This window comes from Occallatibacter sp., assembly GCF_035317045.1.
In the GTDB taxonomy this organism is placed as follows: domain Bacteria; phylum Acidobacteriota; class Terriglobia; order Terriglobales; family Acidobacteriaceae; genus Telmatobacter.
Genome location: NZ_DATHHT010000027.1, coordinates 115,343 through 171,969, shown reverse-complemented (window position 1 = coordinate 171,969; position 56,627 = coordinate 115,343). Strand labels below are relative to the sequence as shown.

Sequence of the window (56,627 nt, the reverse complement as noted above, 5' to 3'; positions counted from 1 at the left end):
CATCCAGGCCACCATCTTCCTGGCTACCGCTAACGTGGCGCGGTTGCGATCGCCCCTCTGCTTTTCCTTCTCGTGGATCAGGCTCAGTTCATGGCTGTATCTGGGTGCCAGCTTCGCCGCTTCCACCAGCACCTGCTGAATGTGTTTGTTGCGTTGCTTGGAAATCGGCGTGCGCACGACCTTGTCTGCGGACCTTTTCTCAGCTCCGCACAGCCCGCAATAACTGATGGCCTGTTTGATCGATTGAAAGCGCACCACATCCCCGACCTCCAGAACCCAGGTCAGAGCCGTGATCGGACCCACTCCGGGAACGGTTCTCAACCGCTTCAGTCGCTCGGCCAGCAACGGGTCGCGCTCGAGCGAACTCACCAGTGCATAGTCCAGCTTCTGCGATCGATCAATCGTCTCCCGGCTCAGCTTCAGCAACGGCCTGACACAGTCGATCTCTTCGTTGCCCGACATCAGCTCGGTGAAGTAGCCCACCTTGTGCAGTCGCTGCTTGTTGTAGCTCACGCCGGTCTCCATCAACAGGCCCGAGATCCGGTTCTTCATCTGAACCATCTGCTTCACAAGCAGTCCGCGGTAGCGCAGAGTTCGCCGCCGGTCGCGGATCTCGGTCGATGTCATGTAGCACTCCGGAAGGAAATCACAACGAAGACAGTCGGCGATCTTGCTGGCATCGATCTTGTCGTTCTTCCTCTTCGCCGCGGCAATGGCTCGCAGCATCAGTGGGTGGGCCACCTTCACCTTTTCGGCATGAGGAAGCAAGTGATCATAGATCCAGCCCGTGAAGATCGTCGCTTCCATGGCCATCATCCGGGGTTGGGGAAGGGTTTTGATCCAGGCATCAAGTTCGCGCCGCGTCGATCCGATCTTGCCTTCACTCTGGATCATGCCAGCTGCGTCCTTCACGCAATAGCTGATCGTCTTCTTGTGAACATCAAGTCCGATGTAGTACATAAAGTCTCGAGGAGCCTCCGTGGGTAGTTCTCTGAATCAGCGCGCAGCTGAGTTCAGCCTTTGTAACACCCTCGTGCTCCTCCTCGACTTAGCATTCAAACAATACAACCAGCACTTGAAGGACGCCGGTTCCTGTGATCAGAGGTGAGTCCCAGACGATCAAAAGAGCGAGGGAGCTGCGACACGCAAAAGGATCATTCCATTCTTTTCAAAAAGTTCCTGCACGCGGTCTTCAAGTTGCATCTGGTCTCGATTCTGCGGCGAAGTGGGTGTCAGTGAGAACCTCGTACCGCGCGGAAACTGCGCGATTTTCGCTTCGAGCAGTTCGAGCGACTTGAAATTGTACTGGGCAACTTGATAGTTCTCATTCTGGCCCGAGCGATAGGCAGAAACGGGATAGGGTCCTGGTCCGGCTTTCGCTTGATCTGCGATTTGCTTCACTTGCGTACACATCTGGTCGCCTACACATCGCTCCAGCACGCCCGAGATCAAATCAGGAGTTGCCAGCCATCCCTGATTCTGGATTAGCGCCTGTGCCAAATTCTCTCCGAGCCCGACCTCTTCCCAATTTCCAACCGAACCCGCTTCACGCGACTTCAGAACATCCGCGCGTCCCCGCCACTTCTCACTCCACTCCACATATCGGTTCCAGATCGGCTGTTCTGCGGACTTGTCCCCGTAACTCATCAGGTAAATAAGTGCATCCATCGGTACCTGGGGATCGGGGTCATCGAGCGCTTCTAGAGCGATATCGGTAAGAATGGGATCGGTCGCATAGAGCGAAATGTCCTGAAAAACCGAATGGTTACATGCCGACTTCCCCGTACCCCGTTCCTTGACCGCCCGCTCCACCAAAGGACGGGCCGAAACAGGATCGAACTCGACCAGATACGCCAGAGCAGCGCCCTGCGGCGCACATGCCCATTCGCCGACCTTGGCATTCGCTTTCTCCCGAACCTGTGCAACAGCAGATCCGGTGCCAAACCGTGCCATCAGTGAAGCGAATACTGCTTCTCTCTGATAGTCATCTGCAGTCACGAACTCGTCCGCCCACAAGCTTTCAAACTGCGGGAGCTTTTCCTTAGGTAGAAAAGCAAGAGAATCTGCGGTAATTGAGGGGTCGTGCGAGCCAATCTGTTTCAGCGCCTCCTCATGCGCGCTCACTGGGTCAAGCTCGAACCAGCGGTGCAGCGCAACTGATTTCAGTTCGCGAGTGGTATAAGAGTTCGATTCGTTGCTACCAGGATTCTTTAGCGGGATCTTTGCAAGCAGTTCCAGGGTGGGCAGCAAGTCACAAGAACGAAGAACGTCCCAGCCGTATTGGAGCTCCATAACCTGTTTTTCAACGGGCAGATCCTTCAGGCTCGCTGCCAGAATGCCGCCCAGATCGGCCTTCTGTTGTGGTGAGATTTCTTTAGGCTGCGAACTCAACAGTGTCTGTGCACTAAGCGCTCGAGCTCTCCCTTCCTTCGCGGGAAGTGCTTGAAGTGCAAGCGCCCAATCTGCGTTCGTGAGCTTCGCTCTTTCCTCGTGTTGCACAGCGGGATCTGCGTCGCTCAGTTGAAGCACGGACATAGTGCTAAGAAACCACGTGGAAACTGGGAAGTCCGGGTCGTCGATCAAGCGATTCATGGCTGCCAGCGCAATAGGATGCAACTTCTCCCGCAGGCCGTCTATCCCAAGGGCACATTCATACATGAGGGTGAGTTCATCCTCGCGTAGATGCTGCGCCATCACTCGAGCCGCTGCGGCCGTGCCCAAAAAACGGAGGTCAGCGATCGCAGCCTTCACCGAATCAGGTTCGGTGCCGGGCGTTTTCGAATTTGCCTCCAACTCGTTCAGGATCTCTGTCAGCTTCGCACGCTCCCATGCTTTTGTTGCTGGGATGATGCGAAGCTGAATCGGGTTTGACGTGAGGCTCAGGCTCTCTGCTCCGAACGGGCCGCCTCCGCCGATTGACACATCGGAAACGCGGTGACTCACGACCACGATTGTGTAGGTGCCCGGCTGATCAAAGCGAACCCATTCGTTGAGATTGAGGTTTACAACTGTTGGCTTCGCTGACAAGGGCGCGAAACCCCTAAGCCCTCCCCCGATGTAACCACCACTGCTGCCGAAGTACACATGCAGGGGATCAGCCCAGCCAGAGGTGGGAGCGACCATAAATTCTTCATATGCCATCCTCCCACTACGGTCGTAACTGGCCATGTTGGTTTCGAATTGCTTGTTCTCAGGCCCGGTAAAGCTGAGCTTGAGAGGAATTCGCTCGCCAACGTGGTACAGAGCCCGCCCCTCTGCGGTTTGGACCTCTAATTGAGGCGTAGCATCTTCGGCGGATGCCAGGACTGGCATTGACAAAGCGACCACAACTGCTAAGAACACAGACGTGATTTCGCGCGTCATCATCTAAATAGACACCAATGGCCTTGTCTTCGGTAGAACTTTTTCGTGCAGATTTTTGCATTTAATCTCCGCAGTAAGCAGCATGCACGGCGATGACGCTGATTCTTCTTTCTAGAGATCGGGTGACCGCCGACTCTTCCCCAACCCAACCCCGAGAGCCGGGCGGGGATCGCCGGGCGGGAGAACAAACGTCAAAGGGACGAGTTGGCCACTATCCACTCGGAACCGATTCCTTCTCCGCGAGCTTAACGCCATGTGATAGATTCATCGCATTCTCATGGGCATCATCAATCGGTTATCCGTTGTCCTAGTGTTCGCGCTCCTGATCGCGCTTCCCGCCGATTCACACTGTCTCTCCACAGACAGTAACGAACTCACACACCCTCAGAAGGTCTACCAGGTCAGCTCCGACGTGACCCTTCCGGAACTTCTCCCAGTCGACTTCGCAGCCACTCTGCGAAGTGACTGCCAACAAACCGAGAGGGGAGAGGTTCAGCTCACGTTCATCGTTGACGACTCCGGGAGACCACGGAATGCTTATTTCGCTCATGCGCTCGCGAGCAGTCTTGACCGACTCGCGCTCGGGGTTCTTGCGGCAGACCGGTTCACCCCTGGAAGGCATGACGGCGTTCCCGCCGCAGTGGCGATGCTAATAAAACTCAAGCTAGAAAGTTGTGTGGTGGCTGAGACGTCAGAGTCGGGTGGCGAGAGCCTTCACATCCGCTTGAAATCGGTGCCAGTGCAAACCCTCTCGCCCGAAAAGAATGTGCCGCAGGACCTAATTCTTGATGACAGCAAATCGCCCGAAAAGGGCTCTGCAAACCGCGTTATTGGAAATAGAGTCAGTGCTCCCTACCCATTAATTGCCCCTGAGGCCAAGTTTCCTGCGGACCAAAAGCTGCGGAAAGTCGGTGTTTGCCTGATCTTCCTCGCTGTGGATGCCAACGGAATGCCGCAAACGCCAAGAGTAGTCCGATCGCTCAGTCCCGAAATGGATAAACAAGCCCTTGAGGCAGTCGATCGATATCGCTTCAAACCTGCAACCAAAAACGGACAGCCAGTACCCGTCATGATGACAATCGAAGTGAATTTCAGGCAGTAAACCACAGGCAGCCAGCCACCACTCAATGCGTCGTTGTGATAACCACATTCGGGATTGCGGATGTATTACCGCCCACCCGGAAGTAATTCAGTTTTGGGGGCGAACTAGCTTTCATCCCAGGCCTCTACGAGGAGCCACTCATCGGGGCGACAGATCGTGACAGCGTCGCCATCGACCACGGTCTTTCCTTCCCATTTGTTTGTGATCAGGTCGCCCGCGCCGGAAAGCCAGTTGTCGCGTGCCATTGGTGGCGAGTCGGCAATCGCCGACATCAGATGTTGAGCGGGGGCGGTGTATCGACATGGGTAACCATTGCCACCGAGATCAACTGCTTTGCCTGCCTTTACCAGTTCGTTGAGCCAATCGAGCCCGCCAATTCCTGTTTGCCAAACCGCAACGCGTGTACCCTCCGGCGTCGCGAACGCCGCTGGAGATTCACCGCCGTCTTTCTGCTTGTAAACACTAATGTGCCAGCCGAGCATTTCCGAGCCCTCCTCACAGAAAAGTCCGAACCTTGGTCTCCAGTCTCGAATGATTGGCCCAATTATAAGGTCGCTAGTTTTCTGAACTCCTTCCGTGATTCAAGCTGTCGGGCAAACCGCCGTTTTGCTTTGGTTACCGCCACGGAAGTAGCTCGAAAGCTGCGTCACTTCTGACCCAAAACCCAAAAACTAAGCCGTTTTGAAGTTGAGAGATTGCGGCCTCTGTGGTTCTCTGAAAACGAGAGGAGAGCCGGGGGATGGCGAGAAAAGGTTATACGGAAGAGGAGATTTTACGGGTGCTGCGAGAAGCAGAGTCGGGCGAGACGGTTGTCGAGGTCTGCCGCAAGCACGGCATCAGCCAGCAGAGCTTTTACCTGTGGAAGAAGAAGTATGCGGGTCTGGGCTTGAACGAGCTGCGCGAGTTGCGGCAGCTTCGGGAAGAGAACAACAAGTTGAAGCGTCTGGTGGCGGACCTTAGTCTCGATCGCCATATCCTTCAGGAGATCGTCGCAAAAAAGCTCTGAAGCCTCGCATGCGGCGCGAACTGGCGGAGTGGGCGCAGCAAGCCCACGATTTGAGCCAGCGGCACGCGGCGGGGCTGATTCCGGTCAACCGGGCGAGTCTTCGTTACGAACATCATCGTGATCCCCAGGACGCGTTGCGTGTGCGGCTGCGGGAACTGGCAGGCAGCCGGGTGCGGTATGGATATCGAAGGCTGACGGTGATGCTGAAGCGAGGGGGTTGGGAAGTGAACGCCAAGCGCATCTATCGTCTCTACACCGAAGAAGGCTTAATCGTGCGAACCAAGAGACGCAAGGAACGGGCTCAGCGGCAGCGCATCGCCCAGGGGCCCGCATCGCGACCTAATGAGCGCTGGAGCATGGATTTCGTTGCTCAACGACTCTCCGACGGTCGGTGGATCCGTGTACTGACCGTCGTCGATCAGTACACACGCGAGTGCCTGACGCTTCATGCCGACACAGCCCTGAGCGGAGAGAAGGTCGCAGCCGCACTGGATAGGATCCTCGCCGGCCGCAGTGTACCGAAGTCGATCACCGTTGACAACGGAACTGAATTCGCAAGTAAAGCAATGGACCACTGGGCCTACAGCAACGGAGTGCATCTGGACTTCATCCGGCCAGGACGGCCAGTCGAGAACGGCTACATCGAGAGCTTCAACGGGAGATTACGCGACGAGTGCCTGAACGTGGAGGTGTTCTTCAGCCTGGCCGACGCCCGGCGCAAGTTAGCTCTCTGGTTGCACGACTACAACCACCACCGGCCTCACTCTGCACTGGCAGACCGCACGCCGGCTGAATTTGCAGCAGTATGCAGCGATGGAAAAGACGGCGATAAAGCCGCCTTGGAAAACGCTCCGCGTTTACCACTTTTCCATCGCACGGCGGCTGCTGGCAGTGGCCTGAACTGCGCTCCGGCCTCAACGCTCTTGCTTGAGACCATCACTTGAGTTACATTAACCGCAATCGTGCCCGCCAAACGGGCACTAACCGAACCACGCAGGGCGAAATTTCTAATCTCGCGCGGCACAGTTTATCGGGGCGGGTCAAAAACCGGGAAACTCCGGTTATAAATGGTTGAGAAATCGGGGGCAGGTCAATTCCTCCAGATTGATCTTACAAAAGGAGGCTTCAATCCTGATGTCCTACCCATGTTGTCTCACCACAAGCTCCCGGGAGACTTGGATTCACCACAGCTTGAACTATCGGGCGCCGGCAGAGTTTGCACGCCAAGCTAACTATGGAAAAGACGTGGGCTCCGCCCACTTTGAAAACGCCAAGGGCATTTCCAACTTTCCCACAGCTACTGCGGCTGCTGGTTAAGTTGTAAGATCACCGTGCGGAATATGGGGGCAGGTCAATCAAATCGGCACAATCGCCCCATTTTACGGCGATGTGATTTTAGCTGCGGCACAAGCAGCAGGTCACCCCCGGAGAATAGACCATTCCTCTCATTCATAGAGCAGTGTCACCGGGATGCGCCAGCCCCAGGACCTGCCACTTCTTTTTGGAGTAGTTCAAACTGCAGACCAGCATGCTGGAGAGTTTCCGATAGAGAGCGATCATGCTTACACACGCTAAACATCAGATCACATGAGGAAGGCGGAATCTTTTTGCGTTCACGTTCTCCGGCTATTTGCTCAGCATCAAAGACTATTTGACGCACAATCTGTGAAGGGTTAGGATATGTCATCAATTGGCCAGCATTTTCTCGCAGAGCAAGTTGCCATGCCAAATACTGCTCCATCCTATTTAAGTAGGAGTGAACTTTACCATCTGTTAGCGGGATACATAAAACGAATTTCTCAAAATTCCTCCAGTCGTTCCAGTACATAGCTACATGTTCAAGGTCTACTATGTAAATTGCTTTCACGAGATCGATAGGTTCGATAGTCTCTGATGAACGAAGTTCTGCCGAAAGCCCGCTGATTGGCAGCAACAAAGAAACAATACCGCCAACTTCAAGTAGCCTCATCATCTCATTGATTCGTGTATCCATTTGAGCTTTACCTCAGATAATATCTCATGGAAGAGCTGCAAAGCATGATGTAATCTTCGCATTTGATGTCTCGCCTAATGAATTCGTTGTTCCTTCGGCAATCAATCCTGTTGGACAAAACATTTGGCCCTGCGGCTTACAAGCTTCCCAAATTTGTTTTCCAGTGAAATATAGGCCGCCGAATCTAATTGGAATCGGTTCTGTGTCCACACCCGAAGCACCAACACACGCGTATGTGCAACCTGTTTTGGCAAGATTTAGACCCAAGTTCCTGCAAACGACTGCGTAGTAATTTGGATCGTTTGGGGCATTTGTTTGGTTTGGGGCACTCCCGGTTCCACCTCCTCCAACTCCGACGCCCCCACCATTACCGTACTCACTGCAAACAGCCGGATCATAGTCCGTCTCAAATGGATCACCGATTGGGTTTCCGTACTTGTCGGTTTCGTGGTACCAGCGAGTTCCCCCATAGAAACAAACGGTGAGTAGCCCCAAAGGGTCGGCCGCGGCTAGGGGATTGTTTAGCACGTACGCGTATCGATTCATGCTTTGCGGGTTGCTAGCATCGTAGCTGCCAGCATATGGGTCCGGCATCATCCAGCGGCCTTGCGCATTCGAATATTGCCGGAATTGAGCATGATCCGTGACAGTTTCGTAGTCGTGATCGAGTGTGCCGAAGTGAGAGGGATCCCCATCCGTGCCGGTTGCCGTAAACCCGTCTCCGAAGGAAAGAGATGTGAAAGTGCCCTGCGCGCCGCCATTGTACGTCGTGCGCAGACGTTCCGTGCCGAGCCAGTCCTGATGCTGAAACTGCACTGCCCCACCTGCGAGGTAGTAAGCCACAGGTGCCGAGCCCCAGTAGTATTGGCCGCGAAGCGCGGTCCGTGTGCTCCCGTTCCAAACAGAGACCCGCTGCCCATTGGCGTTGAAGACGAATTCTGTAGCCGTGCTGCCCACGACCGTGCGAACTCTTTGATTCAGCGCATTGTAGACGTACTGTGCAGTGCCGCCGCCATCCACTGCCGTGATATTGCCTTCGGCATCGTAAGTATAGGTGTGAAGACCGTCGTTGGTTAAGTTACCTGCCGCATCATATGCGTACCCGTTCGTGCTTATCCGGTTGGTCGACGTATTGAAGGATAGCTGAGGTTGTGGTCCCGATCCCGCAGTGACGTTCTGTTGCCAACGGTTTCCGTAGCGATCGTAGACGTAACTGAAGTTCTGCGCTGTGCCCGCATAGACTGTTCGCGAATTGAGCCGGTTGAAGTCGTCGTAGCCGTAGTTCACGCACACGTTCAATACCGTGTCACATTCGGAACTAAACTGGACTCCCGACCAGCTCGTTGTGAACCCGTAGAGTTGGGTTCCACCCGCGCAGCTAGCTTGCGAAGAACCATTGCATACAAAACCGCCGGACCTGTGGCCGAGAGCATTGTAAGTGCTGACTACAGTGAGGCCGTTTCCCAGGCTGAAGAGGCCGGGGCCGTTGGGTCCATTTTGCACGTTGGAGATAATGTTTGGCGGGTTTGTGCTGTTGTTGAGAGAACTTGTGAGCGACTGCAGTTCGCCCGCTTGCGATACGGTGTACGTGCTCTGAGTCGGAGTCCCATCCGTCGAGCTAAGCATGTCTCCAGCAAGATCGTACGTGTAGTGAAGTTGCCGATTGTAGGCAACAGTGCCGCATCCCGAAGGAAGGCACTCATCCATGTAGCTTACTCTACCCATTGGATCATAACTATACGCTGTGCCTGTGCTGCCCGAGATTGAGGCCAACGAAATTTGACCCTTCAGGTTAGTTTGCGCAAGGTCGCTCCATGCGGTGCCCGCGCTCGCGTCGTACGCAAAGGACTTTGTCGGTGTACCATCCGTGTACGTGACGCTCAATACCCGACCGAGCAAATCATATTGCGTCGTTGTTGTGGTCGTTATCGACGGGCTTGCTTGATTCGCTTTGGGCTTGGTTCGAGTCATCACCCAACCCGTCGAGTTGAAGGTATAGGCGAAGCTAGTAGTGCCGGACTCCGGCTCCGTAACAGACGTCTCTCGTCCCATCCAGTCTGTCTTGAACGTACGGGTCTGTGCGCCTTGCGTGACAGTAGTCGTTCCTGTCGCGAGTGCATAGCTGTACGTGGTGAGGTAACCTGTGCCCGTAATATCCGTTCCGCAACTCGATGGGGTGTCGGAAGGAAGAAGGTTGCTTGACGAAATCTCGCATATGACTGTCGGGCGCCCTAGTCCATCGACCTGGGTGATCCGTTTGACCCCATTTTCGTCGGTGATTTCGCTAGCTCTGCCGTTGTAAGTAAAGATCTTGTTACCGTCCGCCCGGGCGATTTTTGTGATTCTGCCCAGGACATCGTAGTTGTAGGCATCGCCAAATGATCCGGAGCATTGTTTCGTGCTCCCCGTTCCGGATCCCTGATACCGGTGTGAAACATAGCTCGGGTTTCCATTCCCGTCCAGACACACGTCTTGCTGGTACCACGGATTAGTACTTTGACCGTTACTCAGAAAGCTTCTGCTGTTCCGCCCATAGCCATCGAGTTCCGATTCCACGGTACTGTATACCGTGCTGGTTTGATAGATCTCCTGCGTCGAAGTTGTTGGCGAATAGCTCCAGATCCACTTCCCCCCATCTGGAAATGTCGCTTGGGTCGGCCGGAGCATGCCATCGTAAGACGTTATCTGGCTGGCCTGGCTGTTGGGATCAGTCGTGCTCTGGAGGAGTCCTGTGTAGCTCGTTTCAAAGGATGCTTTTTGGGAAATCACTACGCCGCTTGCGGGCGTCGGATAATCGACTTCCTTGTTATATACGAACGTTGGATCGTACTGAAATGTGGTTGTCGCACCGGTCGAACTATCTTTGCTCGTGAGCCTCGAGCCCGTGTCTTCGTAGGTAAATGTTTGGATGTAGGAGATGGTGGAACTCGCGAAGTACGTCGCGGTTGTTAGATTTCCTCTCACCGACGGCGGCGCTACGTGTTGCGGTACGCCTGAACTAGCGGTAGGCGTTGTTTGATCGTATGCGTACGCCGTCTTTCCAGACAGGGTTCCACTCCCATCGTATACGGCGTCAAGAGTCGGGAGACCGGGGACAGAATAGCTGTAAGTCCATTGTTCATGTCTCAGGAGTGATCCGCGTGAAGTGGAGCCTCCATAGTCATAGACATAGCTATCCGTCACATTGCCGTAACTGTCGTATTTGCTGGTTGCTCCGTCCATCTGGATACCGTCGTGGGTATCATAGGTATCTAGCTGCGAGATAAGCAGACTGAACGCGCTTGTCGTACAGGGCGCAGAGGCACCGTTATAACAGGTGGACCGGGCGAGCAGGGGAGTTCCGGTCGCAGCACCTTCGTAGATCTTGCGGGATGTCTCATAGTACTGCGCTGAGGGTGATGTGGGTGCGTTGCTCGGTTCGACGAAATCGTATTCAATGTAGTTCGCCAAGCCATCAACGACCTCGGTGTGGCTCGTGCCTGACCCAACGGAGGAGCGCAGATAGCTCCACGTCGAAGCGGCAGAACCGGAATCCGCATTGAGCTGTCTCGTGAAGCCGAGGGTGCTTCCGTCTGCACAGCTGATGCCATTATTGCTGCCTTGGTAGGTATATTTAATGGTATTCCCTGCGGGGAGTGTTATCGAGGCAACGCGGCCGGTGTAGTATCCGCTGTTACCCGGTGTCGCCTCGTAAGTAAAGCTGTACGACGAGGTATCTTGAAGCACAATTGAACTCACCAGATATTGTCCTGTCGCCGTGTATTCTGTAACGCTGGGAGAAGAACATGCGAAGTTTGTTTTGATATTGACTGGGCTGAAGTTGACAGTCACTGTGGAGGGTCCGCCCGAGGTAGTTTTAAACGTGAGTGTTACTGGATTTGGTGATGATCCCGCTACCGTGAAGGCGGTGTTCCCCGTTGTGTCCGTGTAGACTCCATTGCTCCCGGTAATTTCATTGCCATTTGAGTCGATGGCCGAATAACTACCAGAAGTCCCGCTCGGCCCTCCGTTGGCATAGCTCACCGGGAAAAATGTCGTACCTGCCTTATTGGTAACGTAAGCTGTCAGATTCCCGGCCGCAAGAGTTGTGAAGGCCGTGAGCCCGGAACTGTCGAATGTCGAAGCAGGCGTGTTCGGAGGGGGATTTCCTCCCGCTGGGGGGCAGCCAACGCTGCTGCCCGGAGAATTGATGTACGAGCCTGTAAAATTTGGGAATGCATGCGAAACGCCACTTTGTTCGAAATACGTCAGATTCGTGAACGTCCAGGACTGCCACGAATATTGGCCGTGCTGTCCGCATGAGCCAGAGGCTGTCGTCATCTTGTAAGTGATGTACGACGGTTGGTACATACCCTGCCATCCCCACCCAAAAACTGGTTGCCACGCCATCTGGCCGCTGATGGAAACCGGATACCAAATGGAACTGTCGTAGCTGAGAGCAGAATTGAAATTCAGTCCTGCTCTCCCTGCTTTGCTAAGCACGGGAATCGAAAGATGCAGGTTCAAATTCCCTATGTTGATCACATCTGGGCCGGCCGAGAACGTCCCGAACTGCGGCGTTCCGGTTTGCACTTGGCTAAAGGCACTCGCACATGCCGTGAACATCAAGGCCGAGATCCAAAGGCGCGATTGCGTCATGACTGTGATCTCCGAAAAGCAGACTTAGTTAGTTGAGGCAAGGGAAGGAGTAGAAGAACTGGTTTGGAGCGCGAGGGTAAGTGTTGAATTGAGATACTTCTCAATCGTCGCCGGTTGCCATACACCTGCCGACTCCACGTAGTTCGAGAATCTGATCTCGACCGGAATATTCACGGCGGCATTATTGTCGGGATGCACATTGAAGTCTATTTCAACAGGAAGGAGGCTCGATGAATCGAGAAAGATATCCGTTTGGCTCAGGCTTGCCATCCACATCTGAACGGACGTGCTATCGATGGGAAGCGCGGATACAACCACGTGGTCCACAGATTTGCCATTTTTCGACTCCTGGCCAACAAACTTCACTGACAGCGCAGGGTTGTTGACGATATCTGAAATCATCACCGCGGGGCAGAACCAAGAGGCAGGAGTAATCACGTTGTGGCCCGCCATGGCGTGACTGATGCCCTGTTCATCGGTCCAACTCCCACTGGGTGTCCCAGCGGCTGTCTGTCGAGTCTCTGCGCGGGAGAACTCGCCGAGCTGCAAGTTGACTTGGCTATTCCCGTTCAGCGCACACTGCGCAGTAAATGAGCCTGCTTCGTCCGTCGCCCCCGCCATGAATTCTGCGGCACCTGACAATGAGAGACCCTCAACGCGGCTGCCGAGTGACTTAAGAGAACCCGCGAGCAGAGTCGCTCCGGTCTGGGCCCTGACCGAACCTGCAGCAACGATCAGGAGTGCAAAAGCGATGGATGACGAGCGATTCATCAGTGCCTCCACAACCAAAATTTCAAAATTCGACAGCCTCGTAAGAGCGAGTCCTCGTCCGAAAGGCAACGAGGAGGACGTTCATCGACTCGACAGTCTGAGCGCGCCTTCTTAGCGCAAGACAAGAATCAACATACTTGCTTTCTATTTTTCATTTACCTCGTTGCCGGACACGTCGATTATTCCGCGCGTTCACAATGACGCAAGCAGCATTATCTGGCTACAGACAGTTGGCCTGGGGAAAACTGACAATTGAGACGAACAAGCTGACTTAGACTCATTCAAGAGACAACTTGTGCCTCGCGCTCGTTTTGTAACTAACGACGACACGAGTCAACTGGGACTACCGGCTAATGCGGAATGACTTCAACGCTTCACTCTGATTGAGCAGGTTACTCAGGTACTGACGAAAACTGCAAATCACATTAGCACGGCATTCGATTCGCATGTCAAGAGGTTTCTTTCGTAATATTTGGTTGTCGGCCGAAGCACGGCCGCTCGCAAGAGGCACGAGGCCGCCTGGAAGCAGATGGCTAACGGCTTGCCCGCGATGCTAATTGGTACTAACTTGTCGGATAACCGAATTTGAACATCAAGTGAATAATCCTAGATGTCTGCTCTGATTGTTCGACCTATGGCCGCTCGAGTTCAAACATTGTTAACAGCGATCTTCGGCAATTTAGTTCATTTTGAAAATCCTTAAGGCTCTCCCGTTCGGTATTGCTCGACATCATCACGGTGAAGGGCGCCTATCGGAGTGCAGTAAGAGAAGCGCTACCTACCAGTTTAGTTTTTTGGCACCGAAAGGCACGCATTGGCTGATTGGCAATGACTCATTTCACTCCCGGTAGATAGCCAGTGACTTGAGCCACACTCCACCTAGTGTGGAAATAGTGCTCAACAGCGGTGCAGCGTTTCATGTGGATTTCGTTTTTTCTTTTTTCTTAGCGGGCAAGGGCAAATCGCGGAAAGGAGGTGTCTCTACGGTTGATTGTCTGGAACTTCCGCTAGCGTCGGAAGGCTGGCCGCCCGGGCAAGCTCTTTATTCCGCGCGATGAAGCGGTTCTACGGTGGATCCTTGAGAATCAATTTCGACTACGGACAGCCTTCATCGGTATTAGCGCGGAAAGAAGTTCGTCGATCTGCGCCCCTTAGCAATTCAGTAAGGCAGGTCGATCCTCTGGGTTTGCACCAGGGGCAACTGGAGCGCGCCTCATACCCTGGACGGCAGTAACCTTATCTGGGTGACACAAGTTCGATTGACATATCGATGCGTGTCTGAGATTCTTCAGCATCCCACGCAATCGACGGCCCACCTGGCTGGAGTCACTTCGAATCTTTCCGTTGACCTTCCAGAGCCCATTCTCTTTTGCCGCGCTTGGTGGATCATCCTAGGGCTCTGATCGTACTTCGTTGCTTCGATTGAAGAGTTGAGCACGATAGACGGCAAGATAAGGGGCAATACCAGTACCGAGCTAGGTCTCGCATTTCCAGGGAGAATTTTCAGATGACACGAACAGCACTCATCCCCCTTTTTGCGATCGTCCTGGGCATACCTATTGCCGCAGTCTCACAAACCGCCGCCTCTGCCTTTGACTTCGAGAATCAAGATGGATATATCGGAGGAAGATCGCCGCTCAGCACCAGCGTCCGATTGGGCCAGCCGAAAGCCTCAATCACTGTTCCGTCGGTCGTTAACATCCAGTTTTATCAGATAGCGTCGGGTCCGCAAGGGCCAAACTACTACCTCCAGGCGTTCAGCGACAACACATATACCATTCCCGTCGGAAACCCACAATATCCTTCCAATATTACCGATGCTTCCGGGACACCAATAAACCTCCCAAGTTATCGAGGCATAGTCAACGCGAGCGTCACAGGCACGTTCTCGCAAAATCTCTACTATTCGTTGCACTTCGGTTGCTGCGATTTTTCAGATAACGTTGTAATAAGAGGTGACCCATCTAACACTTTCACCTGCACACAGGTGGGTGGAAACGGCAATTGTTATGACGGTTACTATTCTGGCCCTCCGTATCTTCTTGTCGATACAGATATTACTAATCTCACGGGGCTCAATCAGTATGAAACCGATGGAAAGACGCAAATCATTGATGGCGGTCTGTCATTATCGGGCACTTTGATTTTTGCCGCAGCGCTGCGATCAAATGACGGAAGTCCACTCCAACTCCAAGTGGAGGTTGAACCTTCAAGCATCCCGTTTACCGGGCAACCATCGGCAACGAGTACGGCGGTTACCTCAAGCGGAACCGCGACCGTTTCAATTTCTGGATTGGCATCTGGGGCCTATCACTGGCGGGCACGAGCGGTCGATAGCGAAGGCGGACAATCTCTTTGGCAGTCGCTCAGCATGAACTCGACCACGACCGACTTCGTGATTCCTGTGCCGCAGGCGTTTTCTTATTTTCTCGGAAATGCCGGACCACCGACTAGCTCCGTGCTGCAATATCGCGGATATGATGGCTCTCCGTCCTTCACTGTCCCACTCGGAGAATGGCAGGGGAGTACTTCCCTTTCGGCATGGTATGTCGGAGCTCCTTTCGATTGCGCTAACAGCGGAGCATCTGGAATTGCCCTTATACAAGGCACTGATGCGAATATGGATAACGCGTCAACGATTTACAGTTCCAATGTACTCACCGCCGGGGGTGGATTTCTTTATGGAATCGCTCCTGTTGCTTTTATACAAGGGGACTTTTATCAGCTGATCGAAAAGTGTTCTTATAATGGTTCGTTCATCTCCTTTGTCAATTCATTCAATAGTGGAGGTAGCGCTATTGGCGGGATTGCGACTGATTCTCTGACGTTGTCGAATGCGTTAGTAAACGGAACCCTCCCGCCAAAATCAGGCACGATTTCTGTCACGACAAACTTGCTAACTGCCACGTTTACCGTTGTCGGTCCGGCTACGTTTTCCGGAAGCGGAACAAGTGCAACGTTCAATAGCGTACCTCCCGGGGCTTACACCATTGCCTTTGGACCGGTCGCTGGCTACATGACGCCGTCTTCGCCGAGCCAAACTCTGGCGGCGGGTGGAACGTTGATGTTCACAGGCACCTATAGTCCGGTCTCAGTTGCGCCCAATCCTGTCAGTTTTCCAACCACTTATGTTGGCGGAACTAGTCCCGTTCAATACGTTACTGTGACCAACGGAAGCGGCGTGGCGGTAACGATGGGGGTGGTCACTGCGTCTCCCAACTTTACTGAAAACAGCAGCGCCTGCGTTTCTATCTTGCCGGGGAAAAGCTGCCGTATCGCCGTGAAGTTTCAGCCCGGCGCGGCGGGACCACTCACCGGCACTCTCATCATCAATGAGACAAGTCCGGTGGGATTGCAGACTGTGAACCTGACGGGGACAGGTTTCTACCGCGTAGCGGTGAGCCCGAATCCACTTCCTCCGTTCCCAGACACCAGCATTGGGGCGCTTAGCCCAACTCAGTGCACCACGGTCACCAATAACACTTCAGGTGTTCTGGCGATTAGCGCGGTATCAGCAACCGCAAACTTCGCTGTAGACAAGATCTCTACGACGTGCAGTACGTCTTTGGCCGCCAATAGCAGTTGCCTAGCGTGCTCCCAGTTCAAGCCGACTCTGTTGGGCGCAATCCCAGGCACTCTGAACGTCAGTACAGGTCTCGGCGTTCAAAAGGTTGGCCTGTCCGGGAACGGTGTGGGTGGTGGAATCCTGGCAAGTGCATCGTCGCTCAGCTTTCCGGATACGAATGTTGGCGCCACATCCGCTGCGCAGTCGATCACGTTGACGAATGAAACTGGCGGAGCAGTGACGATGGCCTCTGTTGTAGCCCCTTCGGGCTTCTTAGTCAGCGCTAATACTTGCGTCTCACCAATCGCTAGCGGCAAATCCTGTCGCATTGCACTAAAGTTTCAACCTGCTTCAGCGGGCTCTTTTACGGAAGCTTTGACGATTAGCGAGCTAGCATCGGGCACTCAGATCATCAATCTATCTGGGACTGGTTTGAATTTGGTGCCAACGATCACCAGAGAGTACCCAACAAGCGGATCGGCTGGAGCCCCGGGATTTGTAATCAACATCTACGGCTCACATTTCGTAAATTCGTCCGTTGTCCAGTGGAACGGAAATAGCCGGCCGACGATTTTTGTTTCCCCAGGTCAACTTCAGTCGCAAATTTCATCAGCTGATATTAGCGTGCAAACCACAGCTTACGTCACCGTCGCAAATCCCTTGCCAGGGGGCGGCTCTTCAAACCAGCTAGCGTTCGCAGTGCAGCCAGGTGGTATCGCGTGCACGAGCTTAATAGTGCTAGACCCGAGCCCAGCAGATTGTTATACCGCGCTCGTAGAGGATACGGTGGACGACCCCCAACCACTCGGTACGAGAATACCTCTCATATTGATTCACGGGAACAATGGGAACACGAATGACGCGACGGGAACGGACACGATCAGTTATTTGAATCGCAATTACTGGTCCGCTTTTCTAAATTATTTCGACTACGCGGCATTTCAGCAGAAATATAAGATATATAGATTCCACTACGTTAGCAACGATTATTCCACCTGGGAATTAGGTCGCTCATTGCGTAACCAGATCGATGTACTCACCTCGCAGGACAGCAACTGGGACGCCATAGATCCATCCACTGGTACCCCAAAGCAGATTGTGATCGTCGCTCATAGCATGGGCGGTTTGGTCGCACGTGAGTTCATGAACGAGCATAATACATATGCTGGGGTCTGGTCAGGTCAAAGAACTGGAAACCGCGTTGCAGAATTGGTAACTCTCGCTACGCCGCATCACGGAAGTCCGCTTGCAAATGATTTGGTTCGCACGGAGGGCACTGCAGGGGGCTTTTCATTCGCGCAGTTGTGGAATCCGTTTTTCAAAGGCCTAGATCTGGCCTCCTGGGGCCCGTGGACGTGGCAAAGCATAAACGAAACGATTCCCAATCGTTCAGATCTTCGATTTGATAATTTCAACAGCATGTGGAACTCGGTGTACTACATCCCACGTGAGCACAATGCTTTACTCGATAAAATAGATCACACATTTGACAATAAGATCGTTGCTTATTACGGGTACATTAGCTCGAACTCCGGGTCCAGTAGTCCGAACGATATCGATATCGGCCAGCTCGGACAACTGCTGCCAGGGTCACTTACACTTATTCTGAGCCAGCGCAACCCTTCACCAACGAACCCTACTGGTAATGCAGACGCAGCGCTTAATGTAGTTTCCGTCTTGCAACAGAGGATATGGGACGCCAATTTCGATCCATTGTCGAGTTCGTATCCGATAACATCTGTAGACAATGACGGTCTGGTCCCAAAGAGTAGTGCGGCCTTTGATGGTGTAACCATCAAAGGGCAGGTGGAGTGTCCGCAATACGATCACTTACAGATGCGCGGCGATGGCGCTATTAATTTGTGCGACACCGGCTATCCATTGCTACGGTCTTTGGTTGATACTTTGGGAGTCTCGCCCCCAGATGGAGTGATAATTCCCGTATATTAGGTCGCAAGTGGAACGGCCACTTTCCCTAGCGTGGGAAGATTGCTTTTGATCACTAATTGATAGGGTTGGGTTCGCGTCAGCCTCCAATTAAAAGGCTGTTGGCCCCGCCGCGACTAAGAGCTAGCCAGAAAGCCAGTTCGAGGCCAAAAACTAGAAGTCCGATAACGATGAAAGCAATCGGGACTAGCTTGGTAGGGAATACCACTTTGTGATCGGGCGTATCTTTCCGAAAGGTCCAGAAGACGCCCACGGCGATCAGAATAAATGGTAGCCAGAGCGGGAAAGTTGCATAGACTGACCCGAAGTAATAGATGATTGTGTTCATTGAACGCGGGACGTCTGACACTATTATTCATTCATTGTGACGGATTGGGACTTGCTGTCAAGTGCCTATGGAATCGCAGCATATTCCACTCACCGGCGCGTCTCAACTCAGACCTCGCAAGTGCAGCATAGGGATCATGGGCTGTAGATGATTTTGAGTCGATCAAAGCATCGAAGAGCGTCAGAATTCAACAGCGTTCTACGCGAGGCTTGCAACGTGTTCAAAATGAAATAGTTGCAAACTTGAGAATTCCATAGATTCCCATAATGGCTTGAATCCGGTTCGGGACCAGGGGGTCGGAGGTTCAAATCCTCTCTCCCCGACCAATATTTCTCACCTACAATCAACAAGTTAAGCAGCTGCACGCGCCGTGTATGAGGCAAGCCGTTCAGCCGGATTCTCTATTGCTGTGCAGCCCGCCGATGCGAAGGTAGACGCGAGTTTGTGTTACTGGACGGCTGGGAAAACACCACGGTGAATGGAGCCGCCGCCGTCGCGCCACTGGCAGTTGCAGTCACCGGTTCCTGAATGGTCGTGATCTTATCGCTAGCGCCATTCGGATTCGTCGCTGGAGCAGTGTACACGCCCGCGCTGGTGATGGTTCCATACTTCACACCCCAGGTAACGGTGCCGACAGTGGATGGATCAACGGTCAGGTTCATGGTCGCGTTTGCAGCAATCAAAGTCTTCGGAAGCGTGATGTAGATGCTGGAATCCGGCTCGAAGATTTCCGCCGTGTTGGTTCCGGTTGCATTCGTTGTGGAATCGCCGCCGATGATGACCACGCGTCCCGTCGCCGGCGCGGTGATCCCATAGCCGCAACGCTGTTCGAGCATGTTTCCGGTTGCGCCGGAGACGAATGAAGTTTCATCGAATACGAACTGAGTGTCGGTTGACATGCCATTTGAATCCGCACCGCCGACCTGAAGACTCTTGCCGTTCTGGAGCATGACAGGTGTGAAGAAGGCGCGAGCCTGTGGCAGATCGCCAATTTTGGATGCAACGCCTGCGGCGGATACGCGCCCCCATTGGTGGTTTTTGTCACGAGGTTCGTCGCGCCAGTGGCACCCCCGTAGACCTCAATGTAGTTGCCCGAGGGATTGGCAAAGGGTAGAACCCCAGGAAACACGCGCCCCTGGATCAATTGGCCTACCACGGAAAGTGTCTCCGTCGTCGGGTCAAACATGACCACATCCGAGCTAACAGTCTCGGTGCTGTTGAGCTCTCCGCCGACGATCCATACTTGCCATCGGCAGTCTGCGCCCCACCCGCTGACCAGGTGCGAAGTGCAGTGTCACCCTTAACCTGCCGACCCCGCCAGGTCGTCGTGTCCAGGGTTTGCATTCTCGAGTTGAGATGTGCTGCGCAGTAGGTTGCGCCCGCCGTCCTCGGTCGCAGCGAATTTTCGACTCACCTTACCTCTAAGTAACCACACTTTTCGCACGCCCTCCGTTGCACGACGTCGCGAGATTCGCAATCAAACTGCCCGAGATGGCGGATGCCGGATCAGTTACGCAGAAACAGCTCATGCGCGGCTCATCAACGCGACGGCCTGCGTGCCGTGTCGAGCCCTCCAGGCCACCAGTTCCAATCGCCTGCAAGACGCAGGAGTGCTGGACCGATCACAATTCGCACCAGGGTTGCATCAATGAACACAGCGACCGCCAGCGTGAATCCGATCATCTTGACCACGAGGAAGTTTCCGAAGGTGAATGCCGCGAATACCACGATCATGATCGCGGCGGCGCTTGTAATCAGGCCCGCGGTCCTAGCCAACCCCTCCGGAATCGCATCCGCCTCACTCAGCCCGCTCCTTCTGGCTTCCAGAACCCTTGCCACCAAAAATACTTCGTAATCCATGCTTAGTCCGAAAACGATGGCAAAGGTGACGATAGGAACGAGAGGGAACACGCTGCCAGTTCCCCCTTGAACTCCCAGGAAGCTGCTTCCGTGTCCGTCCTGAAAAACCAGGACCAATGCTCCAAAGGAGGACGCAACTGAGAGCAGGTTTAATAGAATCGCTTTCACTGCGACGAAGAGCGATCGGAAGCCGGCCAGAAGTGCCGCGAGAGTCCCCACGACCACCATGGCCGCAACCGGCACAAATCGATTCATGATGAGTGTCTGATAATCGGCGTCAAGTGCCGGGATGCCTCCAATTTTCAGAGTTGAGCCAGGCACTCCCGTGAGAGCGACCGCGCCAGTCTTACGGAGTTCCCGCACCCAGTCAACCTGATCGCGCAGGGAGACCGAGCCAGTGGGCAGCACTTCAAGCAGCGCTTCCCTTCCGTCAGTACTCAGAAACGTTCGATGCGTCTCGCGCGAGAGGTCAGTGAGGGAGGAGCGGTTGCCCTCTGCAATTGTTGTGATGGAAATGACGCGGGCGCTGCGAGGGTCGCCAGCGAGTTGCCTGGCGACGCGATCGAGGGCATTCCATCCCGCGTCAGTTTGCGCAATGGACTTGTTTGGGAGTTCAACAAGTACGCGCATCGAATAAACGACACCTACCCTGTCCATGTGTTCGAGCGTGTGAAGCGCTCGCACCGATTCCGCCGACTCCGGAAGCCAGGTTCCTGTGGGGACTCTCGTATCGAGCCGCGTGGCCTGCCAGGCCAGCAGGAGCAAGGGGGCGGCCGCCAGAAAGAGGGCAAACCACGGATGGGCGACAATCACCCTTCCCCATCGTCTCCAACGAACTCCCGTGCGTGCAGACCGATACGCATCCAACTTCGGAGTAAAAGGCATCCGACCGCCGTCGATCCGTGGACCGAGCAAAGCCAGCAGTGCCGGAACGAGAGCGTTTGTCAGCAACACGCTGATTCCCGCCACCAGGAATCCAGCGATGCCGATGGAGCGGATTTCGCTGATGGGAACCGTCAAGAGGGCTAGAAATCCGATGCCGACGGTCGAGGCTGAAATCAGAAGCGTACGACCTGCCTGGCGTGCCGCAATCGCCGCGGCTGCGGGACCGTCATTCCCAGCGCATATCGCTTCCCGGAAGCGGCTGACCATGAGCAGCGCGTAGTCAATTCCCAGACCAAGGCCAAGCATGGTCGCCAAATTCTGAACCAGGATGGACAAGTGGAAGCGCTCGGCCAGCAACCCGGTAATCGCCAGAGTGGTTGCAATGGCAAGTTGGCCAACGGCCAAAGGAATCAGGGAAGCAACCAGGCTTCCGAAGGCCAGCAGTAAAAGTCCGAGGGTGGCTGGAATCACGAGACTCTCACCGCGCCGCACGTCGTCGGCACTCGCTTTCCGAATGTCAAAGTTCAGTGGAAGCTCGCCGGTTAGTTCCAGCTTTATGCCCGGATAACGGCCACGCAAGGCATTCGCGAGAGTGTCGGCTCGCTCGTGAAGCTTTGGAACGAGCGACTCTACTGGAACGTCGGTCGACGCGAGGCCCACTAGAACAAACGTCCCGCCTCCTTTGCCGAGGAAAATCGGGTCGCGCAATTCGAGATAGGAAACGACGCCAGACACGCCGGGTTCGTCTTTCAGTGCCGCCACGATGGTTGCTAACGCTTGCGCGCCTTCCTCAGAATTTGCGGGCGGCAAGCCCTGAATCACAAGGACGACGCGATCCACGAACGGCGAACGAAAACGACTTACAAGCTCCTGCTTGACGGTTTCCGCTTCGCTACCCTCGACACGGGTAGCCGTCTCCAAATGGCGTTCAGCGTGAAAAGAGAATGGAAGAAGCGCCAGGACCGCGAAAAGGACTAAACCGGCCACCCCGAAACGGCGCACATGCATGAGGCTCATGATTTCATAAAAAATCGACGTAAGGTAAGGGACATTGACTTCCTGCGCCAGCATCCAAGGAATTCAGGGCCTCACCTAGCGGTTGTCTGAATCTGCTAAATTGGTTCCGTCTGATTAGGAGGCTCAATTCTTAGATTCGCGTTGCTCACACTTCTCGCCGCCATTCAAACAGGAACCGCAGACCCGCGCATTGGCTGCTGGACGCTTATCTCCGCGCAGTCTGCCATGAATCCGCCTGATAAACTCTCCGTCACAGACCTGCGCGATGGAGTGCACGTAATCATGTCAGGCGACACCCATTTCGATTTCACAGCCAAGTCGAACGGACACGAGACGCCCGTAGCGGGAAACCCGGCATTCAATCGAGTCGCAGTCCACCGAGTCGATAAGAGGCAAGCCGAGGTCAAGGAGGAAAAGGACGGAGCAATTGTGGCGACGGTACGCGAGAGAATTTCGAATGATGGGAACGAGCTAACAATTACAACCGTGAGCAAAAGCCGTCCTGACCTGATTACCATTTGGACGCGAAGCGGAGGCGCAAAGGTCGCCAAGGATCTACTTGCTGGTGAATGGACGGAGGACTTGACCAGAACGCGCTTGCGACAGGGTTCGGTGCTTAAGATCGAACCTGACGGAAACGGTGGCGTTCACTTTTCGGGCGATTTCAGCTACACCGCTCGTTTTGACGGAAAGCAGTATGATCTGAAGAACTCGCGCAACGATACCGTGCAGCTTCAACTTATCGATCCGCACACGGTGGATTCATTTTACCGGCGAGACGATCAACTCGCGGAGAAGGACCGGTGGGTGGTTTCCGACGATGGGAAGCAAATGACCCTGACCACCACGGGCACGTTGGAATCCGGCCAGCACGTCACCGAAAAGCTCGTATTCAAAAAGCAATAGCAGATGACGTATCCGCGCAGGCAAGAGGCACAACGGGCGACGACACTGCGCCGACCTCACGAGGCGCAACCGAAATGATCCCCTTACGGTGCATGAACTTCAGAATGCCGTTGACCGTGTCTTCGAGCGATGGGTCCGCTATTCCTCGCGCTGAGGAATCCCGCGCTTCTTGATACGAGGAACTCTCATAGCGTTTGAATTCCATCGCAGTGATGTTATCGACGGAGCCCACCAGGAAGTCGAGAAGCGGAAAGAGCAAGTCTTCCTTGCGGCATCTCCGGATCAATTCAGGAACGAATTCCTTAACGCTGAATATTTCGAATTGCCGCCCGGTCGACTTGGTAATGAGCTCGGTAATATCCAGCATGTTCGCATAGTCGTCCCGCACCACATGGTAGGTCTTGTTCTGGGTGCCAGGGGTGGTCGAAATCGCGACGATATTGTTCGCCACAATGTCCGCGGGAACGAAACTAACCTGGTTCAGAGCATCGACTCCTATGCCGTGATTGACCATGAACGCTACCAATCGAACCGCGATATCGAAGTTGTTTCCCCCTCCCGTTACTGAGGGACTTACGAGTGCGGGCCGGAAGATGCGCGTAGAAAGTCCTCGACTGCGCGCGTCTGCAACCACCTGTTCCGCCACCCATTTTGACTGGCTGTAGCCGAAATCGAGGAGCTCCATATTCTTGTTGAAATCGGTCTCATACAAGACGCTCTTAACGGCCCAGCCAAATACGAAGGTTGTAGAAATATAATTGAATTCCTTTGACCTTCCCTCGAACGCGAGTCTCAAGACCTCGTTCGTTCCCATCACGTTCGCTTCACGCATGCGGTCGTAGTTGAATAGGTAGTTCACGGTTGCGCCGTTATGGAACACCGCGTCCAGTTTGTTGGCCAGGAAATCCCAGACGTCCTGCGTCAGGCCCAGCTGCGGCAGCCCGAGATCGCCGCAAATAGGAATCACGCGAGTCTCGAACATCTGCATTAGCCCAGACGGACACGGCCCCATCGATTCCATCGCCGCCTTCAGTCTTTGCCTGCCCTGCACTTCATCAGAAGACCGGACGAGAACATAGATCTTTGCCTGCGTCTGCTCAAGCAAACTCTTCATGAAGAAGGGTCCGATGAAACCGGTACCGCCCGTCAGGAGCACATGGTTCATGACCGGGATCTCGGGCAGTGGCGCCGGCTTTGCAGGTGTGAAGATGAGCTTCTTGTCGTTGCTCATCATCTCCATTTCCGCGGCGCGCAGTTCTTCACGGAAAGCCGCCAGCGAGTGCCGCAGCTCAACCAGTGCTTCTTCGGGAGCACGCTCTAGCTGCTCGGCAAGTCGAAAGAGTTCGGCGACGCTGACGCGCTGAATCACACTGATATCGACCTGTCTTGCCAGCATTTCGGCGCCTTTATCCTTTAAGCGCTCCTTGAGTTCGTGCATGAACACGACAAGATCCAGCGAATCCAGCCCGGCTTCGACGAGGTTGTACGATTCCGTGCCGGTCAGGTTGTACCTGGCTTTCATTTCGTCGAAAGCCGACTGGATTTCAGAGCCGGATTCGGAGCATCCGGCATCCTTCTCCCGCGAAAACTCCGAAAGAACGGTAAATTCCCCATCAAGCCACATCTGCTTGGTCTTGTGGCGCATGATCTTGCCCGAACTGGTTCTTGGTATCGCACGAGGCGCTATGAAAGAGATCAGCGCAACTTCGACATTGAGATAGTTCCGGACCGCGGCGGCAATCTTCCGCGCGTCTGGAAGCGCCTTGGGGTTCTTCACTTCGGCCACGATTGCCAACGCGGGCTCGCTGTCTTCATGAATCTGAAACGCGGCGACGCAGTTGTGCCGGATGAGGCCCGACCCTCTCTCCACGGCATTCTCGATATCCTGAGGGTAATAATTTTGCCCCCGGAGGATAATCATGTCCTTGATGCGGCCGCAAACGAAGAGCTCTCCCTCGTGGAAAAATCCCATATCACCGGTCCTGAGGTAGCCATCGTCATAGGGGCTGTCGTCCACGAGCCGCGCACGAAACTGCTTCAGCGTCAATTCGGGATTATTCCAGTACCCTAAACATTTGCCGCTTCCGGCGATCCAAATCTCGCCGATATAGCCGGGATCCAAGGCGACATGCTGATCCGGATCCACGATCCGGACGTCCATACTCGGGAGCGGCGTTCCACAGCTGACAATCTGCGTGGCAGCGTCGATTTCGGAAACCTCGGTTGTCATGCGGGCCTTCCCTAGCGCAAGGGCTCGCTTATTAACCGAAACGATATTGCGGCCACCGAGCGAAACTGCCAAAGTGTTCTCGGCCAGGCCAAAGGCCGCATAAAAGCTCTCCGACTTGAGTCCGTAGGGCTGAAACGCCTCAAGGAACCGCGTGAATGTATCTGGTTTTACGGGTTCCGCAGCGCACATCAAAACCCGGAGCGAACTTAGATCGCACCCTTCCATGCTCTCCTTAGAGAGCCTCCCGGCGCGCAGGCAATAGTCGTAGGCAAAGTTAGGCGCCGCCGTTGCAGTTGCCTGGTAAGTGTTGATGGCGTCAAACCAGAGTACGGGCCGCTGAATGAAGTCCATCGGAGCGAAACCATGTGTCGTGCCCCCTCTGAGGGCGGGATAGAGGTAACAGCCAATCAGTCCCATGTCGTGATACTGCGGAAGCCACGACACGACTACCGGATTCAAATGGTCGATCACCAGCGGACAGGTTTGCAGGATGTTCTCATGCGTCACCATCACGCCCTTGGGCTCCATTGTCGAGCCCGAGGTGTACTGCAGAAACAAGATTCTTGAAGGATCGACAATTCGATCGTCCGAAATCGATTCCACGAACTCTTCGGTGACGATCCACGGAAGGCCAGAAATGTAATCGACGTCAACTCCGGACGCCGAAACCCCACTTCGAGTGAGATTTGTCTTCAAAGAAGCGTGGTAGTCCTTGCTCGTCAATACCCCGGCCGCCTGACAATCCTTGGCGATGTGGACCATTTTGTACAGGGCACTCTGGAAACCTCGAGAACTCGGGGGATAGACCGGCACAGGAATCATTCCGGCGCGCACGCAACCAAAAAACGCGCAGATCATCTCGAGGCCTGGCGGGTAGGCCAGCAGAAGCCTGTCCTCTGCTGCGAAACGGCCATCCTTAAGCAAGTGCCCGGCAATCGCCTTCGTCCGATCGATGAATGACTGATACGAATAGCATTCGATCGGGTTGCCGCTCAGGTCGATGTACGAATAAAGGAGTTTGTGCGGGTGTTCCTCACCCAGCCTATCCAGTTGGTCCAGAATTGACGCCATAATTGACGCGGGAAACCCTCCAAGGTGGAATAGAAAAGCTCACTGCGTAAGAAAAACACGAAACGTCTTGCGACTCCCCGTCCCGTGGTGAAGTGAAATTCGTCCCATTCTCCAGTGCGGAACTCGAGTGCAGGCCGAGGTTGGGGAAAAATCTTGCAGGACCGCGGCCGGGCGTCTAGCGCACCATTCGAAGCGTCCTCGTTGTGCACGATGGATCGATTTATGTTAGCAGAGCAGAGAAGCAATGCAACTAATCTTCCCTCGCAGGAGCGAAGACCCGGGACCATCTCCGTCAGGGCCGAATTCCCTTGATTCTGCATAAATCTACACGCTAGTATCACTTTCGACGCCCGCGGCGGGACAAAAAAGTCCCCTGCCACCCGGGGCAACCAGTGCTATTGGCCGGATAAGCCGGCACGGTTAACATGATTATGAAGGCACCCGTGGAGTCCGGGACCGAAGCGTTGATCAGTCTACAGTCGGATATCGACGATCTTGTACCCTCTGAGGCCTTGCCGCGGGAGGTTGCCGGCGACGCCGCAAGTGTCTCTTCCTTCCCGAAAGTCTTGCGCCGCCGCCTCGACAAGTTCTTTGCCGACCAGAATATTTCTCCCAAAGCCGACCGCACGATGTGGGTGAAGATCTTTACCGGTCTCACGGTGCTGGTGGGCAGTTGGATTGCTCTTTACGCCTTCAAGTTGGATTCATGGGGATTTGTCGGCCTCTACCTGCTGGGTGGCCTGGCCCAGACGTTCCTGCTGCTTAACATTGCCCATGACAGCAACCACAACGCCATCTCGTCTCTGCCCTCCGTCAACAAGACGCTGAACTATGTCTTCGATGCCTGTGGAATCAGCTCGTACATGTGGCGGATTCTCCATCATCGTGGGCACCATTCCTGCATCAATATCCACGGCGAAGACGATGCGCTTACAGGACGGGGCATCTTCCGGTTTACGCCCTACGAGCCCCGCGCAAGCTATCACCGGTTCCAGCACATCTATGCGCTGTTTTTTTATGCAATGTTCTCTCTCGACTACGTATTCGTGAGGGATTTCGAGGCCTTCTTCTTCCCGACCCACGAGTATTTGAAACGCGCCCGGCACCCGGCGCGCGAATACGTCGTCCTCTTTGCCGGAAAGGTCTTTTACATCACTTACATGCTTATTTTGCCGATCGTTGTTCTGAGGAAATCGCCCCTTCTGGTCGCCGGGGCATTCGTACTCGTTCATTTGATCATCGGTTTGACGGTATCCCTGGTTTTCCAGACAACGCACACCATCGACAGCACGTATTTTCCGTCAGATCGCAGCACGTTTGAGAACGGCGTCTATCATATCTTCGCGACGACTGCCGATTATGCAACGGATAACCCGGTTGTCGGTTGGCTCGTCGGCGGGCTCAACCATCACATCGTGCATCATTTGTGTCCGTTCGTCTGCCATTCCCACTATGCCCCGCTCACCCGGATTGTGCGAGAGACCGCCGAAGAATTCGGCATCCCTTACCGGCAACATCCCACCATGACGGGGGCAATTCGCCATCATCTGCTTCTTTTGAAGCAATTGGGAAACGAGACCTATTCCTGAGTGATTAGTACCTTTACTATGGTGATTATCCTACCGATTCAGGCAGTGCCTATGAGAAACCTCATCGCTCGAAGCAAACTTGCAGGCAGAGGGGTGTGAGGTTGTCCACGTCGATTCCCACCGTTTCCCGATTTCGCTCCTTCGCCGATTCGCGGGCCATGGCGAGCAATGCCGTGCAGATTTTGACGAAGTACACGGATGCCTTCGGTGCCACGTTCCGGTTCTATCTCGGTGGTCTCAAAGAGGCCATTGTGACGATCGATCCGGCCGTCATCCAGCATGTATTGAAGACCAACGCAGAGAATTACCAGAAATCCGAGATTCAAGTGAAGCGGATGGGCCACTTCCTGGGCAAAGGTCTTCTGACCACCCACGGAGAGGCCTGGCGCATACAGCGGCGACTTATCCAGAGGGGTTTTGAGCGAAAACAGCTCGAGATTCTTTCTTCGATCATGCAGGAGTCTCTCACGGAATCGCTGCGGGAATTCGACGCGCAAGTCAGTCTCGGCCCCGTCGATATCTACCCCCAATTAATGAAAATGACCTTCTCGATGGTCGCTAAATCGCTGTTTGGCGCCCGGCTGAAGGAAGAAGATATCGACCTCGTCAGCCATACCATCTCCACCGTCCAGGAATTTATCGTTCGGCAAACCCTTCAGCCCTACCTGAACCCGTGGTTCGCCGTTTCGGGTGATCTGCGCAAACACGAAGAGATGCGCGTCCGCGCAGATGGCGTTCTGCTGGAATACATCCGGGTTCGTCGCAATCAGGAGCCGGGCCACGACCTTCTGCAGATCCTGATGGATGCTCGCTACAGCGATGGTGAAGGAATGAGTGATGAACTGGTCCTGAGCGAGAGCATGCAACTGCTGGTTGCCGGCCATGAAACCTCTTCCAATGCGCTTTCGTGGGTTCTCTATCTCTTGAGCACTCACCCGGATTGCCTTGAGAGAGTTCGGCAGGAGTTCCATTCCGTATTGGGTGATGCGCCGCTGAGTTTTGGCGACGTACCCAGGTTCGAGTTTGCCACGCAGGTGATTCTGGAGGCGCTCCGCCTTTACCCGCCGTTTTGGATGATCGACCGCATGGCTGTCGCGGACGACCACGTAGGGGATCTCGCCATACCGCGAGGATCGACGGTCATAGTGTTCGTCCACGGCGCGCACCATGCACAACGTTCCTGGCCCAACCCGGAGAGTTTCGACCCGGAGCGGTTCGCCAAGGCCAATGAGAAGCTGCACACACCCTTCACCCATCTGCCCTTCGGAGCCGGCCCGCGGGGTTGCATCGGCGGAAATTACGCGATGCTGCAGATCCTGATGATTTTGAGCGAGTTGCTCAGACGATATGACCTTGAGCTGACGCCGGGTCAGACGATCGAGCCGCGCCCAATGGTCATCCTGCGACCGGAGCACGGAATCCGCATGACCTTTACCAAGACGATCGCGTCCGACCTCGGCCTCGCGAAAACAACATCCGAAGAAATCGGGCATTCTTAGGCGTCGTGGGCGATTGCAAGAATCTTTTCAGGAGCACCTTGGCTCTGCGGGGAGTCTGACTCGAAGTGTCCGTGCATCTTCACAATTTCGCGGATTATCTCCAAGAAAATCGATTTTTCTATTGCTCTTTCCACGGTGAGCAACTAGATTTATCCCGGCAGCAGAGCAGCTATTGCCGAGTGCGGTTCCATGCCCTCTTTGAACAGGATCTGCTCTCTCCGTCCGGGAGTCGTGCAAGTGGGCTGTTCGCATCGATTGTTCGCCGTTTTTGACGACCGCAAAATGGGTGCTTGCCCAACTCGTTCGAGTGTGTCCGTTTATCCAATTCCCAGCAACGACAACTCCTCCGTAGCTCGTCCGCTACTGCTCCCACCGGAGCCGGGGATTTATCAGTTCTGCAGGCTGATTGGTGACTGTTATCAGTCGCGGAAGCTTGCGCCCTTCTCACTCAATTGCCGTGCATTGCCGCGAGCATGAACCCCCAGGAATGGATCGCATGAAAAAGCAGAAGTCCGCAGCAGCCCTATCCGCCCGCAAAGCTTCTTCCCCCTATAAAGACGCCAAACTTCCCTCCTCCAGGCGAGTGAAAGATCTCATTGCGCGGATGACGCTGGAAGAAAAAGCAGCACAGATGATGTGCGTATGGCAGTCGAAAGCCGCAACGATGTTGGATGCGGAGGGAAACTTCGATTTCCAGAAGGCGAAGAAGTCGTTTCGCAATGGCCGCGGACTGGGACAAGTGGGCCGGCCAAGCGACGCGGGCGGCGGCAAAGACGCTCGCAGCATGGCCGTACTGACCAATGCCATCCAGAAGTTCTTCCTCGAGAACAGCCGACTTGGAATTCCGGTGATGTTCCATGAGGAGTGTCTGCACGGCCACGCGGCTCCGGGGGGAACCAGTTTCCCGCAACCCATTGCGCTGGGAGCCACCTTCAACCCGGCGCTGGTGGAGTCGCTGTTCACGATGACGGCTCTGGAAGCGCGTCTGCGCGGCGCGCATCACGCACTGACGCCGGTGGTCGATGTGGCTCGTGAGCCTCGCTGGGGTCGTGTCGAAGAGACTTACGGAGAGGATCCTTACTTGGTTTCGCGTTTGGGAATCGCGGCAGTGCGCGGCTTCCAGGGAGAGAAGAACTTCAGGGACAAGCAGCATGTACTGGCCACGCTGAAGCATTTTGTGGGACACGGGCAACCAGAGTCAGGCATGAACTGCGCTCCCTCGAATGTATCGCTGCGGGTTCTCGAGGAAACCTTCCTTTACACATTCAAGGAAGCTCTGCGCGAAGCGGGAGCAGTGACGCTGATGGCGTCGTACAACGAAATCGATGGTGTTCCATCCCACGCCAACAAGTGGCTGCTGCGAGACCTGTTGCGCAAGCAGTGGGGCTTCAAGGGCTTTGTTGTGTCGGACTATTACGCTATCTGGGAACTGGGTTACCGCCCGGACACGCACGGCCACAATGTCGCCAAAGATAAGAAGGAGTCGTGTGCCCTTGCTGTTCAGGCAGGCGTCAACATCGAGCTGCCTGATCCGGACTGCTATCTGCACTTGGTGGAACTGGTCAAGAAAGGCGTGCTGAAGGAATCGCAGCTCGATGATCTGGTTGCGCCAATGCTTTTCTGGAAGTTCGAAATGGGATTGTTCGACGACCCCTATGTCGATCCCGAAGAGGCGGACCGTGTGGTCGGTTGCGATGAGCATCGCGCCCTCGCGCTGACAGCGGCCCATGAAGCCATCACCTTGCTCAAGAATGAGAATGGCCTGGCGCCTCTCGATCTGAACAAGATCAAGACCATCGCGGTGATCGGACCCAACGCGGATCGTGGCCTTTTGGGCGGATACAGCGGCGTGCCGAAGCACAACGTCACGGTGCTGGACGGCATCAAGGCCAAGGCCGGCAAGAAGATGAAGGTCCTCTACAGCGAGGGATGCAAGATAACGATTGGCGGCTCTTGGAACCAGGATGCAGTTGTGCCCAGCGATCCCGAAGAGGACCGCAAGGCAATTGCAGAAGCGGTGCGTGTGGCGCGCAAGGCAGATGTGATCGTGCTGGCGATTGGTGGAAACGAGCAGACATCGCGCGAGGCATGGGGACTCAATCACATGGGCGATCGCACCAGCCTGGACCTGATTGGACGCCAGGAGGAACTGGTAAAAGCGATGCTCGGGCTGGGTAAGCCGGTGATCGTGTTCCTGTTTAACGGTAGGCCGCTCTCCATCAACTACGTCGCAGAGAATGTCCCGGTGATTTACGAGTGCTGGTATCTCGGACAGGAGACCGGACATGCAGTTGCCGACGTGCTCTTCGGCGATTACAACCCTGCCGGCAAGCTGCCAATCTCGGTGCCTCGCTCAGTTGGTCATCTGCCTGTCTTCTACAACTACAAGCCGTCGGCACGGCGCGGATACCTCTTCGACGATGTGTCGCCGCTCTATGCGTTCGGGTATGGATTGAGCTACACAAGCTTCAAGATCGCCAACCCAAGACTCACAAAAAAGAAGATTCGCACAGATGGATCGACGCAGGTTTCAGTGGATGTCGCCAATACTGGCAAGCGCGCTGGTGCGGAAGTGGTGCAACTCTACATCCGCGATCTGGTGAGTTCGGTAACGCGTCCGGTTAAGGAGTTCAAGGGCTTCCGCAAGGTGTGGCTCGAGCCTGGCGAGAGCACCACGGTTACGCTCGACATCACGCCGGCGCTGCTTTCCTTCTTCGACGTGAACATGAAGTACGTCGTGGAACCCGGAGATTTCGCAATTATGATCGGCAATTCTTCACGCGATGCCGATCTTCAGACGTTGACTTTACAAGTGACACGGTAGTCCGTCCCGGAACACTGGCGGAAGACGAGGCAGTGATGATCGAAAAACTTTCCTTTGGAGAGAAGTCTGGCTACGCCCTGGGCGACATGGCGGCCAATTTTGTCTTCCAGGCTATGTTGGCGCTGCAACTGGACTTCTACACCCACACGTTCGGCCTCACGGCCGCGCAGGCAGGAACGCTCTTCCTTGTTGTCGGCCTGAGTGTGGCGTGTCTCAATCCGGTTATGGGCGTGATCGCCGATCGTACCAGCACAAAGTGGGGAAAGTTCCGGCCTTGGCTGCTGTGGTCGGCGCTGCCCTTCGGCATCATTGGCGTCCTCACCTTCACCACGCCCGGTTTCAGTCCAGCCGGAAAGATCATCTATGCCTGGACCACTTACATCCTGCTCAGAGTGATCTACACCATCAACAACGTGCCATATGCCTCACTTACGGCGGTGATGACCTCTGACCCCGACGAGCGGACCAGCATCGCGTCGTACCGGCAGATCGCCGCTAACTCCGCCGGCTTTATTGTCGCCAGCCTCGCCATCCCGATGGTCAGGTTCTTTGGCCGCGGCGACGACGCGCGCGGATACCAGTACACCATGGGTCTGCTTTCTGCCTTGAGCGTCATCTTTTTCATCGTTGCCTTCTTCGCTACGAAGGAGCGCATCCAACCCGATCCACAACAGAAGACCAATCTCGGCCAGGACCTCTCCGACCTTTTCAAAAACCGCCCCTGGGTTGTGCTGTTTCTCGCTACCTTGTTCTATTTCACGGCCATCGTGATACGCGGCAACGTCATGCTGCCCTATTTCCGGTTCGTTGCTGGCAACGTCGACCTCTTCGCATGGTTCAACGGATTCGGCCTTGCCGCACTGCTTGTTGGCGTCGCCTGTTCCACGGCTGTATCGGTCCGGGTAGGCAAGCGCCAGCTCTTTATCGGCAGCATGTTGTTGTCGGGCATCTTCAACATGGCGCTGTTCATTATTCCTCCCAGCGCCACCGTGACGATCATCGCTGTGGAAGTGCTGCGCCAGTTCGCCTACGGATTGTCGGGCCCCATCATCTGGGCGATGATGGGCGACGTTGCCGACTACGGTGAATGGAAGACGGGCCGTCGCGCCAGCGGTACAGTTACTGCCGCCGTCGTCTTCGCCCTATGGGCGGGTCTCGCTCTCGGCGGTGCCATTGCCGGCTGGCTCTTTTCGTTTTACGGATTCGTCTCCGGGGCGGACGTGCAATCGGCACATGCACAATCCGGTATTCTCTTGACCGCCAGCATCTATGCGGGCCTCGCGTTCTTCGCAGTAGCTGCCTGCCTGTTTTTCTATCCCATCTCGCGCGAAGGAAACCAGAAGATCGCGAACGAGCTATCCGAACGGCGCAAGGCGTTCGTTCCACACACGGCCCCGTAGGCGCTCACTATCCAGCCATCAAAAGGCTCAGAAAAGGAAGAATCATGTCAACGAAAACGCGGACAACGGCTGGTCTGGCGGTGTTAGCGGCACTCCTCATCACGCTTGCGGCGGCGGCAGCACAGGAGCCCACTTCTCTGAAAGAGGCCTACAAGAACGCCTTTGTGGTGGGCGCGGCAATCAACGCCCTGCAGATCACCGGTCAGGACCGCCGCGGGGACGCGATCATCGAAGCGCAATTCAACTCCATCTCGCCGGAGAACGTGCTCAAGTGGGAGAACGTACATCCTGCGCCAGGAACTTACTCCTTCGAAGTTCCGGACCAATACGTAGCCTACGGGGAGAAGCACCATATGTTCATCGTCGGCCATTGCCTGGTGTGGCATAGCCAGGTTCCTGCGTGGGTTTTCCGCGATGAGAAAGGAAGCTTCGTCGACCGCGAAACCCTGCTCAAGCGGATGCACGACCATATTCAAACAGTTGTTGGTCGCTACAAGGGCCGCATTCAAAGTTGGGACGTTGTCAACGAAGCGCTAAACGAGGACGGGACCCTGCGCCAGTCGTCGTGGATGAAGATCATCGGCGAAGACTATATTGCGAAGGCCTTTCAGTACGCGCACGAAGCCGACCCTCAGGCGCAGCTTACCTACAACGACTACTCGCTGGAAAATGAGGCAAAACGCAAGGGCGCACTCGCACTCATTACGAGGCTGAAGGCTGCGGGGATCCCAGTCACATCCGTGGGTCTGCAAGGGCACCTCGGTTTGCAAGGACCTTCGGTTGAGACCGAGGATGATACGATCTCCGACTTCGCGAAACTCGGAGTCAAGGTGGTGATCTCGGAACTGGATATCGACGTGTTGCCTCCTGCTACGCAACAGCAAACCGCCGACGTCTCGCTGAAGGTTGAACAGGATGCGAAGCTCAACCCCTACGCCAACGGATTGCCGCAATCCGTGCAGCAGGAACTCGCAAAGCGATATGCCGACCTATTCGGCGTCTTTTCCAAGCACCGCGATGTTGTCACCAGGGTCACGCTATGGGGTGTAACCGACGCGGATTCATGGCGGAATAACTGGCCAGTGAAGGGTCGCACCAGCTATCCATTGCTCTTCGATCGCAGCGGACAGCCGAAACTCGCCTTCCAAGCAGTCATTCGAGTAGGAGCGAACACCAAGACAGAATAGTTCCGGGTGTGCATTGCGCGGTTCTCGCTCATCAAGATGTCAACAATCACTGCGGAATCGATTTGATCAGTGTTACGGGGCCGAGAATACCGGAAGGCAAAGGCTGTAGATTCTCCAAATCTTGGGGCGTAAAAAGCCTGCCGTAGCGTTCCCACAGCAGTCGATAATCCGGCTGTGGCCGGCCTGCCATGAAGTTGATTGCCGTATTGCCAACCAGGATCCGAAGTTCGTTTTCGCCTTCGCGCAGATTGGGTGTGACATCGAGGCGGAAAGGCGGTCGCCAAACCACACCCGCAAGTTTGCCATTCACGTAGATTTGCGCAGCCTCGCGAATGGGCCCCTCCAAATAGGCCTTCATATTGTGCTCTCCCGGGGGAGAAGGAAGATTCTGCTTGGATCCTTGCCCGAAGTCGAGTACGAACTCTGTCCCTTGTCTCAATTCCTCGTGCGGCAAATCGAAGATTTTCTGGTAAGTTGCTAGGCCCGAATAAAACTTCGTTCTCGTGTCTTCACTCCACGATGCGAGGCGATCCATCTCTATTGAAAGTCCAATTCCATCGAATGTCACTTTCCACGACTGCGAAAGGTCGAGTTCGGCGGTCTCGTTCCTTTTCACTTCCAGAGGCGCAGCAATGGCCTCTTCCCCAAAGAAGATTAGGCGCGACTCGTAAGGCGCCAGATCGAGCTCTATACTGCGTGGATCACGAATCCCAGAAATCGCGCCTGAAAACCCGTCCCACTCCTCAGCACGACTTGCGGTGTCGCGGAATTGTGCTCGCACTTGTTTTCGCTTGTTCGACGTATTCGCCACAAAGTACAGATTGCCGCCCGTGAGTTTCCGGTGAATGAAGCCAATCTCCGGCGCAGGTGAAGACAGCTTCAAATCAGGGGGCGTATCGGCCGCCAGCTCCGCACCCAATTTCGTTTCATCCTTAAGAAAATGTGCGGTAGGAACATCTCCTTCAAATAACTGCTGAGATAGTTCTTTGATCCGCGCCGATTCTTGATCGGCATGTATCAATCCTGGGGCTGTGGCCGGCAGACGCCGGGTCGCAATTACGATGCCCCCTCTGCGCGCAAAGCCAACGATCTTCTCATAGGTCGAAACCGGCAATCTGTTCACATCTGGCAAGATCAGTGCGCGATAGGGAATTCCAGCGTGGTCAATGGTGTCTGCGTCGATGAAATCGAGATTGAAGCCGGCATCGAGAATCTGCGCGATGACCTGTTTTCCAAGCGCCTTGTCCATCGACTCATCGATGCTCACATTCGATCCTGTTTCGTCAAAGCCCGCAGTGCTCGTGGGCGACGATCGCTGCTTGAGTTGAGCTTTGAAAGAAGCCCACACATCATCATTGGGCAGCAGTAACGTAACATCGTTGGCAGGCTTTCCCTGGCGCAGCGCGAAGCTCACCCTCTGCAGATATCGAGCAAGATCGGGCATTGCAAAGAACCAAGGGTTATGCGAATTGAGTACCGCAGCCGCGTACATGCGCCAGCCAGGCTCGGTAGCCGAAGGCGGTGAATACGGCCATCCATGCCCTACAAGCTGGTTGATGCCCTGCAAGAAATGCAGATCCGCCTCCGCCTTCAGATCCAGCGGCGTCGCTCGAAAAGCAGGAGAATGTAGCCATGTCCAGGTTTCAGAGGAGATAACGGGCCGATGAAACAGATGACCTGCGGACGCAGCCCAACGAGTATCGGAAAACTCCCGCCACATATTGAAAGTGGCCTTGCCTTCACCTTCCGGCAGGTCGGCCAGGCGGTTGCTCCATAGCGTCACCGGAGGGAACCCATAAGTCTGCGAACGGAATTGTGTGGAATGCGCATGCGCCCATGCTTGAAGTGGTTTAAGAAAATTGTCATCTGCCATCTCAGTAAGTGTTCTGCCCCAATCGTGCCGAATCGCGGCAGTGTCTGGCCCGGTGTCCATTATCAATGCGAGCAAATGAGGACGAAGATCGTACCCACGCCGCCGTTGGAATTCAGCGAGCAAAGCTGGAGTCCAATCCGATCCATAATCCTCCAGGCTGTCACTGAAGGCGGCGTAAGGCGGTTGATTACCAAAAGCAGAAAGAAGCTCGTCGCCAACGGAGTGAAGATGGTGCTCAGTTGCGGCGCTGTCGTAGTGGTCGAGAACAAACCCGGCGGCACCAACTGCCGGGCGTTTCACAGTCATACCGCTACGGCTGGAGACAAAGCAGATCAAAGCGCGAGATTGGGAAGCGGATGGGAACGAATACCAACCGTCAACGGGCTGTGGAAGTGGTTCTGCGTGGGCGACGTCTTCCGGCAACGCAGATCGTGCAACGATGAATCCGGAAAGCAGAGCCTCGCCTTGATCGATGAACGGAGCCAATGCAGAAGTCGCGCCCGGATCGACAGGGCGAGACTCGACGCGAAGTTTGCCTGCGGCCTCAGTGATCGGAATGGTTGGACCACCAAGGGGCCAGCCGCTGCCAAGGGTCACATCAACTCGAAGGCCTAGACGCCGAGCTTCCGCAACTGCAAAGTGGAGTGCCTTAAGGTGTTCCTGCGACAGAAACGGCGTGTTTCGGAACCCCTTTGAGGGGTCATCAAGGGCAAGCGCATAGAGATTGGCAATCTCGACGCCGCCTATGCCCGCCGCCTTCATTTGTTCCAGCTCTTTGGTCAGCTCTTCCTTTTTCCCGGCAGGTCCAAACCACCACCAGCGCATCATGATCCGACTGGAATCTGGTGGATTCATAAAACGGCGGTGCAATTCGGCGATACTCGCATCGGGTTGGGCATGCGCGAAAACAGTGATGGTCATCGCCAATGCCCACATCATCAAGAGACTGTGGAACGTGTTGCCGCTTCTGCTGGATTCTTTCTCTGCAATCTTGCGGTGCAACATGAAAGGGATGAACCTCCAGGTTCTGGGAGTGCTTAGCCTAAACTTTCTTCAGCGTTCGAAGTTGGTGCGGGTGTTCTCTGAAAACAGGCCAGACCTGTTTCGTCCGGGCGTGCTGCGCTTGCGCACAGTCTATCTCCCGATGGCTGGTTTGTCTCAGCGTCCTCTATGGGAGCCTGCTCCTTCGCACGTCAAGGCGAGATGAAGTAATCTCGCGATGTGGCAGAACCACTTGAGAAATCATGCGTACGATCTGTTGCACAGAAACGGATGTCCTCGAGGATTCTCGTGATTCCAGAAGATCTTTTACTTCGCCATAAACTCGCAGGAGTGATCTTGACTGCGGTGTGCATTGGAATTTCACCGGGCTCTCTCCATGCTTCCGCCAACTGCGACCCAAGAACATATGGCGCCAAGGGCAACGGAGTAACCAAAGACACCGCCGCAATTCAGAAAGCGATCGATGTATGCGCGCGCGGAGGAGGCGGAATCGTCAGTCTCGATGCTGGCACCTATCTCAGCTCTCCTATCATTTTGAAGAATAAAGTCACGCTCCATCTCGATAAGGGCGCAACCTTGCTTGGCTCCTCCAATCACGAGGATTATCCACCCCAAATCGAATTTCATCTTCCCGATCTGCAACCGCTCGTGAGCGCGACCAATGCCAACGATGTAGCGATCACGGGTGACGGCGTGATTGATGGAGCGGGCGAAAGCTGGTGGCTTGAGGCACGCAGCCTCAAAGATCATGGCATTTTGGGGAATGGGCATCCACGGCCGAAGCTCATCATCTTCGATCATTGCAAGCACGTGCTGGTGGAGGGAATCACGGTCCAGAACTCGCCGATGTGGCAGGTGGTCCCGTACTACTCCGACGATGTGACGATTCGAAACATAAGAGTTCTGGCACCGCCCAACTCTCCGAATACAGACGCCGTTGATCCCTTTTCGTCTTCGCATGTTCGCATTGATCACGTCTATGCCGACGTTGGCGATGACGATATCGCAATCAAGTCGGGCCCAATCAACTCTCCCGGCCCGGACGATCCGAGCCGGGATATCTTCATTACCGATTGCACGTTCATGCATGGACACGGCCTCTCAATCGGAAGTGAGATTGCCGGAGGCGTCCGCAACATTCGGGCCGAGCGTATTCACTTTGAGGGCACCGACAACGGCATACGGATCAAGTCAAATCGGGATCGCGGCAACGATGTGGGCGACCTGTTCTTTCGCGATATTGAGATGAAAGACGTGGAGAACGCGCTGATCATCAGCGAGTACTATCCTAAAATTCTGCCATCCGAAGAAGAAGCCGCGCAGCCCATCACTCGATTGACGCCGCACTTCCACAACATCACACTGGAAAACGTGATCGCCACGGGGAGTGAATCAGCCGGCGTAATTGTGGGTTTACCGGAAGCGCCGATCGCCGGCGTGATTATGCACAATGTGAAGATCAGCGCCCGCAAGGGGCTCACGATTGGATATGCCGAGGTGTCTGGCGGCAGCGTCGTCGTGCATGCCGAGGAAGGCCAGGAGATTACAAAGCTGGCGGGCGCGAAAGTCTCTATTCGTTGAGGCGGACAGCCCCAACCAATATCTCCATCTTCTCGAAAGCGGCTAAAGGTGATGGACATTGCTTCGGTCTAGAAACACCGGAGCTATGTGTCGTCCATTGGCGTGTCAGAGGTCAGACCACTAGTTTTATACTCTATATAGCAATCGCCTTCCTTGCGAGTTGGATGGGTTTCCAACCGGAAGGCATACGTTCGGTGCTAATCTGGTCTTACCCCAAATTCTCAGGTTTTAGAAGGTTTTTGCACGATATGCAACTTGGAATCCACGAATCGCCCAACAGCCACCGAACGATGGAAGTGGTTAACCACGTTCGTTCACTGATTGAAAAAGGAGTGCTGCAGCCGGGCGACAAAATCCCGCCGGAGCGCGAATTTGCTCGTTCGCTCAAGATTAGCCGCGCCAGTCTCCGCACGGGTATTGGGTACCTCGCAGCCATGGGTGTGATGAAAATCCGGCACGGGGTTGGAACCTTTGTTGCCGATGGGCCACCGGATTTCGGCAAGGCGTCTCTCAGTTGGATGGGAGCTCTTCACGGCTTTCAAACCTGGCAGATGTTTGAAGCGCGGATCATTCTTGAATGCAACCTTTCCGCCCTTGCAGCGGAGCGCGGAAAAGACGTGCACCATGCCGCGCTTGCCGAAGAGGTGGCGGAGATGTTTGCCGCTCTGTCCAGCCCAGCCGACTACCTCATTCATGATGTGCTTTTTCATCGGATCATTGCGCAGGCATCGGCCAATCCCATCCTCGCCGCGATCATGGAGACAGTGACGTCGTCAATGTACGACAAGCGTCGCAAGACTGTGGAGCGTGCAACGGACCTGCGGGAGTCCGCGGAAATGCATCGGGAGATTTACCGCGCAATTCGCACACGGAATCCGCTGGAAGCTCGAAAGTTAATGGAAGAACACCTGCGATTGGCGCAAACTGCTCAGGGCGCGGAACGTCCAGCGGACCGAAACGCCGCGGCTGCTGCTCCGAAACGCAAATCGTCGCGAGCAAATGCGCACGCGCATTGACGACCCGTTTCCCTCCCCTGGTTCTGCTGCCAACCCTGCGCAAACTTGACTTTCCTAACGCTCGGTGCCATCAATCCGTGTTGAGCCCTGGCTCAGATCGTCAGTCCCTTTGAGCGAAAAAGGCAACGTTAGTCGCGGCCCAAGTACCTTCGCCAAATCAGGAATGTCGTAGTGGAGGAGGACTCCGGGAATCACATCTTCTGGCGCTCCGATTGTCACTGGCGCATTGACCAGGCTGCGGTAGCTCGCCAGCACATGATCGACTTCAATGTGCTTCAGTCGGGGATCGAGAACTGCGGCATGAATCAGGACCAGGCCCAGATGCCGGTTGCCATGGCAGAAATACTTGCAGGATTAACGTCGGGGCGATTGGAAACGTAGTCAACGGTGCGAATTACATCATCAATGCGCATACCCACGATTGTGCGCCCAACCAGGTCGGCGCGCAGGCTCAACAAGTAGAACGGGCCAAGTAGTGGAGATTTCGCCTGGTCGTGCCCGGGAGGCGAAGGCCGAGGAGTGATCGCCACGACTACATTGCCGGCAGTGGCCAACGTGTCGAATTTCGACTTGTTAGCACGAGCAATCGGGTTGTCGCCGTGAATTGAGTCGGGCACGAGAAGAATGACCGCCGGATGATAACCAGGATTCGCGGGAATGGCAAGGTCGCCCTGCAACTCAATCCCGTCGCGTGATGGAAGGACAAAATGCCCAGGCCGATTGGCCAGCATCTTATCGTCGTACGTTGATGAACCGGGCTTTGCATCTGCCGCCGTCACTTCCCGAATGGCTTGGGCTAGTTCCTTGCTCGTCAGTACCTGCAGCCTGGGAGAAATGAGCTTTGCGGTACGCTCGCGATTAAGGGTAAACACCGTTTCAGAATCTGGGTAACTCGTCTGCACCTGGCCCGTCGGAGTTACCTGGAAATCCTTTCTTGAGAGGCTCTTTGAAGCTGGATCAGATCTGTTAGCTTCATTGGTCCGCGAGGCGGTGAGGGCCGGCTTGTCCGCGTTGGCGCCCGGTTCGAGGTTGCGCATGAAGAAGCTCAAGATGTCACCCATGATCGGCTCGAGAGCGGCATGACGGCCCGGGCCCGTAATGAACTGCAACGCAGCTTCGGGTGCAACGAGATTGGTCGTGTCAGCATTCAACGCCGGCGTGGTAGGAATCTGAAGATTCGAAGTTGACCTTGTGTTCTTTTGAATTCCGGCATCCGCAGGGTCGAAAAGAGAATAGAATCGGCGAGCCTCGGCGACACTTGCACGGGCTCCGGCAAACGGAAACATGTCGGAGTAAGTGGAAATGACTGCGTAAGGACGCGGCGCTGCAAGGTCGATTAAGTCGGGAAAGTCAAAACCGGATGAGATGAACCGCGGGCTCGATTGTTCAGCATCCTGTGGGCCGAGAGTGGGAAGCAACGTGTCGAAGGATGTGATATAGCACGCAACTCCGACTGCGGCGATCCGTTTGTCCAAAGCGGCCGTAAGAGCGGTAATGGTCCCGCCGCCTGAGCATCCAAATGCGCCTATACGCTTCGGGTCGACCTCGGGGAGTCCAAGCAGGTAATCGATGCCCCTCATCGCATCCCAGACCATGTACCGAGCAAATGTGTCCCCGATCAGCATCGGCTGAAGGCTGGCTTCGGCATGCTCTCCGGTCGGTGCTCCGGCCAGAGTGGCTCCCGGGTTTGCAGGGTTCGGATACTGAAGGCGCTCCCCTTCGCCGATAGGATCGTAAGACAGAACGACGAAGCCATTACGCGCAAACGTGGCGGCGGTATCGGCATCGGCCGCCTTGCCGGTGGGGTAATGACCGGGAGTAATTAGCACGGCCGGATGCCGCAGCCCGTCAAAAGCCTCATCCGGAAGGTAAAGCAGCGCACACACCGGAAAATCGGGCTGACTCTCGAAGATCACCTTGCGAACGCGAAACCCATCTGCCTTCGATTCTCCGAGAACTCTGGCATTGAGAGGTGTGCGTTCAGGCAGTGCACCGATCAAGGACAACAACTGCTTTCGAACCTTGTCTTGGTAAGCTTCGGCTTCGGTGCGGGTTCCGATTGCCCTGATCGAAGCTGCGCGATCTGATTCGTACTTTGAAGCGAGATCGTCCAGATAGAGATTCAGGGGGTCGCGTCCCGTATTCGCAAGATCCCCGTCGTTGCGCGATGCATTGAGAACCACGCGCGTTATTCCCGCGGAAGATTGCTGCGCGAATAACTCCGGCTTCTGTGCGATGGCGAACACAGCAAACAGGACAATCGAGAGCAATTTACAAAGATGTCCCAAAGAAAACCTCAAACTGACGAGGCATTGATACTCTTCAACCTTCAAGTGGTCAACCACTCCGTTGCAGAGCAGGAACAGCTTTGTGAAACCGAGGGTCAGAATATTTGGTCCAACCCCTCGAACTATTGAATTTAGCCAGGTTCACATGCAGTTCGTTCCGGGCCACACAATTCCACCCGCTCCATTCTCATTTAAATCTTGACAAGCCTTGAAGGTACCTGCAAATATTTTGCGGACATGAGTGGTCGGACCACTCTCCAGCGTCGGGTTTCCCCAGAGACCGAAAAAGCAAAGTAAGTTTTGGAGGCTTTAATGCAACGCATGTGCTCACAAGCTCATAGGGCGATTACTCGCCATGTGATCCTCCTGGGCTTCGCAGCCGTTGTTCTGTTTACCACTAAGGCCGAAGCGCAGATCGCCGGAACCGGCAACATTCAAGGGACGGTCACGGATACGTCCGGTGCTGTCGTTGCCAAGGCCTCGGTAAGCCTCACAAATAGGTCGACTCACGTGGCGCGCACAGGCCTGAGCGACAACGCAGGCGTCTACGTATTTCCCGGCGTGCCCATCGGCACCTACGACCTGGCAGTCTCGGCTCCAGGTTTTAAGACCGAGGTGACCAACGGTATCGTCCTCGAAGTCGGCAGCAGCATCGCAATCAATGCCACGCTCTCTGTGGGCACTACGGAAACCAAGGTAGAGGTCCAGGCTGAAGGTCTTTCGCTGCAGACAGAGGACGCCTCTTTCAAGCAGACGATCGACCAGGAAGCAGTCACGGAGATGCCGCTGAATGGCCGCCAGATGACAGCTTTGATCACTCTTTCCGGTGGCTCCAATTCGGCGCCCGCAGGCGACTTTACCGGGAGCAAGTACTCTTACCAGACCATTTCGGTATCCGTTGCAGGCGGCAATGGGAATACCACGCTTTGGCGGCTGGATGGCGGGGACAACCAGGATTACATGGGGAATGGAAACCTTCCGTTTCCTTTTCCCGACGCGGTGAGCCAGTTCAGCGTTGAATCCTCGGTGCTGGGTGCACAGGATGGCCAGCATACCGGAGGCTACGTGAATGTAGTTACCCGCTCCGGGAGCAACTCATTTCACGGATCAGCGTTTGAATTCATCCGAAACAACTTCATTGATGCCACAAACTTCTATTCCACATCAAAGGACACTCTGCACCAGAATCAATACGGCGGAACATTTGGCGGGCCCATCAAGCGCAATAAAATGTTCGCATTCGCCGGATATCAGCACACCAAGGCGGACCAATCGCAGGCGAGCACCGAGGCTTTTGTTCCCACCGCGGCAAACCTGGCTGGCGATTTCTCAGTCACAGACGGACCCAATTGCGAAGCATCTGGGAAACTCGTTCAGTTAGTCGACCCGCTCACCGGATCGGCGTTGCCCGGCGACATTTATCCAACCGCTCCCACGTTTAATGCGCAAGCACTGGCGCTGCAAAAGTTCCTGCCCGCAATCGATCCCACCGTCGACACAAAGGGCTGCGGACTTGTTTCCTATTCCATCCCATCTGAGGTGTTCGATAACCAGTTTGTTACGCGAGTAGACTTCACGATCAACCGAAAGAACAATCTTTACGCTCGGTACTTCATCGACGGATACCAGGCTCCCGCGTTCTTTTCTCCAACCAACATCCTGATCACCACCCAATCCGGAAACATCGAACGGGTGCAATCTTTCACGCTCGGTGAGGCATACACTATCTCGTCAAATGTTGTAAACGCCGCTCATGCCACGATCATGAGGCGTGTAAATAACCGAGGATATGCCGCAAATGACATTAACGCGGCAACCCTCGGCGTCGATCTCTATCAGGCCGTGAAGAATGGACTGCAAATGGCCGAAGGCAAATTCAATATCGGCGGCGGAACAAATTCGGTTTCCCATTTCAACGACAATACCCTTGCCATCGACGATGACATCACCTGGGTGCGCGGCAAACACCAACTTGCTTTCGGCGGGGAATGGGTTCAAAACGAGCTCAACATCGGCAATGCGTACGAATCCAACGGCATCTTCACGTTCAACGGCGAATACAGCGGGAGCGGGCCGAACGGAGGAACTGTCATCGGAGATCAGAGTCTGGACTTTCTCCAGGGAACCATGAGCGCCTTCCAACAGAGCAAACAACAACAGAACGCGCTGCGAGGCCCCGTTCCCAGCTTGTACGTTCAAGACACCTACCACGCCGCCAAGCGGCTGACGCTTGTTGCTGGCCTGCGCTGGGGACCAAATTTCATGCCCGTCGATTACTTCAACCGCGGAAGCGTCTTCAATATGGCGGACTTTTTGTCCAACACCGTCAGCAGTGTCTACCCCAATGCGCCAGCGGGTTTCTTGTTTTTTGGGGACAAGGGGGTTCCTCGGGGGTTTACGAAGAGTTCACCATGGCAGTTTTCTCCAAACGTCGGAGCATCCTTCGATCCGACCGGCGACGGCAAGACAGTGGTTCGCGTGGGGGCCCAATTGGCATATGACCAACCCAATTTCTTCACCGGTCAGAGAGTCCAGCAAAACCCACCCTTTGCCACCGCCATCAGCAACTTGCAAACGTCCTCATCCGGGCCGCTTAGTTTTAGCGCACCCTGGTCTGTCGGTTCCATCACGACAAGTCCTTTCCCTCAGCCGAGTGTGCCCACCCCAGCGCAAGCGCAATTCTTCCCTCAATCCCAATACATTGTGATGCCCAACCAATTCCACGCGGCATACACGATCCAGTGGACACTGAGCGCCCAGCATGAGTTCCCGCTCGGCTGGCAAGCGCAGCTCGACTACATTGGCAACACAACCCGGCACGACCCGCTCGGCACATTGCTTAGTCCGGCGATCTTCATCGCGGGACTGTGGGGAGCAGGTGGAACCGGCTGCTCTGGAATTGTTACAACAGGTCCGGCCGCGGTGAAACCCGGCGCAGCTGGAACAAACTGTTCCACCACGAAGAACCAGGCATCACGTTTTGCAGTCACGATTGCGAATCCGCTCCAAGGCAACCAGATTGGAGGAGGTAGCACTGGTTCGGCCCTAGTGGGTGACGAGGGCACAGCCAACTACAACGGCTTGGTGGCTACCCTGCAGCATCGCCTTTCGTCCACCTTCAGCCTGCTGGCAAACTGGACATGGTCAAAATGCCTGGACGAGGCCGACGGACAGGGTGACCTTGCCGGCACGAATGTCGAAGATCCGAGTAATCCCCGCCTGGACTATGGTCCCTGCGGCTTCGACTATCAAAACGTTGTAAACCTTGTAATTGTCGCCAAGAGCAATTTTCATCGCTTCAACCGCGCCGGGCGGCTTCTCATCAACAATTGGGAGCTTGCGCCGCTGATGCATATTACGTCGGGCGCTGCCCTCAACGTGACCTCGGGGCAGGATAACTCCCTCACCGATGTGAATCTTGATCGCCCTAATCTAGTGCCTGGAGTCAGCCCCTACCATAAGGTGAATTTCAACAAAGCCAGCGGTGAAGCAAACCGTGAATATCTGAACCCGGCTGCATTCGCCCAGGTTACCGCTCCGTGCGGGTCAAACCTAAATGGCTGCGCGCAACTCGGAACATACGGGAATGTCGGGAGAAACGCTTTCAGGACACCTCCGTACTTCCAGCTCGACTCCCAAATCTCCCGGATATTTCCAATCCACGAAAGCCTTGCCATGGATTTTCGTCTGGAGGCTTTCAACGTCCTGAACCATCCCGACTTTGGTCTCGGTTCGCTAGGTGCGAACCAGGTCCTCACGTCTTCGACTTTTGGCCAGGTCGGTTCGACCACGACTACACCTCTCAACCAAGCCAGAGTCTTCCAGGGAAGCGTAAAGCTCATCTTCTAGTTCTTTCCTTCGCTGCCAATAATGCGGAACAAGGTGCAGGATTGGCACAAATGGCACGAGAATTACTTCCGGGACATCATCCTGATCTCCCTATCGAAACGCGAATCCGCGCCAACTTGTATCTAAACCAACTTGCGAGGAGAATCGTTGCGTCTGGCAGAAGAGAGTGCTCAGATGATATTGTCCGAGCGTTGCTTCGATTTGCATTCATCAGCGGAAGTTCGAAGCTTGTAAGTCGTGGAGCACCCGACGTCCCGCAATTCTCTCCTGAGTGAAGCCGTCAAGGAATCAAGGAGATTCATGGCAGTCAAAGACACAAATCGCAGGGATTTTTTGAAGGGCAGCAGCGCGCTGCTTGCAGCTACCGCCGTCTCGTGGAATGCCTCAAGCTATGCCGCCATCGTGGGTGCCAATGACCGCGTCAAGGTGGGCGTCGTCGGCTGCGGCGATCGCATGAAGAGCGCCTTGATTCCCGCATTCCTTCAGCACTCCAAAGAGATGAACTTTGAGTTCGTTGCTGTTTCCGATATTTGGAATCGTCGCCGCGAAGAGGGCGTGGCCTATATTCAGAAGATCGGTGGCGGCACCATCGATGCGGTTCGCAATAACGACGAACTCTACGCACGCAAAGATGTCGATGCGGTGCTCGTCGCCACCGCTGACTTCCAACACGCACTGCACGGTGTTGAAGCTGTGAACGCCGGCCGTGATGCCTATGTCGAAAAGCCGACCGCCCACACCATGGACGACGCTCGCAAATTTCTTGCCGCCGTCAAAAAGACCGGAAAAATCGTTCAGGTCGGAACCCAGCGCCGAAGCACGCCGAGCTATCAAAAAGCCGCCGAATATATCAAGTCCGGACAGTTCGGCGAAATCGTGATGGTCGAAATGACATGGAACGTGAATCAGCCAGGCCGATGGCGCCGTCCTGACGTCGTGCCGCGTCTGAAGGAACAGGACACCGACTGGAAACGCTATTTGCTCAACCGACCCTACGAACCATTCGACGCTCGAAAATATCTCGAGTTCCGTCTCTTCTGGCCCTATTCATCCGGTATCCCGGATCAGTGGCTTGTCCATCAGATCGACACTGTGCATTGGTTCACAGGCCTGCCCCATCCACGCAGTGTGGTTGCCAATGGCGGAATCTATTTGTGGAAAGATGGCCGCCAGAACTGGGACACGATGACTGCCGTGTTCGACTACGGCCCGCTCGACGATCTCACCAGAGGCTTCCAGGTGCAATACACCTCGCGATTCACAAATTCCGCTGGCGGCGTCAAGGAACTTTACTACTCCAACGGCGGCATGATCGACATGGACAAGCAAACGGTGACTCCCGCCGGCGGTCTTACTGCTCGTTCTGCCGCCGAGATGGGAATGAAGCCCAACCTGCTGTCCAGCTTTTCTCTCGTTGAGAAGGCCGAGTCAGTCTCGACCGATGCCGACACCCACAGCGATCCACAAACCTCGGCCAACATGCGCAACTGGATGGAGTGCGTCCGTTCCCGCAAGACTCCCAATGCGCCTATCGAGGCTGGATATAGTCACTCCATCGCACTATGTATGAGTGTCGCCGCCATCCAGACCGGCCAGAAGGTCACCTTCGACGACAAGACCCAGCAAGTGATGGTGGGAGGCAAGGTTTATGCGTAGCATGGCTGTGCCGGTACTTGTCGCCACCACAATGCTACTTGCCGTTTCAAGCTCCGCCACATCCGCCAACGGCGTACGGGTGGTCGCAGACGAAACCCATCGGCGCGTCGACATCACCATCGACGGCCAGCCCTTCACCTCCTACATCTGGCCGGTTTCACTCAAAAAGCCGGTTCTCTATCCGCTGGTCTCCGACGAAGGGATCACTGTCACCCGTGGCTTTCCGCTCGATCCGCAGCCAGGGGAACGCGTGGACCACCCGCACCATGCAGGCCTGTGGTTCAACTATGGCAATGCCAACGGCTTCGACTTCTGGAACAACTCCGATGCCATCAAGCCGGAAAGTCGCGCCAAAATGGGCAGCGTTGTTTTCAAAAAGATTCTGTCCACCAGGAGCGGCACTGACACCGGGGAGTTGGTCGTCGAATCGACCTGGGTTACTGGAGAGAACCAGCCCATTCTTGAGCAAACAACGCGCTATATTTTTTCGAGCCGTAACCACGCCCGTGTAATCGATCAGGTAGTGACTCTCAAGGCTCTCGACCGTGTCGTCTTCAACGACGACAAGGAAGGTCTCCTCGGCATGCGTGTCGCCCACTGGCTCGAATCGCCAGATGAAAAGGGCGGCATTTTCATCGATGCAAACGGGCGGCCCACCAAAGTAGACGCTGGCAAAACGAGCGATGCTACCGGCGTGTATCTCACCAGCGAGGGCGTCAAAGGAGAAACCGCCTGGGCGACACAAGGGCGATGGTGCTCCCTCACTGGGCGCACCGGAAACCACACGGTGACCATTGCAATATTCGACAGCCCGAATAACCCGGGTTACCCAACCTACTGGCACGCGCGAGGATATGGACTGTTCGCCGCGAATCCTCTGGGGCGCAGCATCTTCGATCCAAAGCAGCCAGCGTTTAATTTCACCATCGAAAAGAACCAGACTGCGGTCTTCCATTACCGCATAATCCTCTATTCGCGCGATGCAAGTGTGGACGAGTTAAATCAAGAAGCTGACACCTTCACAACCAAATACAAGTAGCGAGCACCAATTCGTTTAAGGAGAAGTCGGATGGAGCATTTCAACGCGTTGCGCCGGGATTTTCTTCGCACCGGAGGCATGGGGGTCGCGGCCGCCGCGATACCCATTGCGTCTTTTGCTGCCTCGGCTCAAGAAGGAACGGGCATTGCCCCGGGAGCCTCCGGAATCTTTGATGTGCGCAAGTACGGCGCCAAAGGAGACGGCAAGACGCTGGATACCGATGCCGTCAATCGCTCCATTGAAGCAGCGGCTGCTGCGGGCGGCGGCGTCGTTCTGTTTCCATCCGGAACTTATCTCTGCTTTTCAATCCACCTGAAGAGCCAGGTCCACCTCGTTCTTGACCAGGGAAGCACCATCCTGGCGGCCGATTCACCATCGCCAGGCCAGCAGACCGGCTACAACGGCGGCGCTTATGATTCCGCGGAACCCAATACAGAATGGGATGCCTTTCAGGACTACGGTCACAATCATTGGCACAATTCGCTGCTATGGGGCGAAGGCATCCACGACATCAGCATTACAGGACCAGGGCTCATCTACGGCAAAGGACTGAGCTTCGGCGCCAGTCGCGTCGCTCGCGGAAACTATCCCATCTATGTTGCTGAGCAAGCCGGCGTTGGGAATAAGGCCATCGCTTTGAAGAATTGCTACAACGTCCTGTTGCGGGATTTTTCAATTCTCAAAGCAGGCCACTTCGGTCTCCTTCTTACCGGCGTCGACAATCTGACCATCGACAACCTCAAGATAGATACCGATCGCGATGGCATCGACATTGACTGTTGCCAGAACGTGCGCGTCTCAAACTGTACCGTCAATTCGCCCTGGGACGACGGCATCTGCCCCAAATCAAGCTATGCCCTGGGCTATGCGCGCCCGACGCGCAATCTCACCATTACGAATTGCTGGGTGACCGGCTATTACGAACTTGGCACCGTACTGGACGGCACTTTCAAGAAATTCGCACCGGACATTCACGTTCCCCGCACGGGCCGCATCAAGTGCGGCACCGAGTCCAACGGCGGATTCATCAATGTGACCATTTCGAACTGCGTCTTCGAGGGTTGTTGCGGATACGCGCTTGAATCAGTCGACGGCGCTTTGCTTGAAGATTTCGCCATTACCAACACCACTATGCGCGATTTGGCGGCGCCTCCCTTCTTCATCCGCCTCGGTGCGCGCCTGCGCGGGCCCAAAGACAGCACCAAAGCCGGTACCATCAAGCGTATCTTGGTCAGCAATCTTGCCTGCTTCAACGCACCGCAGCGCCAGGGTTCGATCATCACCGGCATCCCCGGTCATGCCATCGAAGACTTGAAGTTCTCCAACATCTATATAGAGACTGCGGGGGGTGGAACAGCCGACGACGCGAAGGCGCAGCCCACCGAGCAGGAGGACAACTATCCCGATCCTGGACGCTTCGGTGTGATCCCGGCCACAGGATTCTTCCTCCGCCACGTGCGCAACCTGGAAATGAGTCATGTGGAGATTGCGAACTCGACTCCAGACGCACGGCCAGCATTCTATTTGAACGATGTTGACCGCGCCGATTTCTTCGCTATCTCTGCCCCACGCGGAGCTGAGGGCGCCTTTGCATTGCACGGCGTGAAAAACTTGCGCGTCGGATGGAGCCGGGCCGCCTCCGATACAAACCTGAGCAGCATCGATGACAAGACCCTGTAAGTCTGAAGTAAAACCTACACACACTGGCTTCAGTGCCGGTGCAATTCTCAGCAGAGGGCAAATCCCCCTTAATAAGAGGATGAGGAGCCAGACATAATGAGTTCTCGCATGAAGTTCGCGACCGTTGCATTGCTGTTGTCCGCTTGGTCCGTCGTCGCCTGTGCGCAACAGGACTACTTCAGCAACTGGCCGGCTGGGCGATCTCCACAAGAGGTTGGAAAGAAACTAGCAGAGCACTTCATCACTAGCCCTCACCAGCATTCAACGATCTTTTACGGAGAGGTTGGCACCTGGTATGGCGCGCTGACCTTCGCGAAATTGACTTCCGATACTGATTTGAGGGACAGACTCATCAAGCGCTTCGACCCACTGCTTCCGGGCGGATCCGAGACCAGCCTGATCGGCCCACGCAGACATGTGGATGACGAAATATTCGGCATCGTTCCCTTGGAGATTGGTATGCAGACTAAGGACCAGAAGTATCTCGACTACGGCAAGCAGAATGCCGACCGTCAAGGGGAAAACCCTCAGCCGGACGGGCTTTCATCGGAAACTCGCTACTGGATCGACGATATGTATATGCTGACCATTCTTCAGCTGGAAGCCTATCGAGCTACAGAAGACAAGAAATACCTGGACCGGGACGCGCAGGAGATGGTCGCTTATCTCGACAAACTGCAGCAGCCAAACGGCCTCTTCTACCACGCTCCCGATGTTCCATTCTTCTGGGCTCGGGGCGATGGCTGGGTCGCCGCCGGAATGGCGGAAATGCTGCGCGATCTTCCGGCAGACCATCCCCAGCGTGCTCGCATCATGCGCGGTTACAAAACGATGATGGCCGCCCTGCTTAGCTATCAGGGAAATGATGGCATGTGGCGTCAGTTGATCGATCACGATGAAGCATGGCCGGAGAGTTCCGGGTCGGCGATGTTTACCTTTGCCTTGATCACGGGAGTAAAAAACGGCTGGCTCGATTCACATACTTACGGGCCCGCCGCCAGGAAAGCGTGGATCGCGGTTACCGGATACATCGATCAGAACAGCGATGTGACGAGCGTGTGTGAAGGCACCTCGAAGCAGAACGATCTTGAGTATTACCTGAACCGCATGCGCAGAACTGGCGACTATCACGGGCAAGCCCCGATCCTGTGGGCGGCTACGGCGCTGCTGCGCTAGATGTGATTACGACTTGTCGATGGAGGTGAACAGCACGCGCGGTTGAGTACGAAAAGCAGAACGTCATCAGAGAGTTGAGCGATCGCTATGAGAGCAAGTTGGACAACCAAGCTGGTAGTTGTTGTCCTCCTCTTCAGATCCCTCGATTGCTTCTCACAGACCCCGCAAGTCGATGGTATCGCTCATATCGCGCTTCGCGTCTCAGACCTCGACAGTGCGCGAAACTTCTTTCGCCGTCTCGGTTTCGAAGAGTCGTTTTCTCTTGCCAGCGGCGGAACAACGAAAGAAGTCTTCGTCAAGATCAACGACCATCAATTCATAGAACTCTATCCCCGGGTCGACGCGCACCAGCCGCTGGGATGGGTGCACGTCTGCTATGAATCCGATTCGCTGAACGATCTGAATTCATCGTATGCTGCCCGCGGCCTGAAACCATCACCCGTAGTCAAAGCCGGAGCCGGCAATCTGATTTTCTCTCTCAAGGATCCAGAGGAACGGGTCGTCGAGTTTACGCAGTACATGCCAGGCTCCCTTCATTTCGTGGACCGAGGGAAACACTTGGGTGAGCATAGAATCTCGAACGAGTTGATTGGAATTCGCATTTCCACTCCTGGCTTGGCCCCATTGGAGAGGTTTTACAAATCCGGACTCGGATTTGACGAGCCACATGAGAAATCCGAAATCCGGATGCACATCTCCAGCAAAACTCATCAGTGGATCGAACTCGACCATGCGAACGCTACTCGTCCGACTGAATTCTGGATGTTGGTATCCAACGTCGACGAAGCAGGGCGCCAGGCATTGGAACAGGGATTTGCGGTGAGACGTGAAAAGCGGGTTGCTTTTATCCATGATCCCGACGGAAACATCTTCGCGTTTACAGAGAACCATTGAAAAGCCTATGGACACCGTACTTCCGGATGGAAGTCACCGGCAAAGCAGGAGCGGTCCCGCTTCTCGTGGTGTGATTCAAATCACACCACGGCTCGTTTCTTGCTGGGATGATGAATCTCGGTCTTTTTGAACTATTACCGCCGGATAGTGACCTAAGTCCCTGAATTTCCCTTGACTCAACGCTACTGTTGCATCAGTGCAACTGCTTCAACAGGGAAATTCGATGGCCTTACTTCCTTCGATTTTCCGGTTATATGAGATCTTGCCTGGCAAAGAGGCCGCTCCTTTCGCTCTCGGCCTTTCCCGGAGCATTTCGCGCTATTTTCGTTTTGATTGAGTGAGGGAGAATCATGTCCTACAAGCGATATTGGGTGGCACTGGCCATCGTCATCATTGGATCTTTCATTGTTCTCGGTGGAGTCGGCAGAAAGATGATCAGCCAGGCCCCTCCCATCCCCGACGTGTATAGCGCTGACGGGCAGCTCCTTTTCACTGGAAGCTCCATCACCGATGGGCAGGGAGTCTGGCAGTCGATCGGCGGACAGGAAATCGGTACAGTCTGGGGCCACGGCGCTTACGTGGCGCCCGACTGGAGCGCGGATTGGCTGCACCGCGAATCGGAGATCCTGCTGAACACCTGGGCCGTCAGAGCCGGGGCGACGAACTTCGCTGCTCTCGACCCCGACCAACAGGCGATCTTCAAGGCTCGTCTGATTCGCGAGATGCGAACCAATACGTACGACACTTCGCACAATCGCGTCACGCTAAGTGCCGACCGCGCCGCGGCATTCGTACAGCTTCGGACTTACTATACCGACGTGTTTGCAAAAGGCCGGTCTGAGTACGCCATCCCCAGTGGTGCCTTGACTAACGCTGCAAAGCAACAACAACTAGCAGCATTCTTCTGGTGGACCTCGTGGGCCTGCAGTACCGATCGTCCGGGATCCGAGACTACATACACAAACAACTGGCCGCATGAGCCGCTGATCGGAAATGTGCCAACATCCGGCGCCATCCTCTGGAGCGTCCTCAGCTTCGTCGGTTTGCTCGCGGGAATTGGTGGCCTTGTCTGGTGGTATGCGTCGCAGGAAAAGGAACTCGTTCACGGCCCCTACCCGGAAAAAGATCCCTTCCTCGAGTTCAAGCCCACTCCGTCACAACGCGCGACGTTGAAATATTTCTATGTGGTAGTGATTCTCTGGGGCGTTCAGATTCTCATGGGAGTCTTGACGGCTCACTACGGTGTCGAGGGACAGGCCTTCTTTGGATTTCCGCTCGCTAAGTACCTGCCATACGCCGTCACCCGCACCTGGCATCTGCAGCTCGCCATCTTCTGGATCGCGACATCATGGTTGGCGACCGGACTTTATGTTGGTCCCGCTGTCAGTGGTCACGAACCGAAGTATCAGCTTCTCGGCGTCAATGCTCTCTTCGGTGCTCTGATTCTCGTCGTTGGCGGATCGCTCGCCGGCGAGTGGATGGGCATTCAGCAGCGCCTTGGCAACATGTGGTTCTGGTTCGGCAGTCAGGGTTATGAATATGTCGATCTTGGACGCTTCTGGCAGATCCTGCTATTCGTTGGCCTGGTGCTATGGCTTGTCCTGATGGTCGCGGCTCTCAAACCCGCGCTCGTTCGCAAGAGCGAAGACCGTGCGCTCCTGACGCTCTTCCTCATTTCCAGCATTGCCATCCCGCTCTTCTATTCGGCTGGACTGATGTATGGTCAGCGCAGCCATCTCGTCACAGCCGAATACTGGCGCTGGTGGGTAGTTCACCTCTGGGTTGAAGGTTTCTTCGAAGTATTCGCAACCGTTGTGATCGGATTCCTATTCACGCGGCTCAAGTTGATCGAGATTCGCACCGCAACCAAGGCCGCTCTCTTTTCGACAACGATCTTTCTGTCCGGTGGGATCATCGGCACCTTCCATCACCTTTATTTTGCCGGTGCAACCCCGGCGGTGATTGGCCTCGGTGCGATCTTCAGCGCGTTTGAAGTTGTGCCACTAACTCTGATTGGTTATGAAGCTTGGGAGAACATCCGCCTCGCGCAACCGACAAAGAAGTCTCCGTGGATCGCCAATTACAAATGGCCCATCTACTTCTTCGTCGCCGTCGCATTCTGGAATCTTGTGGGAGCAGGACTCTTTGGCTTCCTAATCAATCCACCAATCTCTCTCTATTACGTCCAGGGACTCAACCTGACGCCAGTCCACGGTCACACGGCTCTCTTCGGCGTGTACGGGATGCTCGGTCTCGGTCTCACACTGTTCTGCCTCCGTGCGCTGAAACCTGGTCGCAAGTGGAAGGAGACTCCATTGAAGCTCTCTTTCTGGTCGCTAAACCTGGGCTTGATCTTCATGGTCCTCCTGAGCATGCTGCCGGTGGGACTGCTGCAGGCATGGGCGTCGATAGAACATGGCACCTGGTACGCGCGTTCCGCGGAATTCATGCAATCTGGTTCCATGCAGACTCTACGCTGGATGAGAGTCCCCGGAGACATTCTTTTCTCCATCGGTGCGGCTCTGTTTGCCTGGTTCGTCATTGGATTGCTGACCGGACATTCTTTTAGCAAGCAAGGGTCCTTCGGGATCGATGCTCAACTGCGCGACAAGAAGGAAGAACATCTCCTCGCTCATGCGGGTCACTGAGTTCTGCAATTCTCATGCGGCGTCTCTGATTGATACCACCTTTATCAGAGGCGCCGTGCAGCCCGCGTCAAGCCTGGACTGCTTCGTGACCTGTCCTCTCAGTTTGACCACAAAACCAGTCTGCCCCGCCCCAGCCCGTAGTATCATTCGTACGCAGTTTCACCTTCTGTTTTGATCGCGCCTTGCGTTCTCGCGTAAGGTCATTCCCCGCAGTTTCCGCCGTCAGTCTCATTTTGGATGGATACAAGAATGAAGAATCCGTTCGCCAACTGGAACTCCATGAGGACCCTTCCAGCCATCGTCGCTTTATTTGCAACCTCAACTCCAATCGCATTCGCAGCCGACACCGCGCCCGCCCATCGCGGCTACTATACCTACCCCGCAGTTCGCGACGGAAACATCGTCTTCACGTCGGAGGGCGATCTGTGGGTTGTCGGTGTGAACGGTGGCGTCGCTCGCCGCCTCACTTCGAATCCCGGCACTGAATCGCACGCCTATCTTTCGGCCGATGGCAAAACCGTCGCGTTCAGCGCCGACTTCGAGGGTCCGACCGAGGTCTACACCATGCCCGTCGATGGTGGACTGCCTGAACGCCGCACCTGGGATGGAGGCTCCGCACCCGCTGGATTCGCCCCCGATGGCCGTCTCATGATCACGACGGCGCGCTATGCAACCTTGCCCGGAACCCAACTCGTCCTCGTGAATGGCGTTGGCGCCAGAGAAATCGTCCCCCTGGCCGAAGCG

General features: G+C 55.1%; 30 protein-coding genes and 1 pseudogene (1 of these 31 cut by a window edge). 19 read left to right on the top strand and 12 right to left on the bottom strand.

Translation table 11 applies throughout. The features are described from left to right. Both VK574_RS13670 and VK574_RS13665 read right to left on the bottom strand, forming a co-directional pair. Positions 1-960, bottom strand: a 960-nt coding sequence (locus tag VK574_RS13670; RefSeq protein ID WP_472800399.1) for an IS110 family RNA-guided transposase, incomplete at its 3' end; no start/stop codon positions are given. Positions 961-1,119: 159 nt separating this feature from the next. After that, positions 1,120-3,312: a hypothetical protein gene (locus VK574_RS13665; RefSeq protein WP_472800398.1), complete on the bottom strand. Its 2,193-nt coding sequence runs from the start codon at positions 3,310-3,312 to the stop codon at positions 1,120-1,122. 697 nt (positions 3,313-4,009) lie between these two features. Here VK574_RS13665 and VK574_RS13660 point away from each other — a divergent pair. After that, positions 4,010-4,465 (top strand): energy transducer TonB, encoded by a 456-nt coding sequence (locus VK574_RS13660; RefSeq protein ID WP_472800397.1) that lies wholly within the window; start codon positions 4,010-4,012, stop codon positions 4,463-4,465. A 104-nt stretch (positions 4,466-4,569) separates the two neighbouring features. On the opposite strand, the gene VK574_RS13655 is transcribed toward VK574_RS13660, so the two are convergent. After that, a complete protein-coding gene (locus VK574_RS13655; RefSeq protein ID WP_472800396.1) occupies positions 4,570-4,947 on the bottom strand; it encodes a hypothetical protein in 378 nt (125 codons plus the stop codon). Between the two features lie 257 nt (positions 4,948-5,204). Here VK574_RS13655 and VK574_RS13650 point away from each other — a divergent pair. Then, positions 5,205-6,271, top strand: a pseudogene (locus tag VK574_RS13650) (IS3 family transposase); the annotation flags it as partial. A 662-nt stretch (positions 6,272-6,933) separates the two neighbouring features. On the opposite strand, the gene VK574_RS13645 reads toward VK574_RS13650, so the two are convergent. Genes VK574_RS13645 through VK574_RS13635 form a run of 3 tightly spaced genes read right to left on the bottom strand, consistent with a single transcriptional unit; the run spans position 6,934 to position 12,873 of the window. Continuing rightward, positions 6,934-7,464: a hypothetical protein gene (locus VK574_RS13645; RefSeq protein ID WP_472800395.1), complete on the bottom strand. Its 531-nt coding sequence runs from the start codon at positions 7,462-7,464 to the stop codon at positions 6,934-6,936. A gap of 24 nt (positions 7,465-7,488) precedes the next feature. Then, positions 7,489-12,102 carry an RHS repeat domain-containing protein gene (locus VK574_RS13640; RefSeq protein ID WP_472800394.1) on the bottom strand — a complete coding sequence of 1,538 codons (4,614 nt, stop codon included), beginning with the start codon at positions 12,100-12,102 and terminating at the stop codon, positions 7,489-7,491. A gap of 24 nt (positions 12,103-12,126) precedes the next feature. Then, positions 12,127-12,873, bottom strand: coding sequence for a hypothetical protein (locus VK574_RS13635; protein WP_472800393.1), 747 nt, complete (start codon positions 12,871-12,873; stop codon positions 12,127-12,129). A 1,507-nt stretch (positions 12,874-14,380) separates the two neighbouring features. Here VK574_RS13635 and VK574_RS13630 point away from each other — a divergent pair. Further along, positions 14,381-18,388: a choice-of-anchor D domain-containing protein gene (locus tag VK574_RS13630; RefSeq protein WP_472800392.1), complete on the top strand. Its 4,008-nt coding sequence runs from the start codon at positions 14,381-14,383 to the stop codon at positions 18,386-18,388. A 726-nt stretch (positions 18,389-19,114) separates the two neighbouring features. Here VK574_RS13630 and VK574_RS13625 read toward each other — a convergent pair. Next, on the bottom strand, positions 19,115-19,612 hold the full coding sequence (locus VK574_RS13625; RefSeq protein ID WP_472800391.1) for a hypothetical protein: 498 nt from the start codon (positions 19,610-19,612) through the stop codon (positions 19,115-19,117). 640 nt (positions 19,613-20,252) lie between these two features. After that, positions 20,253-22,529 carry an MMPL family transporter gene (locus tag VK574_RS13620; protein WP_472800390.1) on the bottom strand — a complete coding sequence of 759 codons (2,277 nt, stop codon included), beginning with the start codon at positions 22,527-22,529 and terminating at the stop codon, positions 20,253-20,255. Positions 22,530-22,700: 171 nt separating this feature from the next. On the opposite strand from VK574_RS13620, the gene VK574_RS13615 reads away from it, so the two are divergent. Continuing rightward, positions 22,701-23,381, top strand: coding sequence for a hypothetical protein (locus VK574_RS13615; protein WP_472800389.1), 681 nt, complete (start codon positions 22,701-22,703; stop codon positions 23,379-23,381). On the opposite strand, the gene VK574_RS13610 is transcribed toward VK574_RS13615, so the two are convergent. Continuing rightward, positions 23,368-26,682 (bottom strand): thioester reductase domain-containing protein, encoded by a 3,315-nt coding sequence (locus VK574_RS13610; RefSeq protein ID WP_472800388.1) that lies wholly within the window; start codon positions 26,680-26,682, stop codon positions 23,368-23,370. The two genes, VK574_RS13615 and VK574_RS13610, sit on opposite strands and share 14 nt — an antisense overlap. Before the next feature lie 431 nt (positions 26,683-27,113). On the opposite strand from VK574_RS13610, the gene VK574_RS13605 reads away from it, so the two are divergent. From VK574_RS13605 to VK574_RS13585, 5 genes are all read left to right on the top strand, one after another. Then, positions 27,114-28,271, top strand: a complete 1,158-nt coding sequence (locus tag VK574_RS13605; RefSeq protein WP_472800387.1) for a fatty acid desaturase family protein — start codon at positions 27,114-27,116, stop codon at positions 28,269-28,271. A 101-nt stretch (positions 28,272-28,372) separates the two neighbouring features. Beyond that, positions 28,373-29,770: a cytochrome P450 gene (locus VK574_RS13600; protein WP_472800386.1), complete on the top strand. Its 1,398-nt coding sequence runs from the start codon at positions 28,373-28,375 to the stop codon at positions 29,768-29,770. Positions 29,771-30,266: 496 nt separating this feature from the next. After that, positions 30,267-32,594 carry a glycoside hydrolase family 3 N-terminal domain-containing protein gene (locus tag VK574_RS13595; protein WP_472800385.1) on the top strand — a complete coding sequence of 776 codons (2,328 nt, stop codon included), beginning with the start codon at positions 30,267-30,269 and terminating at the stop codon, positions 32,592-32,594. 35 nt (positions 32,595-32,629) lie between these two features. Continuing rightward, positions 32,630-33,994 (top strand): MFS transporter, encoded by a 1,365-nt coding sequence (locus VK574_RS13590; protein ID WP_472800384.1) that lies wholly within the window; start codon positions 32,630-32,632, stop codon positions 33,992-33,994. Positions 33,995-34,038: 44 nt separating this feature from the next. Further along, entirely contained in the window at positions 34,039-35,181 is a 1,143-nt protein-coding gene (locus tag VK574_RS13585; RefSeq protein WP_472800383.1) for an endo-1,4-beta-xylanase, read from the top strand. Positions 35,182-35,227: 46 nt separating this feature from the next. Here VK574_RS13585 and VK574_RS13580 read toward each other — a convergent pair whose 3' ends face one another. Continuing rightward, the gene (locus tag VK574_RS13580; protein WP_472800382.1) at positions 35,228-38,059 is read right to left on the bottom strand and encodes a glycosyl hydrolase; all 2,832 of its coding nucleotides are present in this window, start codon (positions 38,057-38,059) and stop codon (positions 35,228-35,230) included. A gap of 327 nt (positions 38,060-38,386) precedes the next feature. On the opposite strand from VK574_RS13580, the gene VK574_RS13575 reads away from it, so the two are divergent. Continuing rightward, a complete protein-coding gene (locus VK574_RS13575; protein WP_472800403.1) occupies positions 38,387-39,637 on the top strand; it encodes a glycoside hydrolase family 28 protein in 1,251 nt (416 codons plus the stop codon). A gap of 248 nt (positions 39,638-39,885) precedes the next feature. After that, a complete protein-coding gene (locus tag VK574_RS13570; protein WP_472800381.1) occupies positions 39,886-40,653 on the top strand; it encodes a FadR/GntR family transcriptional regulator in 768 nt (255 codons plus the stop codon). Positions 40,654-40,707: 54 nt separating this feature from the next. Here VK574_RS13570 and VK574_RS13565 read toward each other — a convergent pair whose 3' ends face one another. Both VK574_RS13565 and VK574_RS13560 read right to left on the bottom strand, forming a co-directional pair. Continuing rightward, complete coding sequence (locus tag VK574_RS13565) at positions 40,708-40,908, bottom strand: hypothetical protein (RefSeq protein WP_472800380.1); 201 nt, start codon at positions 40,906-40,908, stop codon at positions 40,708-40,710. A gap of 50 nt (positions 40,909-40,958) precedes the next feature. Further along, on the bottom strand, positions 40,959-42,941 hold the full coding sequence (locus tag VK574_RS13560; RefSeq protein WP_472800379.1) for an alpha/beta hydrolase family protein: 1,983 nt from the start codon (positions 42,939-42,941) through the stop codon (positions 40,959-40,961). A gap of 312 nt (positions 42,942-43,253) precedes the next feature. On the opposite strand from VK574_RS13560, the gene VK574_RS13555 reads away from it, so the two are divergent. The 8 genes from VK574_RS13555 to VK574_RS13520 all read left to right on the top strand — a co-directional run. Further along, complete coding sequence (locus tag VK574_RS13555; protein WP_472800378.1) at positions 43,254-46,790, top strand: carboxypeptidase-like regulatory domain-containing protein; 3,537 nt, start codon at positions 43,254-43,256, stop codon at positions 46,788-46,790. Between the two features lie 300 nt (positions 46,791-47,090). After that, positions 47,091-48,446, top strand: a complete 1,356-nt coding sequence (locus VK574_RS13550) for a Gfo/Idh/MocA family oxidoreductase (protein ID WP_472800377.1) — start codon at positions 47,091-47,093, stop codon at positions 48,444-48,446. Beyond that, complete coding sequence (locus tag VK574_RS13545; RefSeq protein ID WP_472800376.1) at positions 48,439-49,485, top strand: DUF6807 domain-containing protein; 1,047 nt, start codon at positions 48,439-48,441, stop codon at positions 49,483-49,485. Before VK574_RS13550 ends, VK574_RS13545 begins: the two co-directional genes overlap by 8 nt. A 30-nt stretch (positions 49,486-49,515) precedes the next feature. After that, positions 49,516-51,165, top strand: coding sequence for a rhamnogalacturonidase (locus VK574_RS13540; protein WP_472800375.1), 1,650 nt, complete (start codon positions 49,516-49,518; stop codon positions 51,163-51,165). A 108-nt stretch (positions 51,166-51,273) separates the two neighbouring features. Continuing rightward, on the top strand, positions 51,274-52,341 hold the full coding sequence (locus tag VK574_RS13535) for a glycoside hydrolase family 88/105 protein (RefSeq protein ID WP_472800374.1): 1,068 nt from the start codon (positions 51,274-51,276) through the stop codon (positions 52,339-52,341). A gap of 87 nt (positions 52,342-52,428) precedes the next feature. Beyond that, positions 52,429-53,235, top strand: a complete 807-nt coding sequence (locus tag VK574_RS13530; protein WP_472800373.1) for a VOC family protein — start codon at positions 52,429-52,431, stop codon at positions 53,233-53,235. A gap of 350 nt (positions 53,236-53,585) precedes the next feature. Further along, a complete protein-coding gene (locus tag VK574_RS13525) occupies positions 53,586-55,883 on the top strand; it encodes a nitric-oxide reductase large subunit (RefSeq protein ID WP_472800372.1) in 2,298 nt (765 codons plus the stop codon). 249 nt (positions 55,884-56,132) lie between these two features. Next, a protein-coding gene (locus VK574_RS13520) for a S41 family peptidase (RefSeq protein WP_472800371.1) crosses the window boundary here: on the top strand, positions 56,133-56,627 show its beginning. It continues 2,916 nt past the right edge of the window; 495 of the gene's 3,411 nt are visible here — the first part of the coding sequence; the start codon lies at positions 56,133-56,135; its stop codon lies beyond the right edge, outside the window.

Excerpts from the sequence above, each read along its gene's own strand:
- VK574_RS13525 (WP_472800372.1), top strand. The coding sequence starts at position 53,586 with ATGTCCTACAAGCGATATTGGGTGGCACTGGCCATCGTCATCATTGGA.
- VK574_RS13540 (WP_472800375.1), top strand. The coding sequence starts at position 49,516 with ATGGAGCATTTCAACGCGTTGCGCCGGGATTTTCTTCGCACCGGAGGC.
- VK574_RS13610 (WP_472800388.1), bottom strand. The coding sequence starts at position 26,682 with ATGGCGTCAATTCTGGACCAACTGGATAGGCTGGGTGAGGAACACCCG.
- VK574_RS13590 (WP_472800384.1), top strand. The coding sequence starts at position 32,630 with ATGATCGAAAAACTTTCCTTTGGAGAGAAGTCTGGCTACGCCCTGGGC.
- VK574_RS13635 (WP_472800393.1), bottom strand. The coding sequence starts at position 12,873 with ATGAATCGCTCGTCATCCATCGCTTTTGCACTCCTGATCGTTGCTGCA.
- VK574_RS13545 (WP_472800376.1), top strand. The coding sequence starts at position 48,439 with ATGCGTAGCATGGCTGTGCCGGTACTTGTCGCCACCACAATGCTACTT.
- VK574_RS13530 (WP_472800373.1), top strand. The coding sequence starts at position 52,429 with ATGAGAGCAAGTTGGACAACCAAGCTGGTAGTTGTTGTCCTCCTCTTC.
- VK574_RS13550 (WP_472800377.1), top strand. The coding sequence starts at position 47,091 with ATGGCAGTCAAAGACACAAATCGCAGGGATTTTTTGAAGGGCAGCAGC.
- VK574_RS13535 (WP_472800374.1), top strand. The coding sequence starts at position 51,274 with ATGAAGTTCGCGACCGTTGCATTGCTGTTGTCCGCTTGGTCCGTCGTC.
- VK574_RS13595 (WP_472800385.1), top strand. The coding sequence starts at position 30,267 with ATGAAAAAGCAGAAGTCCGCAGCAGCCCTATCCGCCCGCAAAGCTTCT.
- VK574_RS13570 (WP_472800381.1), top strand. The coding sequence starts at position 39,886 with ATGCAACTTGGAATCCACGAATCGCCCAACAGCCACCGAACGATGGAA.
- VK574_RS13630 (WP_472800392.1), top strand. The coding sequence starts at position 14,381 with ATGACACGAACAGCACTCATCCCCCTTTTTGCGATCGTCCTGGGCATA.
- VK574_RS13665 (WP_472800398.1), bottom strand. The coding sequence starts at position 3,312 with ATGCCAGTCCTGGCATCCGCCGAAGATGCTACGCCTCAATTAGAGGTC.
- VK574_RS13655 (WP_472800396.1), bottom strand. The coding sequence starts at position 4,947 with ATGCTCGGCTGGCACATTAGTGTTTACAAGCAGAAAGACGGCGGTGAA.
- VK574_RS13605 (WP_472800387.1), top strand. The coding sequence starts at position 27,114 with ATGAAGGCACCCGTGGAGTCCGGGACCGAAGCGTTGATCAGTCTACAG.
- VK574_RS13640 (WP_472800394.1), bottom strand. The coding sequence starts at position 12,102 with ATGACGCAATCGCGCCTTTGGATCTCGGCCTTGATGTTCACGGCATGT.
- VK574_RS13615 (WP_472800389.1), top strand. The coding sequence starts at position 22,701 with ATGAATCCGCCTGATAAACTCTCCGTCACAGACCTGCGCGATGGAGTG.
- VK574_RS13645 (WP_472800395.1), bottom strand. The coding sequence starts at position 7,464 with ATGGATACACGAATCAATGAGATGATGAGGCTACTTGAAGTTGGCGGT.
- VK574_RS13660 (WP_472800397.1), top strand. The coding sequence starts at position 4,010 with ATGCTAATAAAACTCAAGCTAGAAAGTTGTGTGGTGGCTGAGACGTCA.
- VK574_RS13625 (WP_472800391.1), bottom strand. The coding sequence starts at position 19,612 with ATGTCAACCGACACTCAGTTCGTATTCGATGAAACTTCATTCGTCTCC.
- VK574_RS13580 (WP_472800382.1), bottom strand. The coding sequence starts at position 38,059 with ATGTTGCACCGCAAGATTGCAGAGAAAGAATCCAGCAGAAGCGGCAAC.
- VK574_RS13555 (WP_472800378.1), top strand. The coding sequence starts at position 43,254 with ATGCAACGCATGTGCTCACAAGCTCATAGGGCGATTACTCGCCATGTG.
- VK574_RS13585 (WP_472800383.1), top strand. The coding sequence starts at position 34,039 with ATGTCAACGAAAACGCGGACAACGGCTGGTCTGGCGGTGTTAGCGGCA.
- VK574_RS13620 (WP_472800390.1), bottom strand. The coding sequence starts at position 22,529 with ATGCTGGCGCAGGAAGTCAATGTCCCTTACCTTACGTCGATTTTTTAT.